The following is a 57671-nucleotide window of genomic DNA, read 5'->3' as shown; positions in this document are numbered from 1 at the left end:
AAATGGCGTCTCCATGGAAACTTCTTGCTGGGCTGGTGTCACGGCGACGCCAGCAGAAGCAAGAACGCGGCTCGACCGATGATGTGAAGCCGGACGTATCATCCATCGCCGAGCTGACTGAAGCGCCGGCCGACAATCGGTTGAGCGCCGTGGATCGTGCGGCCAACGAAAAGCCCTTCATTCACGAAGAACGCGAGGCGGTGTCAGTGGACCCGCATCATGCCGAGGAAGCGGTAAGCATTGTTGACGATACCGCAGATGTCGAAAGCGCCAGGCCCGTGGAAGCGGCTGACCCGGCTTTGTCCAATGAGGCCGATACAGCCGCGCATGCAGAACCAAAAGTCTTTCGAGTTGGCGAAGGTCAAACGCGAAAGCGCATGCGGGGCAAGAAACCGGAAACTATTGCAGTCGTTGTCCCACCCGCTCCCACCGCTTTCGGCGATGCAATCAATCTCGACGAAGAAATCAGGCTTCTCCGGTACCAGTTGGCACGCAAGCTTCAAATGCAAAATGCACAATTGAAGAGGATGCTGGAACGTTTCGAACGCTGAACCTGTCATAAACCCATGCTCCGGACCTTGGGCATGGGCGGCGTGTCAAACGCATTTCCTAGCTTGGCCACAAACGCACTTGGAGGGAAAGCCCAAAGGGGCTTTTATCGCGGTTCAGCGGCGCCTCGTCCTCGGTCAGACATTGGTTTTTTCTAAAGTATGGAACATTTGCGTAGCCGAACACGGAGAACGACGCATTGCGGCAGCAGCAGCTCCCGCGATCTTGGCAAGGGACTCAGAAGCCCGCGACCTTGGCGAGTGCCCGCTTCTCGCGGCGGCGCTGGACTGAAGAGGCGATGTTCATTGCCTCCCGGTATTTCGCAACCGTGCGGCGGGCGAGATCGACGCCGCCCTTCTTCAGCATGTCGACGATATCGTCATCGGAAAGCACCGCCTCAGGGCTCTCCTGCAGGATCAGCGCACGGATCTTGTGACGCACGGCCTCGGCCGAATGACTGTCGCCGCCCGCGACCGCGCTGATCGAGACAGTGAAGAAATATTTGAGTTCGAAGAGGCCGCGCGGCGTCAGCATATATTTGTTCGACGTGACGCGGCTGACGGTGGATTCATGCATCTTGATCGCCTCGGCGACCGTTTTCAGGTTCAGCGGGCGCAGATAGTCGACGCCATGCAGCAGGAAGGCGTCCTGCTGGCGGACGATTTCACTTGCCACCTTCATGATGGTTTTTGCCCGCTGGTCGAGGCTGCGCGTCAGCCAGTTGGCGCTCTGCAGGCAATCGGAGAGGAAGGCATGATCCTCTCCATTGCGGGTCACGCGGGAAAAATAGGATTGGTTGACCAGCACGCGCGGCAGCGTATCCGGATTGAGCTCGACCAGCCAGCCGCCATCAGAGGAGGCTCTGACGACCACATCCGGCATGATCGCTTCGGAAACACCCGCCTCGAAACCGCTGCCGGGCTTGGGATTGAGCTGGCGGATCTCGCCGAGCATGTCGAGAAGATCTTCCTCGTCGACGCCGCAGAGCCGCTTCAACGTGGCGAAATCACGCCGCGCCAGGAGTTCGAGGTTTTCGACCAGAGCCTGCATGGCGGGGTCATACCGGTCCTTCTGCCTGAGCTGGATCGCCAGGCATTCGGCGAGGCTGCGGGCGAAAACACCCGGCGGATCGAGGCTCTGGAGGGTGGCGAGCACCCGTTCGGCCTGTGCGAGGCTCGTGCCCAGCCTCTCGCCCGCCTCGACGATATCGGCCTGCAGATAACCGCAGTCGTCGAGCTGGTCGACGAAATTCTGCGCGATCAGCCGGTCGGCCATGTCAGGCAGGACGAAGGGGATCTGCTGGGCGAGATGATCACGCAGCGACACCTGGCCGGCGACGAAATCATCGAGATCGTAATCGGCGCCCTCGCCGCTGCCCGGCATCGATTTCCACTGGCTGACGAGCTCCGGCGCATCGAGGCGCTGCGGGGCACCGTCATCAGGAAAGACATTGGTGTAATTGGCGTCGAGTTCATCGTTCAGCCGGCTCGTGCTGGCGCTGCCGCCATTGTCATACCAGTCGCTGGAAAGCGCCTCGGTCCGGTTGTCGTAACCGTCATCCGACCCGGCATCCTCAGGCTGATGAGCATACTCGCCATCTTCGGCCTCGCCGCGTTCGCCGCCCCCCTCGCCGTCATTCGACGGAAATTCGAGCAGCGGGTTCTTCTCGACTTCCTGGGCGATGAACTGGGTGAGTTCAAAATGCGTCATCTGCAGCAACTGGATGGATTGCATCAGTTGCGGTGTCATCCCCAGGGACTGGGTCTGGCGCAGGAAAAGATTGGCGGATTGTTTCACGATAAAGTTCCACTTAATTCGCGGGGCCATGCCTGATCTTCTCAAGTCGCGACAGTTGCTTTCGGCGACGCTGAGAAATCACCTCACTTTCGGAGAAGTAGGTCGCGGCTTGATGCACACTTCAGTGCCTCCTATCTCTGGTCGTCGGTTTTCGACGTGGTGTTTCCAGTAACCACTGCCTCCGAAGCAGATTGGATGCCCAGAAAGAGCTTCGCGTCGCATTTCCGGATTTACTTTCACGCAAAGCTGCCATGCTGCCTTCTCCGCGCGTTCGACCGATGCGATTGTCTCGCACTTTGTATGTCGCCGGCGCCTTTTACCGCTCGGAACGGAATTCAAGATTCGTGCACTGGACGATGATCGACGGCGATATGAGTCTGGCAGTTCTTGGGGCAGACGCGGGCGCACGCTCCGCAGCCGATACATCGGCCGGGATAATCAATGACCATGATCACGCGACTGAGCTCACCATTAAAGTCGTCTTCGCCATCGCAAACACCGAGCATGTCACCTGCCTCATCGATGCCGTGGGGATGCATGACCTCGCGTAAGCAAACCTTGAAGCAGCGACCGCAGCCGATGCACATCGCAGGGTTGATCGAATTCAGATATTCCGGCATCCATCGGGACCCGTCGCGAGTCACGGATGAGCTTGTCATAGATTCCTCCGATTTATCGTGTTCTGCCACTGACAAAGTGGCTGAGGAAGGCCCGCCAATTGTCAGACAAACGCGAGTTGGCAGCTGTCTAACGCCGCAATCTTTACCCAGTGCGGTCCTCCACCTTCGCTTCTGTCTTCCGATCTTGTACTTTCGAACCCAGCGGCTTCCACGAAGGTCCTCGAGTCGCATGTCGCGTCAAATCGTCTGACCGATTCAAACTGCGCTGTCAGTCCCTTCATATCTTGTGTGGCGATGGCAATTCGCGAAGTGCCCACCTGCCGTTTCGTCCGCGTTGATGAAGTCCGCCATTGAAGAGCGAGACGCGACGAATTGATCTCATTATTGCGATTCCCGCCTATCGGTTGAGTCAACTGGGCCGGGGTTCGGAGGGTGGTTAGCCTGAATGATGTTCGCGAAGTCGAAGATCACGTCGCGGGTTCCCCGGTATAATACTGTAAGCTTGTGCTGGCTGCCGAAGCGGTCGAACATGGGGAAACCCACCCGCATCAGCGGAACGCCGAGACGTCTGGCAGCTTCTCGGCCGTGCGAGTGCGTGACGATAAGATCGGCCATTGCGGCGAGACTTTCCAGATCACTGAGATCGCCGACTTTAACGGTTTTCGCCGGTACCATCTCGAGCGCCTTCGAAGTGCCGGTCGTGGTGACCGCGGCCGCAATTTCCGCACCCATGGCAGCAAAAAAGTTGGAGAGCTGGAAAAGTTGATCGGGCTCCGAAGCGATTGCGATCTTCTTGCCTGCCATATGGGAATGTCCGTCGAGCATGGCATCCTGCAACTGCATTCGGTTGCGGCGGACATTGAGCGGTGTCTGTTTGCGTGACATAGCGGCAAGCACGCGAATAAAGCGATCGACGTTTTCTAGGCCCGTCAGCGATCTAAACAGCACGTACGGCACGCCGGTCAGTCTCTGCAGCGCTTCAGCCGGTCGCCGCATATGCTCACCGATTGCGATACACTGCATCGTCGCACCGAGATCGCGGATCTCCTGCAATTTCGTGCCGCCATTCGTTATCGGCATCCATTCTTCGGGGATGGAGCCGTCGAGCGCTCCGGATACGTCGGGCAGAATAACCGGGTCGAGGCCGAAACTTACGGCCGTTTCGCGCAGATGTTCTATGTCAGCAACCGTTAAGTTCCAGCCAGGCAGTATCGCGATCTTCCTCGGATTGCGATACTGCTTGTCAGGTCGCGCTGTTGCCTCGATCACGGCGGTAACAGCTTTAGACCAACCCTCCTCTATGGCGCCGTCAAAGTCAGGCGTGTTGGCGACTACCACTTCGGTGCCCACAAGTTCTATCGCCCGCCTGCGTTTGATGTTTTCGACGTCAACGACGACATCCTCGTCGCGGGCCTCTACCGATGCGGTCGTGCATATCCCGATCAGTCGTGGCCTTGTGCGGGCTTTGAGGCTGAGAATTGCCTCTTCAAGACGATCCGCGCCGCCGACGATTGTCGCGGCTTCGTTCATCGCCGTGGTTTGCAGCGGGATCGCTTCATTGAAGTGCCTCACGAGCAGTGCGAGCGCGAAGCTCGTACATCCCTGGCTTCCATGGAGCAGAGGTATTGCGCCGTCGACGCCCAGAAAGGCGAAGGCAGCACCAAGCGGCTGAGACGACTTCAGGGGGTTGACCGCCGCCGACTTGGTTTGAGATACGACGCGTGCCATAGTACGACCTCAACATTTTTTGCGAGTGATCTCGCGGTTTTGGTTCGACGCGCTTACGCTTCCCTTTTCGCTCGCTTTTCAACGACCAATGCCGGCTCCCATGGCGCCGGCTCGCGCACCTGCGGCCACACCGGATTGTGGATTGCCAGGTCAATTTGTCGAGCAAGTTGCACGATACCCTCATAGCCAGCGTAAGCGTGATGACGCTCCTGGTTGATGTCAAGCCAGGGCAGTTTTGCCTTTAGCGCTATATACTGGGTGCGTCCGCCCGACAGCATGATGTCAGCCTTTCTCTCGAGTAGAAGCGAGAAAAGCTCGCGCGGCGACATCGACTCGAACAGGAGGTTCTCCTCCTTCAGGGTCTGTTTCACTCGCTCCCTATCTTCGAGCGTCGATTTCTTGACTGATGTGCCGACGATCTCCATGCCGATCTCCATCAAGGCATGGACGACCGACCAGGATTTCACGCCGCCTGTATTTAGAAGCACGCGCTTGCCCTCAAGGCGAGGTCGGTACGCTTCCAGCCTCTTCCACACCTTTTCCTCTTCTTCCGCTACAAGGATTTCCGTGCGATGCAAAAGCGAGGGGTCAGCACCCTTCTTTACAAGCAGATCGGCGATCCGCCGGAGCGCCTCCGAGGTGCCGGAGATGCCATAGAAGGAGCCCTCGAAAAACGGAATATCCCAGCGTTCCTGCATCTTACGTGCCAACGTAACGAACGCTGTCGAACACACCGTCATCGCCGCGCGTGAGCGGTGGGCGGAGGCGACTTGCAGATATCGCGCGTCTCCGGGAATACAGGCGCGGACGCGGATGCCGAGCCTATGCAAGAGTGGCTTCACCTGCCAGAACTCACCCGAGAGGTTAAATTCGCCGAGTATGTTGATGTCGCAAAGGCCCGGTTCATCGGGCTCAACCGTACCTATGACATGCTTGAGCAGCGCCTCGCCCGCTAGCTTGTTGCCGAGGTTTTTAGATCCGACAAAACCTGGTGCATTGACCGGCACCACCGGTAAAGCAAATTCGTCCGTCGCTCGCTTGCAAACAACGTCGATGTCGTCACCGATCATCGCTGTAACGCAGGTTGAATAGACAAAAATTGCCGCGGGCGCATACCCATCCTTGATTTCCCGGATCGCTTTAAAGAGCCTCCGTTCGCTGTGTCCCATTACAATGTCGATTTCCGTAAGATCAGTCGTGAAGCTCGTCCGCCAAAGTGTTGGACCTGACGAGGCAGCGCCACGGTTGTCCCAGGAATTTCCCTCGCAGGCGAGCGGCCCGTGAATCAGATGTGCGACATCGGTGATCGGCTGCAGTGCGACCTTGGCGCCGTCGAAAGCGCAACCGCCGACGGCCGTTCCCGGGGCCATTGGCCTCGCGCAATTTCTTCGGCGCGCCTTGGGAAGCTTGCTGCCGCTCCTTTCACTCGCTAGCGCGTGGAAGGCATCTTTGTTTTTGGCGTTGAGCGAGGACATTCGTCTGCCTTCATATCTGGTTGAGAGATAGGCCGCCCGGCCGACCGTCGCTCTTAGCGAGTGAGGTCATACGAATAATCTGTCACACCCGCGTGCATTGTTTCGCGATCGAGGTTGTCGAAGATCTTGTCGAGGATCGCCGTTAGAAGACGCAGTCCGCCTTGGTACCCCATGAGGGGGAATCGATGATGATGGTGCCGGTCGAAAATTGGAAACATCAGCCGAACCAGTGGGGTACCGGTGTCCCGTTCGAGATACTTCCCATAAGAATTTCCGATCAGGAGATCCACCGGCTCTGTGAACAGTAGCGAGCGCAGTGCCCAGAGATCTTTGCCTGGCCAAACCTGTGCATTCTTCCCGAAGGGCGAGGATGCGAGGAGTTCCTTCATCTCGTCCTCCCAAGCTGAGGTGCCATTTGTGGCCAGGCAGTGGGTTGGCTCGCCGCCGGTCTCCATGATGAAGCGCGCCATCGCATAGACGAAATCTGGATCGCCGTAGATCGCGTATTTCTTTCCGTATAGCCAAGCTTGACTGTCCGCCATCGCATCGATGAGTCGGCCGCGCTCCAGACGGATCGCCTCGGGAATTTCTCTGCTGGAAATTTCCGATATCACCATCAGAAGTTCGTCGGTAGCTTCGACGCCGAGAGGGTAGTGGAAGGAAGTCGCCGCTTGTCCAACGTCTCTGCAGTAATCTAACGTCTTGCGAGTGTTGAAATACTGCAGGGACAATGTCCACTCCGCATTCAACGCCGCCTTCACGTCATTGATGCTGGTCCCGCCGTCATACATCCGAAATTTGCCATCGGAAGGCGTATCGAACTGATCTGATGCGTCCTGGATGAACATGTAAGTCACTTGCATCAGGTCAAGCAGGCGTTTTAGTTCGCGATTGTTCCCAACGCAGAAGCCATCAAATCCAGGAATGATGTTGATAGTAGCGGTGGCTTCATTTCGCGCGGTGCCCTTCCAGAAATTCTCCAGCACACCTTTTACCATGCTGTCATAGCCATCGACATGGCTGCCGACAAAGGCAGGTGTGTGGGCGAAGGGGACATCGAAATCGCGCGGGACAGAACCTTCACTTTTGGCGTTTTCGATAAAACCATGCAGGTCATCTCCGATGACCTCGGCCATACATGTGGTCGATACCGCGATCATCTTCGGATTATAAAGCTTGTACGTGTTGGCGAGGCCGTCGACCATATTCTTCAGGCCACCAAATACAGCGGCGTCTTCTGTCATCGATGACGAGACCACCGATGACGGCTCCTTGAAATGGCGCGATAGGTGCGACCTGTAGTAGGCAACGCAACCTTGGCTGCCATGGACGAACGACATCGTTCGTTCGAATCCCGCCGCTGCGAAAACCGCGCCGAGTGGCTGGCAGGCTTTGGCTGGATTAACGACAAGGGCTTGGCGGGCCAAGTTTTTCTCGCGGTATTCCCAGGTCTTCGTGAATTCGCGTTGGTCTGACACGACCTGATCCGGGTGTGGGCATTCGAAGTTCAGCTTTTTCTCGGCCAACATTTGCCTATATTCCGGCTCGCAGAACAAAGGCGCATGGTCGAGAGCTTTCTCAGCTGATTGCGGCATAGGGTCACCTCTTTCGGTCTGGCTGCGACGACATGGTGGCGATCAGAGCCCTTCGGCGCGTAAGGCCTCCCGCGTTTTTATTCGAGGAATATTAGGTCCTCATGCTACTACCACCCGCCGAGGCGCGGTCATTCTTCCACGGCGCGTCGTAAAGACCCCAAACGGGATTGTTGATGGCCATATCCATGTCTCGGGCGAAAATCGAGAAGCCGTCATAACCGTGATACGGGCCAGAATAATCCCAGGAGTGCATCTGACGGAACGGAATGCCCATTTTCTGTACCGGGTATTTTTCTTTAACGCCGGACCCGACGAGATCGGGGCGGATTCCCTCAACGAATTTCTCTAGTTCATAGCCAGTCACATCGTCGTAGATCAGCGTGCCTTCCTTTACGTAATGGCCGGTGCGCTGATAGTCATCGCCATGACCGAATTCGTAGCCTGTTCCTACGATTTCCATACCAAGGTCTTCATAAGCGGTGACGACGTGACGAGGACGCAATCCCCCGACGTAGAGCATCACCCGTTTACCGGAAAGGCGCTGCCAGTATTTGTCGATTACGGCCCAAACGAGGGGTTGGTATCTGGCTATGACCTTTTCAGCTTTTTCTTGGATCTCCGGCCCGAAGTGCTTGGCTATGTTGCGCAGCGAGGCATCGATTTGGGAGTGCCCAAAGAAATTGTACTCCATCCAAGGAATGCCATACTTTTCCTCCATGTGCCTGGAGATATAATTCATCGACCGATAGCAGTGAATGAGGTTGAGTGCCGCTCTCGGCGCGCGCTCCACTTCGGCGAGAGTTGCATCTCCTGACCAGTTGCCGACCACGCGCAATCCGATCTCCTCGAGCAGGATGCGCGAGGCCCATGCATCGCCACCAATGTTATAGTCGCCTATGACATTAACGTCGTAGGGACCTGCCTCGAATTTTATGTCTTTCTTGTCGAAGACCCAATCTCGAATTGCGTCGTTGGCGATGTGGTGGCCAAGCGATTGCGACACGCCACGGAAGCCTTCGCAGCGTACCGGGACAACGGTCGTCGCGTGTTCTTTGGCCTTTTTTCGAGCTACGGCCTCGATATCGTCGCCAATCAGGCCGATCGGACATTCTGATTGCAGGGTGACGCCATTGCTTAGCGGGAAAAGTTCAGCGGTCTCATCGATGACATTTTCCAGTTTCTTGTCACCGCCGAAAACGATGTCCTTCTCCTGGAAATCGGAGGTAAATTGCATCGTCACGAAAGTGTCGATGCCTGTCAGACCGACGTAATAGTTGCGACGTTGCGACCAGGAGTATTGACCACAGCCGACCGGCCCGTGTGAAATGTGAACCATATCCTTGATTGGTCCCCAGACGACACCTTTTGAACCGGCGTAAGCGCAGCCGCGGATCGTCATCACGCCTGGAACAGACTTGATATTCGACTTTACCTCGCATTCGCTAATCGCGTTTGGGTCTTCGCCGGCGTCCTTTTCGCTCGTTGCCAGGCTAAGGTGTTTACTTCGGCGTTTCGCTGCTTTGTCCGGATATTGCGACAGCACATCCGCTATAAGCTTCGCATGTAAATCACTGTCATTGGCGTATTTGAAGGTCATTAACCCAACCCCTTGGAAAATCCGGCTGAAGCCACATCGGCGAAACCTCCCTCACGGGATGGCGGGTGCTTTGCGTGTCGCTGCGCGCTCGTGTCAGTGTGATCACTGGGCAGCTTTCAACTTGGCATCCCTGGCTTGAAGTTCGGCAAGCATCTGCTCGTCGGTCTTCATGATCCCGAAATCGAGAAGCATGTCCTCAAGCTCTTCCATGGTGATGGGGGTCGGGATGGTGCCTTTGCCAGAATTGTCATGTATTCTTTGGGCAAGTGTTCGGTACTCGGCCGCTTGCTGAGAGTCCGGCGCATATTGGATCACCGTCATCTTTCTAAGCTCGGCGTGTTGGACAATGTTGTCGCGTGGCACGAAATGGATGAGCTTAGAATTGAGTTTGGCAGCCAGCGCTTCGGCGAGGTCGAGTTCGCGATCGGTTTGACGCTCGTTACAAATGAGGCCGCCCAGGCGTACGCTGCCGCCTGCAGCATATTTCAGGATGCCCCTGGCGATATTGTTGGCCGCATACAGCGCCATCATCTCGCCGGACATGACGATATAAATTTCCTGAGCTTTGTTTTCACGGATCGGCATCGCGAAGCCGCCGCACACAACGTCACCGAGCACGTCATAAGACACGTAGTCGACATCGTTGTAGGCGCCGTTCTCCTCGAGAAAGTTGATCGACGTGATAACGCCACGTCCCGCGCAGCCGACGCCTGGCTCCGGGCCGCCAGACTCCACGCATTTGATACCTTTATAGCCTACCTTGAGCACGTCTTCGAGTTCAAGATCTTCAACCGAACCTCTCGTTGCAGCGAGATCAAGAACCGTATCCTGGGCCTTCGAGTTCAAGATCAGGCGCGTAGAATCGGCCTTAGGGTCACAGCCGACGATGAGGATCTTCTGCCCATGGTCCACAAGGGCGGCTAGCGTGTTTTGGGATGTAGTGGACTTGCCAATGCCGCCCTTTCCATAGAATGCGATCTGACGCAGAGCTGCCATGTTTGGCGTTCCTTCATGTGTTCGAGGCAATGCGGTTATCCCGCAACGTGGATGCGGAGGCCGTTCCGCTGCCTCGCAATAGCTCACAAGATTCGTGCCAAGCAGGCCGATAGAGATGACGAACAATAATTTACTGCGATTCCAGTTATGTGGGCGCAAAGATGCGGGATTGAGAACAGGAACGCTTGTCACGTAACCGACAAAGGTGATGACAATGTCGAATATCTGACCAGCCGACAGGATGTCTCATTTATCCATGTGTAGCTTCTAGGACCATTGTTCGAACAGCCTGTATCCCATCACCAGACCAGCAGTAACGAATTCTGATCACTTGCGGCAAAGGGCTGTTTCCGGCGATGATCAAGCGCCATGTCACTCGACTACGCCACGGCTAGCGATCCACTTCACGAGGAAGACGTCATTGACGCGGCGTCTGGGCGCGAGCGATGGCAAATGTTCATATAAGTCTCGCTCCAGAAACACGACATTTCAAAGTGGCAGCGAACCCATCGGCCTCGTTCCGCGGCGATGCACGGGTTACCAATTGCAGGCGTGTTGAGGTCCCCGCTGCGTTAGCGGGTGATCTCCTTCAAGTTCCGTCAATTCGCCGAAGCATGTGTTCAACGTTAATTGCGTGGAAGATAAAGCCGAGCTCGCCAAGCGGAGAATCGTATCGGATGTCGTCTATTGTGGCGATCAGGCGGTCAGCATCGATCAGTCCCAGTTCATGCAGCAGGCAACGACGGGATAATTGACTAGTGATCTCGCTAGCACCGATAGTCAGCGAGCCGGTCAGATAGTGTTCGAAATTTTCTCTTATAGAAACTCCGAAGAACCGTTTTGGATATCCAAGCCGTTCCAACATCCGGCGATGCAGCGCCTTTTCGTGCCTCCAGGCCAAAGGCAAACTCCGATAAAATCGTACGGCTTCTGGCTGGGCGAATGGGCTAATTGGCCATATGCCATGGCTCGCAAACAAAGGAGCCCGCGCGGCGTGTGCCTCCAGTACCGAGATCGGCAGAATAGGAAAGGGTGCCCGATCGCAGCTTGCTGCATAGTCGGGCAATTGGTTTTTGAGCACCAGCGTCATGGCGGAGGGAAAGATCGCAGGAAGGAATGCATCGCTAACATTACGAGCGAACTGCTCGTGATTTTGCTCGAAAGCATGGGCCATTAGCAACTCATCACCGCCTGTACCGGTTGCGACCGCCCGCGGGGCTGAGGCAGTTGCGAGCGACTTCAATAGTTGATGGAGAGGCCGCTGCAGATCGGCATTGTAGGGAGCGGGGACGTAGTCGCTACTCACTTCGAACCCACACGGAACCATTGGTATCGTGTCAACACGCAGCGTTTGGTCGCGAAAGCCGAAGTGCTCGATTGCTATTTCGCGCCGCGAAGTCTGTTGACTACGAGCTGGTCCCTCGACCTCCAAGGCATAGGTTTGCAGGGCGTCAGGATGCTGCCCCGCCAAAATGGCGGCAACGACCGCCGAATCCAATCCTCCGCTGAATTCGCTAGCCGTGAGAGCGGGCGTGAGCGGCCAGCGACGCAGCAGGGTGTCGATCAAATGGCATGCTGCGGCGGCAACATCGGCCCCATCCACAAGTGGGGTCGGAATGAAATACGGTGCCGGAGGGGGATATTTCGTCTCCACGGCTCCCATCCTGTCGATGCAAAGTGACGCGCGCTCCGTCAGCATGAAAACACCGCGAAACATCGTGGTTGTTGCATAGGGGAGCGTCCCCACAAGACGCAGGCCAGCTCGGTCCGTGTCGACGTCGGCGAGAGTCATGCCCGAATAAAAGTCCGCTATCGACCAGGAGAGATCAATGCGCTCGCCGCTGACCTTAATATAAAGTGGCGCAACACCCCCATGTCCGGCGCTGAAGGTCACCGTGCCGGAATGGCGATTGATCGAAATTGTCTGATAGTCCAATGGCCATCGCCCAAAAGCACAGAAATCATGCGCTCGTTCTATCGGCCAATCCCTGAGTGCCACAACCTGCCCATTCGCTTCGGCGGAACGCTCGCGGCAGATCAGGACGATTTGATCAGTGGTGTCCCACCGGAAGCTCTCGAGCAAAGGATGGTCTAGGATCTTGATAGAGATGTTGGGGTAGGGCAGCGAGTACATCGGGGGCTCAGCCACGCACTCGAGATGACCTCGGTCAATCGTTCCCTTGAACATGAGTGATCGCTTATTTGATGAAAATCTAAAGGGGCAGTGACCGCCGCCTTGGCGACGGTCACACGGACGAAACTTAAACGTCCAGTTTGTCCATGTCGCCTGGCTTGCCCCCCTTGATCATGGCAGCAATTTCTGTAGTCGAAGGGGTCGATCCGACGCGCGGCGTCTTGGCAAAGACGCTCAACTCGCTGCCGATTGGATCAATTGGCTTGCGGGTAGTTATCGTTTCCATGTTATGACTCTCCTTTGGTTTTCCTCGCCGTCCCCCTAAGGGGCCAATGACGCGATTGACTGAGGTACACTGTCGCATGCCGTTCTAGGGCGGCATGGACTGCGAAATTATTTGGCTGCAATCGATCCGGGCGGCTACGCGGTTGGCTCTCTGACCTAAGCATTGAGCGTACGACAATCGCCCGGTAAAGAAGCGGGTCTGATTGCGATGTGGCGCCGCTTGTACAACAGAAATCGAGGCGGGGACTCGTGCTCGCTTATGAGCCGGACTGGCGGCGAATTGGTGACCAAAACTTCCTGAGCCGTAAGGTTCAAACATCGAGCGGAATTCCCTATGCTAGCTAATTGCCTAAAACGTCTGCGGAGAGGACGATGGGATGACTTCGAGCGGCACGACTAATTCTTTTTCGAAAATGCTAGGCTCTGAGAGGATGTGTGTTCGCCACCCATTGGTGCGCAACGAGTTTATCAGCTTTGGGTGCGTTTCGCCGATGAGCGAGGTGATGCCGGCAGCACGGCAAAACTCCATCAACCCGATCATCAGAACACGCGATATTGGAATCCCGTCAATCTTTTCGTCACCGCTTGCAATCGCCCACCGCGTCCATTCGAAAACGTCGTGCGACCTTGGCCACTTTTGACCTCGCATGATTTGCGGGTAGACGGTTGATAGAAGATGTGGCTGCACAGTAGGAAGGAGCCGAGAATACCCGATCACCGCATCGTTCTTGAGAACGCTAAAATGAATAGCGCAATCGTGATCAAACTGATCTATTTCCCGTCTGTCACTCTTGCGTAACGCCTCCCACCCACGTCGTTCCACAAATTGCTGGTGTCGAAATCGCCAGATTTTCTCCATGATTACGGCGTTAGCCCGAGAGTGCCCAATGCAAATCTTGATCATCGCTCGCTGACCCCCGGATCACTATGCACGATCTTACTGTCCCTCAAAATGAGTAGAAATACTCATCTCTGCGCCAGGTCGCGGATGATCAGGTCGTTCGTCGCGCTACCATAGTTTGAAATCAGACAATCCCGCGCGGCATGGGAAATGGCGGTAACGGAAAGATCGCCAAAACGGGCTTAAGAATGCCATCATCTCGTACCGCTAGAGTAAATTTGCAGAGCATACGGTGTGCGTCAAAGACGCCAGGGGCTCGATCAAGCCGCCTCTCAGGCCACTTTTCGTTGATGGGATCACGTTAGAAAGCCATCTCGGCCGGTGCTTATCTGCTACCGACCAAATAGACTTCGGCCGCTCTTACCGTCCCGGGTTTCGGGGGCATGCCTATGGGTTAATCGTGGTCTGTCAGGGAGTAAATCTACTCATTTACGTCACCCGGAAATGATTATAGCTGAATTGGTGTCTCCAATAACACTCGCCTCAGTTGGAGCTGGGCCAAGAAGCGGTCCAAGCGATTGGATCAGTCCTGGCGTGAAGACAGAAAATCAATGGAAAGGGAGAGTTAAATGTCCTTGCATGTCAGCTACGTAGACAAGGAAATGACGGATCATGCCCGTGCATCACAGCCGGGAAGCGCAGCGCTTGCCCAAGGAACGCAATATTCGTTATTGCTGAAGAATCAATCGGCGCAACCTTGGACCTTCTATGTCTATCAAAAGATGCCTCAACCTGTTGCCAATGTCTTCTCCTTGGCGTGGTTCTGCTCTCCGTATCAAATTCGGGTTGGCAATCAAATCAAGTTCACTTGGGAGCTCGCCTATAATTTCGTCTGGAGCGACACGGGACAACTGATTCCTGGCGTGGACTTTTTTGCCTCCGGGGTGGAGGACTGCAGCCCCAGCGGGAGAAACACCACTACTTTTTCATTAAGCGATGGACCTGGCCTGACCGCGCCGATCAAGGGGGATCCTGCAGGATCACTGGTCATCAACGATGCTGGCAATGTGCCAAACAACCGGTTCTCCGTGGGCATCGGCATGTCCGGAACAGGGACTTATGTTGCACAAGCGGGCACCAATCTGCTCCACACGTTCACGCCAACTCCGAGCTATTGGATTGCGGCGGGAACGAATGTCACTATCGGGTCGGTGCTCAGCATCGACACGATCACCCAGACCAGGGAAGCCAAGTTTCCCTCTGCCGTCTTCAATCTCGTAGGCGTGCTCCAAGAGGACAACACCTGGGACGTCAACCCGGCTTGATGGCAGGGTGAATTGGCTTCAGCTCCGCCCGTCAGGGCGGAACTAATACATGGGAGTGCCTGTTGTTGCTGATAATTGGCACTCCTTTCCTCACACATCAATATTGCCCGAGGAACCAACGATGTTTGCAGGGCCTCCAATCGGTGCGATTTGTCCCTTTGCGGGGCAAGTTGCCCCTATCTCGAGCTCGGTCAATACGATCTGGAGCAACACACCCTGCGCAAGCTCTGGCGTGGCTGCGGGTACAAATGCGGAAGCTCCTATCAGCTACGTCGAAGCCCAAGGATGGATACTTTGCGATGGGCGCTATCTCAAGGCAGCCGCCTATCCAGAACTCTACGCCGTTCTCGGTGGACTCTATGGAGAGCGGAATTCTACGGCCGATCTGGAATTTCGGATTCCAGACTACCGTGGACTGTTCCTGCGCGGTTTCGATGCCGGTGCCGGTATGGACCCCGACGCGAAACGACGGCTGGATCCAACTGGCAACAATGTTGCAAATGTTGTTGGATCACTCCAATGCGATGCTCTGCAAATTCATTCGCATCCCTATGAGATAACGACGCCGTCGGGAATTTCGCAACAGGGCAGTGCCGCGGGAACTTCCATTTCAAGCAAATCGACAGGCTCGCCGGAAAGTCCGGCACGCACCGCTCTTGAGAGGCGTCCCAAGAACGTGGCCGTGAACTACCTGATCAAGTTTCGGTAACTTGAAAGGGGCGCAGGTCCTTTCATTCGATTCAGAGACATCGGTCCGGAAGCGACATCTTGCCGGCCGGCAAAAGAGGAGAAGTTTTAATGAATGCTACTTTGAGAGCTTTCGGATGCCTAGCTGCTTTCGCTCTGACGGTCACCTTCGCGCAGGCGGCCGCGGCTGAGGAGCATCAAAAAGGCAAGGTCGCAGCGAAGCCCGTAGAAACTGGCGTCGTGATCCGCGGCGTCACGCTTGCCGGTCCGGTTGGAAATCCGGGAACGTCAACCGGGAAAACATGCGACTTCAGCGGTGAGCCCGTGGATCCATCGGGGCGTTTGGAGGGGGCAAGCGTCAACTGCAGGCCAAATGGCAACCAGGCGAATACAACGCCAGGGCTACCCGCACGCTTTAACGCGTATTGCATGATAAATGCGCCGGTTAAAAGTGCGCGGCTGATCCAAGCTGCCCGACCAGAAAATGCCAACCACTGCGATCTGTCGGGGATCACCCCAAAAGACGCGACTGGTCAATTCGGGGGGGCCGTCTGGCGGTAGGCGGTCATTGGACGACTTCTGGGGAAACAAATTCAAAGCACGTCCTCGCAGCCCCCCAATCGATGCTGCCTGCTCGACCTACCGAAAACTGTGTTGCGCCTGTCTATCAATTCAGACGCAGATTTAGCTCTGCATTTCAACGGGGCTACTATCTGATCATGATGGCTGTCGTGATCCAACAGGCCCGATCTTTGAAGTGGCCGAAAACTCCATATGCTTCAGCGAATGATTCTGAGACGAAAGCTTTCGGCAATCATCTGAGGTGTATTAACCACATTGAGCTTTCGCTGGATGTTCAAAATGACATTTTGAATGGTTCGATGGGATCGTCCGAGAATCGTTGCGATCTCTATTGCTGTTTTGCCTGCGGCACACCAATGGATGATTTCGCGCTCTCGCGTTGTGATCATGGGTAAGGCCTGAATTTTTCGACTGGCATCATTCGCAATTTGGGCGCGGAGCAAGCTGTGCGCGTAAGCCGCCATCAGATAGAGCGCGCTTCGGTCGCAGGTTGAGAGCTCTACCTTTTCCGCTCCAAAACTGACAATCGATTGAAACCCAGCGGCAGTGTGTAAAGGAACGCTGAAGCCGTCAATCAACTTGAATTCGCGTGCCTCATCCATGACACGACGGCTCTGCCGATCGAGTTTTTGATCTCGCAGAGCTTCCGACCAAACAAATGCGTGATCGCATGTCTTGCTAAGATGCACTATGGGGTCGGCGTGGACATAATTGTTTTCACGATAACGATCAAACCACCCGACTGACCAATTGCCCAAAACGAAATAGGAATCAATTCGCTCAATAGGCGAGGGGATGCCGGATATCGCGAAATAACTAAACCCGAAATACTGCGAAATTTTTCCAAATAAGAGTAACACATCGTCTTTGCTCTTTGCGCTGGCTGACTCTGACAGGAAATCGAACACCAGATTCGAGACCGCTGAGGATTCTTCCTTCACGACAACCTCCCGGTTCGGTGCAAGATTAACTTCCTCACATCTAAGCAGTGAGTGTCCAGTTCCGTGGGCAGCTAAACTCTGAAAACCATATTATATACCCTTGATGCATACAACCAAAAAGCGCATCTTCAGGCGGGATCGTCCTCGGCAAACCGTTTGGCGCCGCTCGTCTGAAAAACAATTCGAGCCGTCAATTTTAACCGAGTGCGTCAGCCCGATCGCCATAGCTTCGCATTCACTCGGAACCGTACGGCAGACGACTGAGAACTTCAAAGCAGGGCCTGTCGCAAATTTTGGCGCTCAACGGTATGTTGACATGGGAAGATGATTGCCGTTCCGAAAGTTGTGGAGCGAGCCGATGATTCTGAATGCTATTGCCGAAAAGCTGAAGCGGCAATCGATGGATGGTTTCAAGCGCCGGAATTGTTCGAGGCATGGCTGATCGTGCGGGCGGTTGCCTTGTATTTGGGTTTTGCTCAAGGCTTCAGGCGAATTCGTCAGAAGCGAAAGTTTAGGCCCGCCTCAATTACATTATCGTTGAGGTCGGACCTTGAGCTGATGCCTCCACTCGTGGTCGGGACGGCGTTGTTAATGACGTAGTTGTACTCGATCTTTGCCGACACGCCGCCCGAAAACGCGTGCTCGACGCCGCCACCAAAGAGGTAGCCCTGTTTCCAGCTATCCGGCCCGGATTTCCATTTGTCCGATCCGGATACGAGGCGGTGGCCCTCGAACTCGGTCGTTGTGACGCCCGCGGTGCCGTAGACGAAAGTGCGATCAAAGCCCAAGCCAGCCTTCGCTTTCGCGGCACCTCGGAAGCGGCTTTCCACGTTGCCGCCGGGCACACGTACTTCGTTGTTCAAGTAAGAGCCTTCCAGTTCTGCGCCGAAAACGCCCGATCCAGCCTGGAAATTGTAACCTACCTGAGCGCCCACCGCTGGGGCGCGACCATTGTTGAACGGGTTGAATTTGGAGGCCGCGACACCTCCATGAAGACCGGCGTAAGCCCCGGCCCACGAGAAGGTTCCCGGTGCGTCATAAGAGGGGGCGCTCGGAACGCTGTGGTCAGCTAGATCGGCCGCCGACGCGCCGCATGCCATTAGCATCGAGACGCCCACGGAGAAGATTTTTCTTTTAATTAGCGACATATGTAACTCGATAACGAACGAAACTAACATCCGGTGCTGGGCTGGACGCGCAAGGGTCTGCAAACCACGCCTTACTCGCGGAGAGGGCATCATGAGCTTCCATGAGAAAAGCCAAATCGCTCGACTGGATCAAGTTTCGCCTCGCGTCCGTTGGGTCTTGAGTCGACCCGACGCTCTTCGGGACATAGGAGGCGTTGTCCCTGCTGTGCTGGAGCCTTCCTCCTGGACCATAGCCCCCGACGTTCCTCCCTGCGACAGCCCTTGTTGAATATTTCAGCATTGTCATACCTGCTTTCATAAGCAGACTCTCTACAATTACCTGATTTAAGACAAGAGATGCAGAGGATATATTTAGTCGTATATTCGTTTATGTTATATCAAAAATCGGTAATGGATTGATACTTCGCCATTTAAAGCAAACTTATACGTCATATATTTTCAAATATATTAATTTATTTTCCAGCTGGTGGCACAAGCATTTGCCGCGCCAACAAATTTAGGCTCGCACAACGAAAGCGCGACTGTAGCTGAGCTTATGCCACGACAGAATTCACGACGCTCGTCCGGGCGGCCAGATCCGCAGAGCGTCCCTGCCACTCCTGGTCCAGGAGCCTGTAATCCGCAGTGATATGATCGTCGGTCAGCCAATGGGTGGGGCCGAGCGGCTGCCGACTCTGCGGTGCGATGCCCGATCCCGAGGCCGGTTCAGCCGTCTGGGCAACTCGCGAGTAATGGGTAAGCCGCCCGTCCGACTCCCACCCCGCCGTGTTGGGCTCACCGTTGGTGGAGAAGCGTGTCATAGGGAAGCGTCGGGTCGGCTTGAGGATATTCAGAACATTGACGGCGTCGTCGAGACCAGTATCTCGGCGCTGTTCCTGCTGGTGATCAGCATCGCAATTTGTTCTTCCTGAGCCGTTGCGGAAGCCCAGATCGTTACCGCCGAAGCGAAGATACTCAACGCGCTCGACCCTTGCAGAGCACGGGCTTGATCGCCACTGGCGCAACGCCCGCACCCATACTCTGCACGACCCGTCCGCCGGAAGTACGCCATTTTGGGTAAGTATTTCCTGAACGGCGAGAAGCCACCGCTCCACGCCTGGAGCTGAGGTTTTCGATCTGCAAAGCACCCTGAGATCAGGTGCTCTGCAGATTTGTCTTCAGCGTATACGAGGGAAGAAGTTGTGGCCTTCGTCAACGGCCGCCGATCGTCATAGCCCCCAGTCGTTTTCATATCTGCCGGCCAACTACGAAGGGCGTGCCGTGCGGCCGAGATAAACATTTTCGCATCCGTCATTCAAATAGGTCATATCAAAACAATGGATTTCACTAATTCGCTCTTGGAAAAGATAAGGGGCACAGGCGGCGCCCGTTGCCTAATAAGGAGTATATGCGATGAATATCAAAGGCAGTGATAACGGCAGTTTTATCAAAGGATCCCCTGAAAACGACATAATCGATGGCGGCAAGAAGAACGACTGGATTGATGCCGGCAACGGCGATGATCGGATCAAAGCTGGTGACGGCCAAGACAGCATCACGGCCGGTCCGGGCCATGACATTGTCTGGGCCGGGAAAGGCTCAGACGTAATCCATGCCGACGGTGGTGACGATCTCTTGTACAGCGACGCCTCCTACCCCTTATACGTCACCGACCCTCACCGCGTAATACCGCATAGCGGCGAGGGCGATGACGTGCTCTACGCCGGCCCTGGCAGCGATATACTTGTGGCTGGTGACGGCGCAGATGTTCTGACTGGCGGCGACGACGGCGACGCCTTCGTGTTTCGGTTCCACGACCCTATGGTTGGAACAACGCACTGCTATACGAGTGTGATGGATTTCGACACGAAGCAGGACCGCTTTGTCCTGGACGCCGCAGATTTCGGTGGTGACCGGAATCTGTTTGATGCAAATTTCATCAATCATTCCAAGGGCTTTCCGGGCGAATTTGTGGACACCTTCTACAACGGCGCGGCCGAAGGCGCGCACGGCGAGCACGTCGTGGTAATCACTGATCGAGGCTTTGCGTCTGCCGCTGCCGCCGCGACTGCTATTGATCACGAAGCCCGCGGTGACATCATTGTCTTCCATGATCAAAAAACTCTCGGTCAAGATGGCGAAACTCACGGTGCGACACTAGCCTATGTCGATTCTGCGAACCACGCGCATGCCTTCGCTCATGTCGACAATCTGCACGACATGTCGGATCTTACCTCGCTTACGGCGGAAAATTTCGGCTTCATTTAATTCGATGATCCGAGGAGCGTTCCACCCTTGGGGCGCTTCTCTTTTCCAACATGGCGCAGGGAACTGAAAATAGAAACGACGTGATTTTATTGATCGACTGCACCAGTAAAGGTACGCCATTGAAACAAGTTCTCGTCGCCGATGACGACGCCGCCATGCGCCACCTGCATCCTGGGGCGGTTGCGCAAGCTGACTTTCTTCTCGCTGGCTGAGGCCAATGCCGCTATTGGCACTTGATCGCATCAACGATCACCTCATGCGTCGATTGGGTGTTTACCCGGCGGCAAGTATTTGAACGTGTCGAACGTGCTGCGCTCGCTAGCCTCCCGGGTGAAACTACGAATTCGCCGAATGGCGTCTGCTCCGTGTCTCGACCGATTATCACGTCGAGTTCAAAAGCTTCTTCTATTCCGTCCCTCATGCCCTCATTCGCCAGCAGGTCGATCTTAGAGCAACGGCGCGCACCATCGAGATCTTTTACCGCGGCAAGCGCATCGCCGTCCATCAGCGCCGCTATGGCGGCTGTCGTCATGGAACCGACCCAGATCACATGCCCAGTTCCCACCGGCGATACGCTGAGTGGACACCAGATCGCTTTCGGCGCTGGGCCGCATCCATCGGTCAAAGCATGCCGCGAGGATTTCTCCGTTGCATACCACCGCGTTCCCCGGCTGTTCGCCACGCTCGCGCTTGCAAGGGGTGACGGGCGATACGGCAGAATCCCCAAATCTATCGCCAAGACCGACCTGCTGATCCTCGATGACTAGGGACCGGAAAAACTCAACGATGAACAGCGCCGCGATCTTCTCGAGATCATCGAAGACCGCTACGAGCGTCGCTCGACGATCGTCACAAGCCAGGTGCCCCTGGATCGCTGGTGGGAAATTATTTCAAACCCAACGCCGCCGATGCGATACTGGATCGCCTCGTTCACAACGCCGAGGCATCGATCTCATTGGCGAAAGTATGCGCAAACAGCGTTCACCGATGGCGCTTGAAACACAGCAAAGCTTGACCTGACACAAAACCCGATCCAAACATCAAACAGACCCAGGATCAGCCCGAAAAATAGCCGGCTTCAAATCGGAATCGGTGGCCGGTTTCATCGGAATACGCACCCAATGCAACATCTGAAGATCGACCTGATCGGCTTGCTTAATGCCAACGAAGCGCATCGTCGGTCGCCTTGCAGCTTCTGCGATCGCCGCAGCATCGATGATGTCATTCTTGTTCGATTTTGCGTAGACTTCACTGCGCCGGGATGATGCGGACGGAATGCCCCATCGTCTGCAACTTGGCGCAAGCCATTGGGAACCCGGACGGGATTCCATTCCGACAAGCGTTCTGTTCGCTCGTTCGAAGAACTGCAGTAGCGTCTCGCGCCGGAACTATCCAGGCCGACCACGTGGAAGAGGTTCTTTCCGATATCGATGCCGAAGACGGCGCATTGGCGCAGTTGGTTGCGATCCATAATTTCAGCCCTCCTTTGCCCACCTCCGTTATGCTCTCGGGAGACAGGGCGGACCATCCCATTAGCTCTAAGCCCTGCTCGTAAGCGGGAGGTGGTGAAGGGCATGTGCCGCGATTGGACGACCTCCCGGCCGGCGCCAATACAACTCAGGCGCTGGCGCGCTAATGACTTGATCAGGTTAAACCATCCCGCATCCAGCGCTCGGCTATTGCGAATGTGCGGATTGGATGTTTGCATTTGCGGCTGCAACCGTCGAGGCCTCCCTGGGTGACGCGACTTTGGGAGCCGCAAAACCACCGCGGATTGCTACATTCAACCGCACGTGATCCTTGGCCAGTTGCTGGATCGCCGCAGCGAGGCTCGCCTGAGCGCTGGACACCTGCCTTTGCGCTTCGAGAACATCGAGGAGAGAAGAGGCGCCATCCGTGTACGAGGCCGTCGAAAGCTTCAGTGCTTCTTCGATCGTTTCTACTTGCCTGCGACGTGAGTTCTCTGTGTGAACGTCGCGTCGGACGGCTGTCAAAGCGTCCTCGACTTCCTGCACAGCTGTCAGGACGGTTAATTTCCAGCTTATGTAGGCTGCTGCGGCGTCCGATTTAGAAGTCTCCACGTTTGCCCGCAAACGGCCGCCGTCCAGAATTGGGAGGTCAAGGCTCGGCCCGAAGGACCATTTCAAGATACCCCCGTGACGGCCGCGCTGCTTGATATAGGAAGGGGTGATCGAGCCGGAGAGCGTTATCGCGGGGTAAAGCTGTGCTTCCGCCACGCCGATCTGTGCAGTCGCGGCGGCGAGATCCCGTTCAGCCTGGCGAATATCGAATCGATTGCGAATAAGATCGGCGGGAATGCCGGCATTGATCTTTCCGCGATAGACCGGCTGCCCTTCACTTTTCTGCAGTTGCTTGATCACTGTTTCCGACGGCAAAGCGAGGAGGGCCGCAATGTGATGCGCCGACACGCGAAAATTCAGTTCTAGCCTTGGTATTTCGGCAATCGTCGATCGGACAAGTCCTTCGGCTTGCAAGACATCCAGCCGGGAAGCCGCTCCCGCTTCGACTTGAAAATTCGTGAAATCGTAGGTCTCCTGGCGGGACTTCAGGTTCGCTCGGGAAATCGAGACGCGCTGCTGGTAGTACCGGGCGTCGATGTAGGAGGAAACAAGATCTTTGATTAGAGCTAGCTTTGCGGCGTCGACAGCCGCATGCGCAGAATCAAGAGAAGCCAGTGCGCTTTCAGTGCTGCGCCGGTACTGACCGAATACGTCCAGCAGCCAGGTCAACGATAGTTGCACGCTGGAGATATTCTGTGTGCTCGTGACATCTCCCCCTTTGCCGATCTCGCCGCTTGTCGTGTGTGATGCCTTGGGAAGGCCCCCGGCGCCAGCGATGGTGACGTCCGCGGCGGCGGCATTAACCCTTTCGAGCGCCTGCTGAACACTGAGGTTCTCATCCAGGCCGGAGGCAACGTACTGGTTGAGCGTACGATCTGAAAACGAATCCCACCACGCCGACACCGCAACATCGCCGGCGCTCTGTTTTGCACCCTCGGAAAACTTCTCCGGCAAAGGCGTTTCCGGCGGTGCATGGTCGGGCCCGAGCATGCAAGATGACAAAAGTAGCGGCAACACCGCAGCGGCCAGACGGAACGAATGCAATCAATCAGCCTCCATTACAGCGAAATTCAACTCAAACCCGTTTCGCCTGCCCGAAGGATGATGCCAGCGCGCAATTGCCGACGCAGCAGATCGAGAATTCCGGCGTGACACTACGAAATCGCGTGCAGCCAAAACAACAAGTCGACACCCGCTGGCGCGAGCTGGCGTCAAATCCCTTTAGGCCTGTCGTTCGGATCAAACTGAATGATAGTGATCCAATTAGCAGTGAGTGCCGGTCGGTTCTCGTTCTCGATCTCCACCGTAACCTCGTAGGTAGTCACCAGCATGCTTGCGCCGCGAAATTGACATTCAGAGAGAACGAAGCGACCGCGCACACGGCTGCCGGTCTTAACTGGTGACATGAAACGCACCCGGTCTAAGCCGTAGTTAAGGCCCATGGTCTGCTCGCGGATCTTTGGCATGCCGCTGAAGTTCATCGCCGACAGAAGCGAGAGTGTCAGGAAGCCGTGAGCGATAGTGCCACCAAACGGGCTTTCGACTGCCGCGCGTTCCGGGTGCACGTGGATGAATTGATGATCGTGTGTCGCATCGGCAAAGAGATCGATTGTAGTTTGATCGACGGTGATCCATTCGGATTTACCGAGCTCCTGGCCAATTCGCGACGGCACGTCGGCGAGCGAAAGTTCGTGCATACGACCTCACTTTTTTGATGTCTGATCAAGTCCTGGATTTTCCGGGAGGCGATTTGCGATCTAACCAATCGTCACAATCATTCGACTGTGACCGATTTAGCTAGATTCCGCGGCTGGTCCACATCTGCCCCCATAACGACCGCGGTATGATACGCAAGAAGCTGCAGCGGCAGAGAGAAGATCATCGGCGCGATAATCTCCGCAACATCGGGTAATACGATAGTGTGCATGGTGGGAAGCTTTGACATCGAAGCTCCCGTTTCGTCGGTGATCAGAATGATGCGGCCGCCGCGGGCGGCCACTTCCTGCATATTGGAGACAGTTTTATCGAAGAACCGATCATGTGGCGCGATGACAATGACTGGCATATTTTCATCGATCAGGGCGATCGGACCGTGTTTTAATTCTCCTGCCGCATAACCTTCAGCATGGATATAGGAAACCTCCTTGAGCTTCAGCGCACCTTCCATGGCCAATGGGAAACTCGTGCCGCGGCCGAGATAGAGCACGTCGCGGTAATGCGACAATTCCCGAGACAAGAGTTCGATCTCCGGCGTGATGTCGTTCAGCACCTGTCGCATAACGCCCGGCAAGGTCGCCAAACTTTGGACGAGCACCTGTTCCTCGTCGTCTGTGATCGTGCCCCGCGCCTTGCCTGCGCCGATGGCTAGCGCAGCGAGAACAGCAAGCTGGCAAGTGAATGCCTTGGTAGAAGCAACGCCGATCTCTGGCCCGGCGAGGATCGGAAAGATGGCATCTGCCTCGCGGGCCATAGTTGATTCTCGCGTATTGACGACAGCGCCTATTCTCAGACCATGTGCTTTGCAATAGCGCAGCGATGCAAGCGTGTCAGCCGTCTCACCAGATTGAGAGATGAAGAGCGCTGCCGACCGCGGCGACAACGGGATTTCTCGATAACGGAATTCAGAGGCGACATCAATTTCAACGATTAAGCGTGCGTAGCGCTCGAACCAATATTTGCCAATTAGTCCCGCAAGATATGCCGTGCCGCAGGCGGAGATCGCGAGGCTCTCAACCCCGGCGAAATCGATGTCGGTTGAAGTCGTTGTGACATGACTATCGTTGACATTGATGTAGTGACCAAGAGCACGGGCGATGACCTCCGGTTGCTCGTAGATTTCCTTCTCCATAAAATGCGGGTGATTGCCCTTGCCGACCAGGTCTGCGGTAGCAAGCGATATGTGCCGTGGGCGCGTAACGACATTGCCTTCGATATCGAAAACCTGGACACTCGTTTTGCCTACAACAGCCCAATCGCCATCGTTCAGATATGTGATGTCATTGGTGAACGGAGCAAGAGCGATCGCGTCGGAGCCTAGAAACATCTCACCATCGCCGTGGCCTATCACTAACGGTGGTCCATTGCGCGCCACCATTATGGTCGCGGGATCATCCTCAAACAGGATGGCAAGAGCGAAGGCGCCCTCGACGCACTTCAACATGGCATGCATTGCCTCAAGGCATCCCATGCCATCCCGGCGGAATTTTGTCAGGAGATGCGCAATCACCTCGGTGTCCGTGTCAGTCTGGAACTTGGCCCCTACCTCCGCCAATGCGTCCTTTAGCTTGGAGAAATTTTCGATGATGCCGTTATGAACAACGGCTACACCATCGGTAAAGTGCGGGTGAGCGTTGCATTCTGTCGGTGCGCCATGGGTCGCCCATCGTGTGTGGGCAATGCCGACAGTGCCGCTCAGGGGCGCTTCCTTCAATCTCGTTTTAAGGTTCCCGAGCTTGCCTTCCGCACGGCGCCGGTGCAATTCTCCTTCGAAGATCGTAGCAACGCCGGATGAATCATAGCCGCGATATTCCAGCCGCCCCAAGGCTTCGATCAGCCGCTCCGACACGGGCTTATGTCCCACTATGCCAACAATCCCACACATGCTCGTCACCCATGTCCCAAGAGCCCCCGACAGGTAATCAGGAGGCGGACGCCGCTCGGCGCGTGTCCTCCAGCGCGTGCTAATAAATCCAAACAGATTAGTAAAATTGATTGTTGGGATAGCTATCATCCACGATATGGATGTCTCCCACTCGGGTTGCGTCGATTAGACGCTGTAGGCAGCGCATGATGCCTTCTGCAAAGTGTCGACTGATAAGCTACGACCGGGGCGTGGGGCCTGCCTCTGAAAATGTTCGCGCCAACAGGAATTGTTATTTGCCGACGACATGCCGCCAATTGTTTTTCATCGGCGCACGGGCTGAAAGGCAATTCGTTTTTCTGCAGGTGAAGCGGTATGTGTCTGCGGGCTGACCCTAAGGCGTAGTTGCCCCTTTGCATGCAAACATGATCACGAATCGGTCAGCAGGACTGCGCAGCCGCATTTGCAAAGAGGTTGGCGTCAGAGTGAAAGTGCCGACAGTTGGAACCGAAAGGGCCATGGCGGCCAGAAGTCCGTTCGCAGAAGCAAAGAAACCAGCCCTTTACCGCCGGATTTACCCCAAGGCCTGCTTTTATGATTTCGGCAAGCGTCCACCAGCCTTGACCCGAGCTGGATTTCCCATGGCCGTGCTTCCTGCAGGAACATCTCGCGTGACCACACTACCAGCGCCAATGACAGCGTGATCGCCAATTGTCACGCCCGGGAGAATGATTGCTCCACCGCCAATCCAGGCGTGCCTGCCAATGCTGACAGGTCGTCCCAACTGCAGTCCAGCCTGGCGCTGCTCTGGATCATGTGGATGGTCCGCGGTGTAAATCTGCACAGCAGGGCCTATTGCGGTTCCGTCACCGATAGTTACCGCTGCCACGTCAAGAATGACGCAGTTGTAATTGATGTAAACCCAAGCTCCGATCCGGATGTTGAACCCGTAATCGCAGTGGAACGGAGGACGAATAACCGCTCCAAGCCCGACTGCTCCCAATCGTTCTAAAAGGAGCCCATTCCACCGCTCGGCGGAGTCGCCCAGCGTGTCATTATACCGCTTCAACCAAGCCCCGGTGAGGAGCAACTCGGCTTGGATCTCGGGGTCCGCTGCGTTGTACATTTCGCCTGCTAGCATCTTCTCTTTTTGGCTGCGTGTCATCGTATCTTCTCAGATCTTGTTCGTGGGGGTGGTCGGTGATTGCCGCTGGAATTCAACTAATAACGGCAGAGCTCACAGAGGAGTAAACAGCAATCTTTCCCCTTTGGCGGCCGGTTGAAGTCGTCTGCTCAAGCGAGGCAAATCCTGCACAAGGGGCTGACGGCACCAGCGACCTTGCGTTTCACCAGCTCGGGGAGGGCACAATCAGATGTGCGGATTCAACTTGGCAGGTTCCGTACACAGCGGCAAGCGCCCCAAAAACACCGGACCAGCGACTAATTCGCGATCAAGCTGGCACCTGGCGGGATATCGGGTGAAGGCAGAGGTGGAATCGAAAGCAACACTCCTTATTCGCGGGCAGAAAAGGTGAGGCCTAAACTTTGGTCGCCGGCGAGCCGCGTGAGAGCTCCCGGCGTCGAAAAATAGCGGGCTCCAGCTCCCCGCGGCACGTGGTGAATTCGGTGTAGCGTGAGCTTTCAGATGCCTGAGTATCTGCGGAATTGCAGCGAAGCCTTGCTGAAGGGAATCGGCGGCGCCTGGTTCAGGCATTTGCTGCTGGCCCTACAAGGGGTTCAATCGTGACGGTCTTAACTTCATGGCACCTGCTTGAACGCAAGGACAGCATTCATGCCGCCCATGGCGAAGGCGTTGCTCATGGCCACGCGCACCTTTCGCTCCCGGGGCACATTAGGGGTCACATCCAGGTCACAATCGGGGTCTGGCTCGCGATAGTTGGCGGTGGGCGGCACGACACCTTCTTGGATCGCCATCACGCAGGCTATCATTTCGAGCGCACTTGCTGCCCCGAGGCAGTGCGCGTGAGTGGATTTGGTAGAAGAGATGGACATCGATCGAGCATGGTCACCAAAGACGCGCTTAATCGCCGTCGTTTCGATCTGATCGTTGGCCTTGGTGCCGGTGCCATGGGCGTTGAGGTAGTCTACATCCTCGGCATTTAAACTCGCATCAACAAGGCAGGCGCGCATCGCCGCCTCCGGCCCATGCACAGCTGGTGCAGCGATGTGGTAGGCATCGGCGGAAAGGCCGATGCCGGCGACCTCGGCAAGCATCGTTGCACCGCGGGCGGCGGCATGCTCATAGCTTTCCAGCACGGCCATGCCCGCACCCTCGCCCAAAACTAGTCCTTTCCTGTCGGCCGAGAATGGCCGGCAAGTATCTGGAGCGAGTACGCGCATTGCTTCCCATGCCTTAAGCACGATCCACACGAGTGGCGCGTCGCTTCCTCCAGCTAGCATAACGTCCGCCCTACCGAGCTTGATCTGATCTACCGCTGAAGCGATCGCATGGTTGGCCGAGGCGCAGGCAGAGGTGGCACCGAAGACTGGCCCCCGCAGCCCGAGGTTCATGCTTACCTGACAGGCAGCCGCGCTAGGCATTGCCTTTACCCCAGTGAATAGCTCAGTGCGAGTCGCGCCGCCCAATAGGAGGGTGCGGTAGGCCTTCTCGGTAGCGTCCCAGCCGCCAAAGCCAACGCCCACTGTCGCGCCGAAACGGTGGGCATTTCCTTCATTGCACGAAAGGCCGGCCTGTAGCATGGCTTGTTTAGCTGCAAGCACGGCTAGCAGGCTGAAGCGGTCCATGGAGATGAGCTGTTTGCGATCAATGTCGTGTTGAGGCAGCACCTTGATCTCGGTCCCGATCATCCCCTTCAGCTCATGAATCTCTGAGTTTGAGATCGGGCCGATGGCGGAGCGGCCTTCGCGCATCTCCGTCCAGATAGAGGAAGCATCGGTGCCCAGTCCGCACAGTCCGCCCAATCCGGTGATAACGACGCGCCTGTCCATTCAGACCTCCTTGGTGAGCAAGCCACGGACGGCTTCCACCACGTCGCCGATATTGTTGAGGTTCGACCAGGCATCGGCCGTATTCATCTCGATCTTAATGCCGTAGAGCTGCTCCAGATCCCAAAGGACATCGGCCAAACCCAGCGAATCGATGCCAAGTGAAGTCAACTCAGTGTCAGTCGTTATTTCGCCGAGGGCTACGCTCGTTCTTTCGCCGTTTTCAGCTTTGACGAGCTTATTGATCGCACTGATAATTTCCAGTGTGAGTTGATCAGCCATTTGTATTCCTCTCCATCATGCCTAATTTCGACAAGCCGACGGCCTTGCGAGAAGGCTCGATCTAATTGCTGCGAACATCGGAAGATGTTCCGGCTCGTCTGCGAAGTGACGACAGAAACCAATAAAACTTACCGGAATCTCGCCGCGCGGCTGCCCTGCTATGGATCATATGGCATCATTGGTAAAATTGATTGTGTGGATCAAAAGCATCCACACTATGGATTGTGGCTCGACATATTGCCGCGGCTAACTTCTCGCGCCGGCGCCGTTGCAAATCCTTAAGAACAAGTATTGCGGGATCGAAAGTAGAGCTTCGGCTACTATCCCGGGTCGGCGCGTTGCTCAATTTCGCGCAGAAGGCATGTGCGGAAGGTCGGGGAAGTCGCCGCAGCTGGATGCTGGTTTCCGCGATGGGCCGAACATAAGTTACAGGAATAAAGTTTTGAATCACTTTTGCATGAGGCCAGGGAAAGCATTACGAATCGCACCTTCTCAGATAGAAACGATCGCTCTCGGCAATAGCTTCGATTGCTAGCTGAGCTGAGGCGGCGGGGGGCCGCCTGTAACGTAATACCTCCTTTGGGAACACAGCCAATGCGTATGGATCTAATTACTGGGGCTGTGAAATGAGCCGACGGTGCCGCTTACGACGTACAACTTTCCATCTCAGATTCCATGCGCAAAGCCTCTTGGATCATAATCTCGCGCATCCAGATGTTTCCAGGATCAGTGTTGTGAAGAGCCGGCCATTGGACAGCCTCAGTGAACGAAACAAGCGGCAAAGGATGCTCAATGATTCTTAGTGGGATAGTTCGTTCGTAATGTTTGACCAGCCGCAGGGGGATGGTTGCTATTCGATTAGTGCCAGACAGCAATGGCGGGATCAAGTTAAACCCCGGGACGACGAGCTCAATACGCCTCTTGAGGCCGTGCTGCATCAATAGCCATTGCTCTACGGAAGGCTTGAGACCACGTCCGAACTTAGCCGCAACATGTCCCATGGACATATATTGCTCCAAGGAGAGCTGCCCTTGTAACTGCTCGTTCGTAGGGCAGCCGACGCACACCAGTCTCTCTTCGAAAAGCCTTGCCTTCGGATGGGCGCCGGACATGAATAAGTCCGGGAGGATCAGAAAATCGACATCACCACGGCGGAGAAGCTCCTCCGGATCGTCGTCAAGTGGCAGCAACTCGAAGCTGACTCCTGGCGCCTCCCGAGCTAAGCGCAGTATTATCTTGTCGAAGAAGACCAGTGCCATGAAGTCTGAGAGGATAATTCTGAATCGGCGGTCGGACTCCGCTGGGTTTATTGGATCCCAAGCGATAACGGAGAGCTGAATATGCAAGAGGGCTTCGCGAACAGCGGGGGCAAGTGCCTCTGCACGCGGGGTCGGAACTAGCTCCCGTCTCTGCATGATAAAAAGGTCGTCGCGGAAATAGTCGCGCAACCTAGAGATGGCAGCGCTCATGGCGGGTTGGCTGAGGTTGATGCTGCGCGCCGCTGCTGTGAGCTTGCGCTCGGTCATTAGAGCGTCGAGTGCTACAAGAAGGTTTAGATCTAGGCCTTTAAAACGCATGGGTTGAATATCCATTCCATAGATGATTGCCATCCAAACAATCAATTTTACCAATCTTTCGGATCACTTATAGAAAACCCGGAACTTGATCAATATCAGGACCAGGAACTAAAAAACGAAGCGCCGGGCAGGGGCCCGATTTGAGACTCTTACATCTCTTAACCGCTCGATTGCCTAACCGGCAATCCAACAAGTATGCGCAACAATATCGCGCAGCTCTGATCGTGGTTGGGCGAAGAAACAACTTGGAGCTTTTGCATGTCTTCTGAAGTGCGATGGAAAATATGCTGGGAAAATGAGCTGGAAGCTTCCGACCACGCGGAACTCGCCGATTTTTTTTGCAAGACCTATGGGCCGACGGGAGCGTTCAATGCCAAGCCGTTCGAGACTGGCCGAAGCTGGGGTGGTGCGAGGCCCGAACGCCGCGCAATCGCATATGACTCGCACGGCGTCGCTAGCCACATGGGCTTGTTACGCCGCTTCATAAAAGTCGGTACGACTGAATTGCTTGTGGCCGAGCTAGGCCTGTACGGAGTGCGACCGGATCTAGAAGGATTAGGCATCGCTCACTCGGTCCGCGCTATGTTTCCGATTCTGCGCGAGTTGAGCGTTCCATTTGCTTTCGGAACAGTTCGCCACGCCATGCGGAATCATATGGAAAGATACTGCCGAGACGGTACCGCAAATATCATGACCGGGCTGCGTGTGCGCTCGACGCTTCCAGACGCGCATTCCGACCTGCCAGCCACGCGCACTGAAGATGTCCTCGTATTGGTGGTTCCCGTCGACCGTCCAATGACTGAGTGGCCCGCGGGCTCGTTGATTGAACGAAACGGGTCGGAACTATGAAGCGGCCCGCATATATGAGCGAAGTACCGGTCAATCACACAAGCGGCCAGGAAGCTCGCTGCGTTTACTTGACGTTCGACGACGGTCCTAATCCATTCTGCACGCCGCAAATCCTGGATGTTCTAGCTGAGCACCGCGTTCCGGCGACATTTTTTGCTATCGGCTCATACGTGAAGGATCACCCCGAACTCATTCGGCGTCTTGTGGCGGAAGGTCATGATGTCGCCAATCATACCATGACGCATCCCGACCTCGCCACCTGCGATCCCAAGGATGTGAAACGTGAAATAGACGAGGCGCATCAAGCTATTGTCTCGGCCTGTCCCCAAGCCTTGGTCCGGCACTTACGAGCGCCTTACGGGGTTTGGACTGAAGACGTCCTTTCAGCATCGGTGAGGGCTGGACTTGGAGCCGTTCACTGGTCGGCCGACCCTAGAGACTGGTCTTGCCCGGGCGTCGACGTGATCGTTGATGAGGTGCTTGCTGCTGCTCGGCCTGGGGCAATCGTGCTTTTGCACGACGGGTGTCCTCCCGATGAGGTGGAGCAATGCTCGCTTGCCGGACTCCGTGACCAGACGCTCATAGCACTCTCTCGAATTATTCCGGCACTGCATAGCCGCGGATTCGAGATTCGTTCACTTCCCTGAAACACTGGACAAACGAGAAACCATGACCCTGCTCGCAACAACCAGCATCGCCGCCATCTCGCTTTATGCAATGCTCTCCACCGTTTACAAGAGCGCGCAGGTCTTTCATGCTAGGCGGACAACGATCTCAACAACACCTGCGAAAGACATTGAAACCAACCCCGTGCCAAGCGTTGATGTCATCGTGCCGTGCTTCAACGAGGACCCAATCGTTCTTTCGGAATGCCTCGCGTCGCTTGCGGAGCAAGATTATGCCGGAAAATTGCGCATCTATGTAGTCGACGACGGTTCCAAAAATCGCGACGCGGTTGTGGCTCAGCGCGCTGCCTATGCAGACGATGAGAGATTCAACTTCACAATTCTCCCTAAAAATGTTGGAAAGCGCAAAGCGCAAATCGCCGCTATAACCCAGTCCTCTGGGGATCTCATTTTGAATGTGGACTCAGACACCACGATCGCCCCCGACGTCGTATCTAAGCTTGCCCACAAAATGCGGGATCCAGCAGTCGGTGCGGCGATGGGCCAAATGAAAGCCAGTAACCAGGCGGACACCTGGCTAACTCGCTTGATTGACATGGAGTACTGGCTTGCCTGCAACGAGGAGCGCGCGGCACAAGCTCGCTTCGGTGCAGTTATGTGTTGCTGCGGCCCATGTGCGATGTACCGTCGGTCTGCTATGCTTTCGCTGCTCGATCAGTACGAGACGCAGCTTTATCGCGGCAAGCCGAGTGACTTCGGCGAAGATCGCCATTTGACGATTCTCATGCTGAGCGCAGGCTTTCGAACTGAGTATGTTCCGAGCGCCATCGCGGCGACAGTCGTTCCAGACACGATGGGTGTTTATCTACGCCAACAACTACGGTGGGCACGCAGCACCTTTCGGGATACTTTGCTTGCGCTTCCTGTACTGCCTGGTCTCGATCGGTATCTCACGCTGGACGCAATCGGGCAAAATGTCGGCCTGCTACTTCTTGCGCTGTCGGTATTGACAGGAATTGGCCAGTTTGCGCTGACCGCCACACTGCCCTGGTGGACGATCCTGGTCATTGGATCCATGACTCTTGTACGCTGTAGCGTGGCTGCCTATCGCGCCCGCGAACTTAGGTTTTTGGGTTTTGCTCTCCACACGCTCGTGAACATCTTTCTCTTAATTCCCTTGAAGGCCTATGCCCTTTGTACCCTATCCAATAGCGACTGGCTGTCGCGCGGATCAGTCGCGATTGCGCCCACTGTTGGGCAGCAGGGCGCTACCAAAATGCCAGGGCGGGCGACATCTGAAATTGCCTATAGTGGCGAGTGATGAACGCGTCACTGCAGCTCAAAATCTGGGACAAGAAATGAACGGGCAATTAACGAATTTGAAGACGACGATCGCTGATCGGCACCAGGATCATCTCATCCTATCGGAGCGGCAGCACCAATGGAAATTTAAGGCAATGGATTCGCCTTCTGGCTCATTGTCCCCAGTCGCAATCGACCTGGCCGGCGTTTCGAAATCATATGGTGGTAAAATCGTCGTCAATGACTTGTCGTTTACTATCGCCGCAGGAGAATGTTTTGGTCTTTTAGGACCGAACGGCGCAGGTAAAAGCACGATCACCCGTATGATCCTAGGAATGACGTCGCCGAGTGTAGGCAAGATCACTGTACTCGGAGCGCAGGAGCCGGGCCAGGTTCGCTTGGCGCGCGCGAAAATCGGGATCGTGTCTCAGTTCGATAATCTCGACCTGGAATTCACGGTCCGTGAGAACCTTTTGGTATACGGCCGCTACTTCCGCATGAGCACCCGAGAAATCGAAACGGTCATCCCATCGCTGCTTGAATTTGCGCGACTTGAAAGCAAGGCGAATACGCGTGTGGCAGACCTATCGGGAGGAATGAAGCGGCGCCTCACTTTGGCGCGTGCGCTCATTAATGACCCGCAGCTACTCATTTTGGACGAGCCGACCACCGGTCTCGACCCACACGCGCGCCACTTGATCTGGGAACGACTTCGATCGCTGTTGGCACGCGGCAAGACAATTCTTCTGACGACCCATATCATGGAAGAGGCGGAGCGCTTGTGCGACCGGCTGTGCGTGCTTGAAGCTGGCCGAAAGATCGCCGAAGGCCGACCGCATGCCCTGATCGAGGAGCAGATTGGCTGTCCCGTGATCGAAATTTATGGTGGCGATCCGCAGGAGCTAAGTCTTTTGATCAGGCCGAATGCTAGGCGACTGGAAATCAGCGGAGAGACCCTGTTCTGCTACACGCCTGATCCAGAGCAGGTGCGCGCGCAACTGCGTGCATATTCGAACCTGCGCTTGCTGGAGCGTCCACCAAATCTAGAGGATGTCTTCTTGCGGTTAACCGGACGCGAGATGGAGAAGTAGACGATGGGCGTAGCAACATTACCCGCCGGCGGTTTGAACTGGCTCGCAGTTTGGCGCAGAAACTATCTGGCTTGGAAAAAAGCGGCGCTGGCATCCATTCTCGGAAATCTAGCCGATCCCATAATATACCTATTCGGGCTCGGCGCTGGATTGGGAGTGATGGTCGGGCGCGTTGACGGCGTATCGTACACTGCATTTTTGGCGGCTGGAATGATCGCGACAAGCGCGATGACTGCTGCAACCTTCGAGACTATCTATGCGGCCTTTGGCCGAATGCAGGGCCAGCGCACCTGGGAAGCAATGTTGTACACACAGCTCACGCTAGGGGATATCGTCGTTGGGGAAATGGCGTGGGCAGCAACCAAGGCGTCGCTCGCAGGCACCGGTATTGGTATCGTCGCCGCCATGTTGGGATACACTCACTGGCTGGCTCTTCTCTATGCTCTTCCGGTCATCGCCATCACGGGCTTAGCCTTTGCGAGCCTTGGAATGGTCGTCACGGCCCTCGCGCCCAGCTACGATTATTTCATATTTTATCAAACGCTGGTCATCACACCGATGTTGTTCTTATCAGGCGCGGTCTTTCCCATAGACCAATTGCCTGTAGCGTTCCAGCAGCTAGCGGCCTTCTTGCCCTTGGCACATTCGATAGATGTTATCCGCCCGACGATGCTGGGCCAACCAATAACCAATGCCTGCCTGCATATCGGTGTTCTCTGCATCTACATAGTTGTGCCATTCTTCATGTCGACCGCATTGCTTCGGCGGCGACTAATGCGGTGACGGATGCTGCTTCACATCATCATCAGCACTCACGCCGGTTTTGGGGGCGAGGCCCGGCATCCCGCAAGATCGCATGGACGCTGGGCGACACGGCGCGTCTTCTGATCAACGCATGGCCTTGCGATGACGGGTTGCTATCAAAGCTAGCGCATTGAGCGGTAAGCGCCGTTTTCCTCCCACCTCTCGGGTCGCCGGCTGATCGTTGATGTTGTGCCCGAACAGGGCTTCGACATATGACGATTACAGGGTTTACGCGTAGCACCAAGGCCGATGAGATGGTGCAGCGGTTTGAGGTTTTCACTGGATCAGGTCGCCGCCGCGAATGGAGCGACGAGGAGAAGCTTCAGATTGTTGCCGAAAGTCATAGCGGCGAGATGTCGGTCAGCGCTGTTGCGCGGCGGCACGGTTTGTCGCCCGGTCAGTTGTTCACCTGGCGGCGGCAGTCGCGGAGCCCATCGGAGCAGACGTCAACGCCGATGTTCGTGCCAGCGGTGATGGATCAGCCTGCAGAGATGCCTTTGAGACGGCGAAAGACGATGGCTAGGAGCACGCCGCTAGCAGTCGCCATCGAGCTGGAGATTGACGGTGCGATACTCAGGATCGCATCTGGCACGGACAGCGCGACCATCGCAGCGGTCATCCAAGCCATGAAGGCATCGTCGTGATTGGCCCGTCTGGTGCGGTGAAAGTCATGATCGCCACCAAGCCCGTCGACTTCCGCAAAGGCGCAGAGGGATTGGCCGCATTGGTGAAGGCCGAGATGGGTGCCGATCCGTTCTCCGGCACAATCTATGTGTTCCGGGCCAAGCGAACCGACCGCATCAAACTGATATTCTGGGATGGCAGTGGCGTATGCCTGGTCGCCAAGCGGCTTGAGGATGGCGAGTTCCATTGGCCCCGAATGCAGGACGGCGCGATGCATCTGACGGCCGCGCAATTCTCGGCTTTGTTCGAGGGACTCGATTGGAAACGCGTGCATGCGCCAATCGAAACGCGCACCCCCGTTGAGGCCGGATAGCGGCCGCGACCAATTGAATCAGCCGCATCCAATAGCTCGTTTTGCGAGGCAAGATATGCTGTTCTTGTCCCATGACGACAAGGGCGGACGAGCTTCCGGATGACCTGAACGAGCTGAAAGCGATGGTGCTTTCGCGCGAGGCGGAGAATGCCCGCTTGCGGCAGATCATCAAGGAATTGCAGCGCCACCGGTTCGGTCGCCGAGCCGAAACGCTTCCCGAAGATCAGCTACTTTTGGGCTTGGAAGAGGCCGAGCAGGTCGAAGCGGATGGTCTCGAAGCGAAGGAAGAGGCGTCGGTCGCTGAACGCCGGGCACGTGTTGCCAAACGGCGGACGAACCGGGGTTCATTGCCAGCTCACCTGCCACGCATTGAGATGGTCGTCGATATCGATGATCACGCCTGCCCAGGGTGTCGCCATGATCTGCATCGGATTGGCGAAGACGTATCGTTCCGGCCCAGTTCCGTGTGCTGGTCGTGCGCCGCCCGAAGTATGCCTGCCGGGCCTGTGAGGATGTCGTGGTTCAGGCTCCGGCTCCCTCCCGGCTGATCGAAGGCGGTATTCCGACCGAAGCAACCGTCGCCCAGGTCCTGGTCTCCAAGTATGCCGATCACCTGCCGCTCTATCGTCAAGCGCAAATCTACAAGCGGCAAGGGATCGATCTCGACCGATCGACACTCGCGGATTGGGTCGGCCGCGCCGCCTGGCATCTGCGACCTGTTCATCAAAGGTTGCTCGACCTTTTGAAGACATCATCCAAGCTCTTCGCCGACGAAACGACAGCACCCGTGCTCGATCCGGGACGGGGCAGGACCAAGACCGGCCAGCTCTGGGCGTATGCCCGCGATGACAGGCCTTGGCAGGGAACCGATCCGCCCGGCGTCGTCTATGTCTACGCGCCGGATCGCAAAGCCGAGCGTCCGATGGCCCATCTCGACGGTTTCGTCGGCATTCTTCAGGTAGACGGCTATAGCGGCTATCGCCCGTTGGCTGCCAAGAACACCGTATCTCTGGCATTTTGCTGGTCGCATGTCCGTCGTCGCTTCTCTCCCGCTTGCGCACCAAGCGCGAGCCCTGTCTCTTGTGCGATGGAGGTCGGAACGCAGATCATCGTCGAGGCTGAGTAGTAAAGCCCCTCAACCGGATTGATGTTTTCTCCGTCGGCAACCGTGGCACCGGTTTTCCGCTTGTCGATCACACCATCGAGCCCCGGCAGCCACTCCAGGACGAGGGCATCGACGTAACCAGGGCGGAACAGCCGCGCGACGGCGCAGAACATGCAGCGAGTTTGGTCGCCCCAGGCAACCCCCGGTCGTTTTGAAGGCGGCTTGCAGTTGGTTCTCGACCATCGCGGCAGCCGTATCGTAACGCGCCAATCAGGTTGACCGGGCTGCCCGGCTCGGCGAACACGTGGGCCCGCTCGGGTGCCAGCGAGAACAATCCTCGCTCCTGGTGCACACAGCCTGAGGCGGCCCGTGCCGCCAGCCACTCCCGCACATAACGAGTGCGCATCCGAGGCATCGGCAAGTTCGTCGGCCTTCACCGGCCCGACTGCCTTCAGCTGTATAGCCCGTGAGCATCTCCGATCCGCACCAGCGGCACGCTGACAGCTCCGCCAATATCGCTAAGGATGGGGACCACGGGGTCCTTGAGCGTTGTTTCGTTGAATTGCATCATATCGGATTCCTGCTGATTTACTGGCGGCCTCTTGCCGATGGCCGCCTTCAAGGGATCGGGAACTCCATGCCCTCTATTTGGGTTGTATGCCCGCTTGCCCTTCGCATCGACGCTCATCTATCAACCTGCGCACATGCTAACTGGATAGCCTCCTCGCGTCGACAGTAACGGGCAGGCGCCTGTTCTGCGATAGGTCGGGGAGGGCTATCCGCCATCCATTTTTCAGCAAAATTAAGCCGCCCCATAGGTTTTTGTGCTCAACCGAAATGATCGGTTCCTCAAGGTCTTTCTTGTGAATATAGACCGATAAGCCGACGTCAGTTCTGCTGATTGTCACTCTCATGCATGTCCCTTCTCGCTGCGGCGGCTTTGGAGCTCCGGAAGTCGAGCGCTATCAAAGCCTGCTATTTTAGTACTACATATGCGCAGGCCGATATCTCCGGCGTGGCTCTGTCTTTGCGCTTTAGTCCGGTGGCGATCAGGCAGGGACGCAGGTCTTCGGCATCGGACACACCGAAGCGCATTGTTGCGTGTCAAACTCACCCCTGCACTCGGTACATTTTTTTGGATCCACAACATATCCCTCACCTTTGAAACTGATCGCATCTGAGGGACATTCAAATTCGCAAGCGCCGCACTGGGTGCATTGGGATACAATGATCTTGAAGGCCATGTTTTAGCTCCTGATTCAATTAGAGGGGCCTTAAGCCGTCGGCATTGCCGGTTTGCCGCCAAACTCGGCGGCGTATAGCGCGCCAATCGCAGTCTCGATGTAATCATAGGAAAATGCGTCACTGGCTCGCACGCCAGTTTCTGCCAACCGCTTTTTTGGGCAATCGCCGATTTTGGAAGAAAGCAGAATGTCGATGCCGTCGAGTGCAACGATGGTGTGATCGAGAGTGGCCTTCTCGCCTATACCACCGAGGCAATACTGCTCGACCTTGCGGTGTCCCACCAAGTTGATCCCCTTTAGTGAGACTGCATACACTTGGAGTTCCCTTGCCTGACCGAAATGTTCGTTGATCCGGCCGCCACCTTTAGTCGCCACGGCAACTGCAAGGGTTCCCGAAGAACCCAGTGACTTGACTGCTTTGTTCGCGTCCAATTTTGCTGCCAGTTGATCCCCTCGCTCATGCTGGACCAGCTTGCGATAGGCCTCGCGCTTGCTGGTGTCGAATTCAACTTTGGTGGAGATCTGGTCGAGGGCAAACTCTCGCTCACGATCATCGCCCAGCAAACCGATGGAGTCGGCCCGGCATTGTTGGCAGTGGCGCATAAGCTTAATGTTGCCATCGAGACAGTCTTGAAGTGCCTTCAGTTCGAACGGCTCCGGGCAACGTTGACCCGTAAGACCGTAATAAGTACCATGCGAAGGCTTGGAAATCAGGGGCACCACATTGTGCATGAATGCGCCGCGGTCTCTGATCCATCGGTTAACTTCGACGAGGTGCGTGTCATTGACGCCTGGAATCATAACCGAATTGATTTTGGTGAGGATGCCGCGCTTGGTCAGCAATTCCAAACCCAACATTTGGCGCTCGTGAAGGATCCCGGCAGCTGCTATGCCAGTGTATCGACGATGTCCGTGAATTATCCATGGATAGATCTTCGCCCCTATCTCCGGATCCACCATGTTGATAGTGATCGTCACGTGATCGATATTCATGTCAGCTAGCTCATCGACATGATCCGGAAGCGCCAATCCATTGGTGGAGATGCATAGTTTCATGTCAGGTATTTCTCTCGCAACTCCTTCAAACGTCGCGACTGTTTTCCTCCAGTCGTAACAAGCGTCGCCCGGTCCGGCAACGCCGATTACGGAAAGCTCCGGCACTTTGCTGGCGACGGCAAGCACCTTGCGTAGTGCCTGGTCGGGAGTTAGCTTTACTGATGCGACCCCGGGACGGCTTTCGTTGGTGCAATCATATTTGCGATTGCAGTAGTTGCACTGGATGTTACAGGCTGGCGCGACCGCGACATGCATGCGAGCGAAATAGTGGTGGGCTTGCTCTGAAAAGCAGGGATGGTCTTTGATTCTCTCCCAGATCCGCGCATCTATGTCATCCGTCACCGAAAGGCCATGGGACGAAGATGCGCGGCCGCCGGGCATAGAGGGAGCCATCGGCGCCCGGTCGAAGAGGGCACTGCTGGTCTTCCCGACCTTTATCTCCGGTTCCGACATTGCACTGTTCCACTGGTGAGGAAAGGTTAGATCTCCAAAAGCAAGAGAGATTTCGAGCGATGAGATATTATTGTTTCAGCTCTTATGTCGCCTTACCGCCCGTTTCCCCGCTTGCTGCCGGAGATGTCTTGTAGAAATGAAAATAGCTCGCCCCCGAAGTCGTTGTGCCACGCTTACGGAGCTCTTGGCGATCGCGGTCACTCCTTCTTCACATCGATACGAAACCGGCGTAGCGCATAGCCGACCTGCCGCGGCGTTTTACCCAGGATACGAGCTGCTTTGGCCTGCACCCAACCAGCCTTCACCATTGCATTGATCAGTCGATCACGCTCAGTGAGACCCGGTGCCTCCATTGTGGCTGTGGCACCGCTGGGGGTACCTGCGTAGAGCCCCAGTCCGCTCGACATTGTATCTCGCGGGTTGAGACTATGCACCGCGTCGTTGTCAATGCCGTCGCGGCCGTCTTTCCAGAGGAGCGCCGAAGAACACTGGCCTTGCTGACAGGCAAAATCTGATGAAGCGATCGTATTTGAACTGGCGAGAGTAGCGGTCCTTTGTACGCAGTTGTCCAGCTCGCGAACATTGCCGGGGAAGGCGCATTTCGACATAATGCCTATTGCCGACGGCGCGAAGTCGAAATTTCGATCATTTGCCTTGTTGAATTGCTCGAGGAACACTTGCGCTAGAAGCGAAATGTCACCGTCGCGCTGCCGAAGTGGCGGCAAAATGATGGGCACCACATTGATCCGGTAATAGAGGTCGGCTCTGAACTCACCTCGAAGGACGGCCACTTCAAGGTTTTTGTTGGTGGCGCATATGACTCGAACGTCTACTTTCAATGTCTTCGTTCCGCCGAGACGTTCGAATTCGCCTTCCTGTAACACGCGCAATAACTTTGCCTGGAATTGTGGCGATACATCGCCAATTTCATCAAGCAACAGCGTTCCGCCATTGGCCAGTTCGAAACGTCCAGCTCGTTGAAGGAGAGCGCCGGTGAAAGCGCCCTTCTCATGGCCAAACAATTCGGATTCCAGAACGGTCTCCGACAGCGCGGCGCAATTCAACTTAATAAACGCCTTGCTTTTCCGTATCGATAACGCGTGTATTGCTCTTGCAAAGCATTCCTTGCCAGTGCCGCTCTCTCCTCTCAAGAGCACCGCGGAGTTCGTCGCGGCCACGATCTTGGTGGTAGCTAATACCCTCTTGAGCGCGAGGCTCTCCCCAACGATCCAGTCGATTTTATCGACTTGGATGGGATGAGACTTCGGCTTGATTTTGGGAATCTGTCCTGCTTGTTGTTCCTCGGCGACTGAGCAGCCATCGCTGCACAATTCGCGATAGCGCTGGCAGGCTAAGCCGATCAGGACGGCAATCATTGCCAGAAGGCTTTCGTCCTGAGCTCCGCTTTGCTGAGCGAAATCTATCCATAATGCGCCGATTGCTTTCCGGTTCACTTTAACGGGGAGAACGACAGAATTTTTCCCAAAGTGCTTTTCCCCGCTAGCGATGACACGATTTATTGTGTCCGCCTGTTCAATCGTAAGAGAACGTGAGCGAACGTCGTGCCCAATGGGAGCCCGTACGTTTATCCAGGGCTCTCCTCCGGAGCCGTGAATCACGATTCCGCCATCGCGCAATCGCAGATGCTCGGCGAGGGCGTTCATCGCAGCCTTCAGGACGTTGTCTAGAGGAAAAGAAGAGATAAGCTCTTTGGATATGTCGTAGAGTATATGGAGCCGCGCCTCTGGTTTAATCATGCCTACAAACAGGGGAGGGTGCACTGCTTTTTACCCTGGTGCACGAAATATGCTAACGCATATTCCTAAGTTAAAAATAGGTGTTATCGACGGCGCAAAAATTAGCCTTTCGAAAGGTTGAGTGGATGCACATTCAATCGCCGCCGCTAATGCAGCTGGATCGGTCGCTGCTATCCCGCCGGAGGTAGGGACTCCTCATCCGAATTTGAAGAGGACCCCGAACCCGCCCCGGGGATAATTCCACTTTATGTCGCCACTAGCTTCGCACAACACTCTGCATGTGCCGCATTCCAAGCAGCCATCGGGAACAATCGCCACCTGACCAATTTCGTTCAGCTCGTAGCATTTGGCCGGACAGATTTGCGTCAAGGCGAGCAGGTTCGGGCTTGGCGACCGGTGCGGTCGCACTGTTATATGCGGACGTCCAGTGTCGACGAGATATCGGTTTTGGTACAGCTTGTCCTCAATGCGCTCAATGATGGTCGCCTTCATCGAATTTTCCTTTAACGCCAAGATACGGCGGAGCGGACCGCGTCGCTAATCAACCCCCAACGGGATCGTGCCTTGATAAAGGAGGCGGCTGTGGCCTTCTCCCTGTTGATTTTAGGTTCACCGTCGACGCGCACAAAATTTTGCGCTGCCTGAGATATAAGCGTTGGATACGTCATGAAAAAGTTGTGACTGTCAGTGTGGAGGAGGCTTGGAAGATCTTTGTGTTTTATCAGATCTTTCATGACGAACGACTTATCCAGCATGCCCTTATAGAGAGAGAGATTGCGCTTCGTCATCAAGCCGCCACGGCTCTTTATCTGACAGATCGCTTCGCCGGCCATGAGGCCTGATGTCATCGCGAGGTTTGATCCCTCCCTATGCACGGCATTGTTTAGTTGCGCCGCATCGCCCACGACCACCCACCCGTCGCCAAAGAGTTGCGGGATTGCCTTGAAGCCCCCTTCGGGAATAAGATGCGCGGCGTATTCTTTTATCTCTGATCCGGCCAGTAATGGTCGGATCGAGGGATGTCGCTTGAAGGCGTCAAGAAGGCGGTACGGATTTTCCATGCCTCCCGCTAAACCGGAGACGAGGCAGCCGATCCCCACCGAGATCGACTCCTTGTTGGTATAAAGGAAGCCCAGTCCGGCCATTCCGCGTGAGATCGTGCCGCCGGCTTCGATCACACAGCCTTCGCTACCGTTGAGGCCGAAGCGCTCTGCGATGACCTCTTCCGGCATGAAATGCATTTCCTTGACAGCGAGGGCCACATTTTCTGGCCTCGGTATATCGCGTAAGCCGGCTCGAGTTCCAAGCAGTCCGTTTACGCCCTCAGCGAGGACGACCACGTCCGCGAGGATCACACCGCCCTCCCGGTCCGTGTGGACGCCTACTACTTTACCTCTCAGGTTCCGAGCGAGCCTAGTCGCTGTCGTTTCACAAAGGATTGTGCCGCCGGCATCGCGCACCTTGGACGAGAACCACTTGTCAAACTGGGCGCGGATGATCGTATACCGGTTTGGCTTCAGTTCGTTAAAGTCATCAGAGCGATAGTGCACGCCCGTGTGCGACGAGTCATCCATTAGCCAGAATCGTTGCTCTACCAGATGCCGTTCAAGAGGAGCGTCATCGCGGAAGTTTGGGATAATCGCCTCCAACATGTTGGCGTACAATATAGCCCCTTGAACATTTTTAGAGCCTGAATGTTCTCCGCGCTCCAGCTGCAGCACTTTTAGACCGCGACTAGCCATCGAATACGCTGCGGCGTTGCCGGACATACCGGCGCCAATGACTATCGCGTCGAACTTACCCTTGGTCATCTAGCCTTCCTCGGTCCATAACCTTGATAGAGTTGTGCGGTGGCATTCGCTTGGCGAAAGCTTCTGTCAACGCCGGCAAGAACTCCAGCGCGCATGCGACAACGCCGATGTGGGCGAAGTCAAAGATCGGAGCGTTCTCGTCAAGGTTGATAGCCACAATCAGATCGGCTCCTTCGACGCCAACGCGATGTTGGACCGCGCCAGATATTCCCGCCGCGATGTAGAGCTTGGGTCTAATGGTATGGCCGGACTGACCAATTTGTCGATCAGCAGGCATCCAGCCTTTTTGGACCAGTGGGCGCGAGCACCCGACTCCCCCGCCGATCGTCGTTGCCAGGTTTCTCAAGTATTGCAGGTTTCCTGCAGCGCCGAGGCCGAGTCCGCCCCCAACCACGATGTCGGAGTTGGCCAGATCGGATTGCTCAGACCCGCTGTTACAAAGGAACGCGAGCACTTTGGTGACGATCTCCTCCTCAACCATCAGGAGTTGATGTTGGATAACGCGTCCAATTGGCTTATCCGAGCGTTGCGGCGTCGCCATGACCCTGGACCGCACCGTTGCCATTTGCGGCCGGCTGTTCAGCGTGTAGATCGTGCACAACAAGGACCCGCCGAAAGTTGGCCGCGTCGCTGCGAGTGAACCATCTCCATCAACATCCAGCTCGGTGCAATCAGCCGTAAGCCCTGTTTGTAAGGTCGTTGCAACAGCACCGGCGAGGTCGCGGCCGAGCGTAGTCGCGCCGAGAAGGAGAATTTCTGGTTTGTGAGTAGTGACCAGATCCGTCAAAGCCTTGGTGAAGGGTTCGTTTCGATAGTTGGCGAGGAGGGGCGACTCTACCAGATAGGCGACATCAGCTCCGTAAGCGAAGGCCTCTTCGATCGCCGGCTTGGTGCCCACGCCTTCAGACGAACCGAGGATTACCCCGGCCAGTTGGACACCCAGTTTGTCAGCTAGTCTGCGGCCTTCGCCGAGGAGTTCAATCGATACGGGATGAACATTGCCGCCCTCAAGTTCCATGAAGACCCAGACGTGCCGGTGATCTTCGAAACACTTAAGCAGCTTTTTCCCTGAGCTGGCGCGGCCGACCGCGTTTGACGGCGTTTCATTTTTTCTAGCGACCAAAATCTACTCCTCGCTGCTCACCGATTGCCATGGGACGTGAGCTTGCGTTCCAAAACGGGCTGGCGGGCAAAAATTGCAACGACCGTGTCCGCGGCGACCTCGGCCAACGTTTTGTCGTTAATGTCCACTTGCATAGCTTTTTCGGCGCGCGGACCAGGAGCGAATACTCGCTTCACGACCGTCGGCGATCCTCGTAGGCCGCATTTGGTCAACTCCCCAATGCCGGCGTCAGCGGCCCCCCATTTAAGACCCTGGCTTCGCGCTGCACGGAAAGCATCATCGAGAGAGCCCCGGCGGATAGCATTGACACCTTCCAGCACGGTGATGAGACATGGCAACGTGCTCTTCAGCATCTGCGTGCCGCTCTCCGCGTGCCGTTCAACCATGAGCTCGCGCGAAGTGGGATCAATGGAGACAATCTTCGTTACGTAAGTCAGTTGCTGGAGGTTCAGCCTCTTTGCAATTCCGGGTCCGACCTGGGCCGTGTCGCCGTCAATTGTCTGCTTTCCCGTAAAGACGATATCAGGCCCCCCATAGCTCTCGCCAATCTTCGCTACTGCTTGAGAAAGAGCATACGAGGTCGCCAGCGTGTCAGATCCGGCAAAGTGGCGGTCGGTCAGAAGCACTGCGCGATCTGCGCCGTGGGTAAGGGCTTTGCGTAGCGCTTGCTCAGCCATGGGCGGTCCCATCGTTAGAACGGTCACCTCGCCCCCATAGCGGTCACGAACCTGAAGTGCCTCTTCGAGAGCAAACAGGTCGTATGGGTTAATGATGGTCGGTACGCCTTGGCGCATGATCGTATTTGTCACCGGGTGGACGCGTATCTGCGCTGAGTCCGGCACTTGTTTGATACAGACCACGATGTGCATCGTCGTTTAAGCTCCCAATCGGATTCGGGCTTTAGGGACCCGGCTAACTCTGAGCACTGCTCGTGCCAATCAGGTTGCGCCGGTAAGCCTTCGAGATTGCACATGTTTCGTTGTCGCTATGCGAAGGGGTTTTGTAGGGTTGCCGACATGTCGTGTCGCAATCCGCCCCGATCACCACCGCGAGTGGAGGGGCGGTTCGATAGCCTTCAGGTCGGACAAGTCCATGATAGCTGCGCCACGAGTTGGAAGATTTCAACGCCGAATAATCCCCCGGGAGATAGCACGGGGACTGAAGCTCTGGTGCGGTGGGCGTGTATCGCGCTTCGGTTTGCCGTTGATAATCTGACTAGCGACACCGTATGCGCGATCAGAAGCACAGCGATCGAGAAAATAACGCTGCGGGCGCCTAGTGAGGCTTGGACAAGCGGTTTAGCTGATGTTGCGGGCGTGAACAGGATGATTGCCAGAAGCGTCGAGTAACCCTTGCTGGAAATATCAATCGAAAGCCGTCCATAAAAGCTGCTGCAGCGCGTCGAGGTCTTGGCTTTTCTCCGCCTCAATCGTTACATCAACGCCGTTCTGATCGGTTGGGCGAGCTACCGCATAACCAAAGCCGAAGCCACTTGATCTGACGCGCCTTACTGCTGAGCCAGCGCCAGCTTGTGGTCCTTCAGACGCATACAACAATTTGCGACATTGTCATCACCTTTGTCGTTTACGTGACAAGCGTTCCTGTTCTCAATCGCGCATTTTGCGCCCACATAACTGGAATCGCAGTAAATATTGTTCGTCATCTCTATCGGCCTGCTTGGCACGAATCTTGTGAGCTATTGCGAGGCAGCGGAACGGCTTTCGCATCCGCGTTGCGGGATAACCGCATCGGTTCGAACACGTGGAGGAAAATAAATGAGAAGGAGGATCGGGTGCGGCATTTAACACCCCACAGCACCTCAAACGTGTCGCAGATCAAACAACAGGAACGAAACATGCCACGCCGACCAGCCGTGAGTATCTCACAAATCGACTGTTGCACGTAAGTGCAAAATCCCTCAGGCAGAAGGGTTGCCGACATGTCTACAATGCTGACCATCAACGTGAAAAATTGCGAACCCCAGACGCAAACCTTCTACTTCTTCCAGCAGCCGGCCATTTATACCGGCGGGGGGAGAGTCTATTCGAATAGCCTTTTCTCGCAATCGCTCGGCAACTATGACAACACGGGCGCGATCCTGACCTTCCAGGTTAACCTGCAATATTATGCCGGCATCCAGCCGGCGAACACACAGCCGCAAATCGGCGCCTCTTCCGGCTACTCGTCAGCCAGCCGCGCCATCGATCTTGCTACGAGTTCCGGTAGCAGCGGCAAACCGAACGATTGGACGACCGCGACGGTTAATCCGCTCGGACTATCCTCGCCGATCTACGGGGAGGGTGTGCAGCCTGGCGCCTTCCGCATCACCACGCCGGTCTTCAACGCGCCGCCCTATTTCAATGTCGGCTCGGCGGTTGCCGTCAATGGCGGCATCGTGCTCTCCAACTTCGTGCAGGCAAACCCCGCCAGCAATACCGATTGCCAGCCGATCCTTAAATATTATGTCCAGACCGGCGCCTACACGCCAGGTGTCGTGATGAACTTCACGCAATCGAGCGTGAACGCGGCGCTTTCCGATTTCACTGGCGGCTATTCCGTCTGCAACGTCAGCCTGAAATCTGACGGCACCTGGACCACGCAGCTCCAGTAAGCCTTGGCACCCATGCAGGTGAAGAACCGTCCCCTCTTCACCTGCGCACCATCCTCGCGGTTGCCGCCGCCGCCCGGGCGCGGACAGGCTGGATCTCTAAGGGGATTGTCACACGCAATGACCAGTTCGTCCTACCAGATCATCGTTCGGAACTTTTCGCAGACGACGCAATATTTCTATGTGTTCCAGAAGCAGGCCGCATTTCCGTTGCTGCCGAGCCCTGGTCTCGTCTTCAGCGGCAGTCTCGGCTGCCAAAGCATCGGCAATTACGCAAGTTCGGGAGCGCAAGTCAATTTCGGTTTGGACAGTCAGGTCTATGCAGGTGCATTCAGCACCAAACAGGCGGCGTCGCCCTCGCAGCTGATCGCGCTTCTCTCGCTCAATGCCGCCACACTATCCGTGGTCGGTAGCACATCCGCGTTCCGACCGGTTACGCTCACCACGGTTGACGGTTCGCCGGACAACTGCACGACCTTGACGCTCGATCCGCTCGGACTTTCCGCGCCCGCCAATCAAGCCGGAATTGCGATCGGAGGGTTTGGCATGAACGTGCCTTCCTATACCCCGTTGCCGCATCCCGAACTCTATTGCGGCGTCGTCGCCCTGAACAACAATCAGGCGGTTATACTCTCGAGCTTTGTCGCTCCTGTCCCCAACGCCGTCATGAACTGCATACCGAAGCAGATCTTTTTCGTGAAGATGGGCTACCAGCCGGTCGGAAGCACCGTCGCTTATGACGAGAGCAACTCGGCATGCTGCGATTTCACCATGGGCTACGCGGCCTACACCGTGACTTACAAAGCTGACGGAACCTTTTCGGCGACAGGAGGACCATAGACCCAGAGATCCGGATCATCACTGACGCTTGAGCAAGCCAATAAACCCTTGAACAAAAGGAATATAGCAACGTTACGTATTACATTGAAATCCGCTGGCCAAACAGCACGTCGCGGTAAAATCGCTGCCGGGCTTGCCATTGCCACCGTCTCTATCCTCGCAACAGCGCTGCCCGACGCGGCACAACTCGTATTTTCGTCCGATTCCCGGAACTAGCAGGCCATTGCGGTCGCACCGCCGAACGATGCGATCCTGTTCACCAAGCAGCCGGTGCCCCATCCGAATGGAACGGCCTCCGTCTTTGCGATCGTCGGAGCGGACACCTATGTCATTCCGGCTGGGGCCAACTCCTGCATCGTCGCCGCACCTCCCGCCGATGAATTACTGCTTCATTGTCCGTAACGACAACACGATCGACGGCGTCGGTTTTGCCGCCATTCGAAATCCGGGCGGCCTGACCGCCTGCCAGTAAGGGGTTTCCTACACCCACAATTCTCTTCTGGTCTTGCGCGAAGGTTGAGGCGGAAAGTCGAATATCCACCTCCGCCCGCTCTCGCGCGCTCGTCACCCTGAGGCCCCAATTCTGCACGCTACGAAGCAATCGGCGGATGAAAGAAACTGCAGCTAATGAGCAGTTCATAGGCGGTGGCCGGCGTGCATGTAATCTTGCCTGCTCCGAGGGTCTTGTTTACGGCGACCGCGACAGCGGCCTCCGTCGGTCAACCAGCCCTTCGTCATGCGCGCCGCCCAGACGCTGACGATTAGCATTCCCGCCAGCATTGGGCGGCCATAAAGCTTAGAATAGAATAAAGCTGGCAGTGATTTGAGTAAAAGTTCTCATAAGAACATTGTAAGGATCTCTAAGAGCCTGACCGAAAAAGAGTTGAGTGAAACCAGGCCGTTGTGATTCTGTTTGTTTGCTTAGGACGAACGGAGACCACAATGGGCTGGACTGATTTCACCCGTCGGCAATATGCCCGACGGGCAATGCGGTATGCAAGCGATCTGACGGACCGGGAATGGGGATTGATCTCGCCTTGCCTGCCCGAACCGAGGCGGCTGGGCAGGCCGCGTAGCACCGATCTTCGCGAGGTCGTGAATGCGTTGCTTTACATCGCCACGACTGGGTGCCAATGGCGGATGATGCCCAAGGATTTTCCGCCTTTTACAACTGTGCAGTCCTATTTCTATGAATGGCGAGCGACAGGGTTATGGGGTCGGATCAACCATCATCTTGTGATGGAGGCGCGTGAATTGGAAGGCCGGGAAGCCTCGCCGTCTGCGGGCGTGATCGACAGTCAAAGCGTAAAAACCACGGAAAGCGGCGGCATTTGACGCGGGCAAGAAGATCAAGGGACGCAAGCGTCATATCGTCGTCGACACGCTTGGACTGATGGTCGGCCTGGTGGTTCACAGCGCCGATATTCTAGGTGAAACATAAAGACGACCATTGTCAAATTCGGAGAGTCGAGTTTTCGAGATCTTTGTCATTACGCTCGAGTTGTTCGGCATTTAGCTGAGTTGCGGTGCAGGAAGAAATAAGATTATCGCCGTGGTCAGCGCAATGTCTGGAAGGACCGACAAGCTGAAAGCAACATGCTTCCGGCAATCCAGAGAACTGATCCACCAGCAAAACGCGAGATCGAACCAAGAACACCCTGGTTGACGGTATGACAGTCGGAATGTGCCAACGACTTAAGACGCGTAGCGCTGTCCCATTTTCCGGCCCTCTCGTTGACGCAGATCAAGGCGCAATTTGCCGCTTCATGACAGTCCTGGCGAGAAAGACGGCCGCGACGCGGTCGTCGGCGCACTGGGGACGACATCATGAATTACACAACGGAAACGATGGTGATCGCGGTCGCGGCGTTTCTAGCGCTGCTACTAGCCGCATTCGCGCATGATCATCTCTTTGCGGTCCATATGGGGATACTTTGCTTCTGCCTTGCCGCGGGCGCTGCTGTGCTGATCAGGAGAGTTGATTTTTCGCCGGCAGGCCAACGGCGGAAAGTCGATATATCAGGCTATTTCGACGAGGTGATACGGTATGGCCTGATCGCCACGGTATTCTGGGGCGTAGTCGGCTTCCTGGTTGGCGTGGTCATCGCGCTGCAACTGGCCTTTCCCGACCTCAACATCGCCCCTTATCTCAATTTCGGAAGGCTGCGGCCCGTTCACACATCGGCGGTCATTTTCGCCTTCGGCGGCAATGCGCTGATCATGACGTCGTTCTACGTGGTGCAACGCACCTGTCGCGCGCGTCTTTTCGGCGGCAGCCTGGCCTGGTTCGTATTCTGGGGTTACCAGCTTTTCATCGTGATGGCTGCGACCGGATACGTTCTCGGAATCACCCAGGCCCGTGAATATGCCGAGCCTGAGTGGTACGTCGACCTCTGGCTGACCATCGTCTGGGTCGCCTATCTCGCCGTCTATCTTGGAACGATCCTGAAGCGCAAAGAGCCGCACATCTACGTGGCAAACTGGTTCTATCTCAGCTTCATCGTCACCATCGCGATGCTGCACGTGGTCAACAACCTGGCGGTTCCCACCTCGTTCCTTGGCTCCAAGAGCTATTCTGTCTTCTCGGGCGTCCAGGACGCGCTGACCCAATGGTGGTACGGCCACAACGCCGTCGGCTTTTTCCTCACCGCCGGCTTCCTGGGCATGATGTACTACTTCGTGCCGAAGCAGGCCAACCGACCCGTCTATTCATACCGGCTCTCGATCATCCACTTCTGGGCGCTGATCTTCATGTACATCTGGGCCGGCCCGCATCATCTGCACTACACGGCATTGCCCGACTGGGCCCAGACGCTCGGCATGGTTTTCTCGATAATGCTCTGGATGCCCTCCTGGGGCGGCATGATCAACGGTCTCATGACCCTTTCGGGCGCCTGGGACAAGATCCGCACCGATCCGATCATCCGTATGATGATCGTCGCCATCGCCTTTTACGGGATGTCGACCTTCGAAGGCCCGATGATGTCTGTGAAAACCGTCAATTCGCTCAGCCACTATACCGAATGGACGATCGGCCACGTGCATTCCGGCGCTCTCGGCTGGGTCGGGATGATCACCTTCGGGGCGATCTACTACCTGACGCCGAAGCTATGGGGACGCGAGCGTCTCTACAGCCTGCGGATGGTCAACTGGCACTTCTGGCTCGCGACCCTCGGGATCGTCGTCTACGCCGCCGTGCTTTGGGTTGCCGGCATCCAGCAGGGGCTGATGTGGCGCGAGTACAATTCCCAGGGCTTCCTCGTCTATTCCTTCGCGGAGACGGTCGCGGCGATGTTCCCCTACTACGTGCTGCGCGCGGTCGGCGGAACGCTTTACCTGGCGGGCGGTCTCGTCATGGCCTGGAACGTGTTCATGACGATCCGCGGCCACTTGCGCGACGAAGCTGCAATCCCAACCACTTTCGTGCCCCAACCACAGCCTGCCGAATGAGGTGAGACATGGCATCGATACTAGATAAACATCAGATCCTCGAGAAGAACGCGACGCTTCTTCTCGTCGGCTCGCTGCTCGTCGTGAGCATCGGCGGCATCGTCGAAATCGCACCGCTTTTCTACCTGCAGAATACGATTGAAAAGGTGGAAGGCATGCGGCCGTATACGCCGCTCGAATTGGCCGGCCGGAACATCTACATCCGCGAAGGCTGCTACCTCTGCCACAGCCAGATGATCAGGCCGTTCCGCGACGAGGTCGAACGCTACGGCCATTATTCGCTCGCGGCCGAGTCCATGTACGATCATCCTTTCCAATGGGGATCCAAGCGAACCGGGCCGGATCTGGCCCGTGTCGGGGCACGTTACTCCAACGAATGGCATGTCCAGCATCTCGCGGATCCACGGGCGGTCGTGCCGGAGTCGATCATGCCGAGTTACGCCTTCCTCAAAGAGCAGAGGGTGACGGTCAAGGACGTGGGAATGGACCTGAAGGCCAACGAGGACGTGGGCGTGCCTTATAACGACGACATGCTGGCGAATGCGGAGGCCGACATGAAGGCCCAAGCCGATCCGAACGCAGATACGACGGCCCTGCTTGCCCGCTATCCGAAAGCGAAGACCGGCGATTTCGACGGCGATCCTGCTGCGCTGACCGAAATGGATGCCCTGGTGTCCTACCTGCAGATGCTCGGAACGTTGGTCGATTTCTCGACCTACGACGACGCGACCGGCTACCGATGAGGTGATCCATGGAAACCTATACTGCAATGAGACACTTCGCCGACAGCTGGGGCCTTTTGGCAATGGCGGCATTCTTCGTCGGCGCGGTTGTGTTCACCCTTCGCCCAGGCAGCAAGCAAACGGCGAAAGAAGCCGCCGATATTCCCTTGAAGGACGATTGAGATGTCGGAAAAACATATCGATGAATTTAGCGGCATCGAAACGACCGGACATGAATGGGACGGCATCCGCGAACTCAACAATCCGATGCCCCGCTGGTGGGTGTGGACCTTCTACGCCACTATCGTCTGGGCCTTGGGCTATGCGATCGCATATCCCGCGATCCCGATGGTTACCGACGCCACGAAGGGCATGCTGGGTTTCTCCAGCCGCGCCGAGTTGCAGCAGAACCTGGATCAGGCCAAAGCATCGCAGACGACGCTGCGTGATCTGATCGCCGCCAAGACGGTGCACGAGATCAATTCCGATTCAGCCCTTCGCGAATTCGCGGTCGCCGGCGGCGCATCTGCATTCAAGGTGAACTGCGCGCCGTGCCATGGCTCGGGAGCAAGCGGCGGCCCGGGATTTCCGAACCTCAACGACGACGATTGGCTGTGGGGTGGAGACCTGGATGCCATCCAGGCGACGATCGCGCATGGAATTCGCTTCAACGAGGATACGGACACTCATGCTTCCGAGATGCCGCCCTTTGCCGATGTTCTGGATCCCCTCCAGACAAGGCAGGTCGCGGCTTACGTCTGGGGACTGACCAATACACCGTCGGACCCCGGTCTCGCAGAGGCCGGAAAACAGGTCTTCGTCGATAACTGTGCCGCATGTCACGGCGACGACGCCAAAGGAAAAGCCGAAATGGGCGCGCCGGATCTCGCCGATGCGATCTGGCTGAAGGCACGCGGCGAGGATGCGATCATCCGTCAGGTGGCCGGTCCCAAGCATGGCGTCATGCCTGCCTGGGCAGGGCGTCTCGGCGATACGACGGTCAAGGAACTTACGATTTTCGTCCATTCGCTCGGCGGCGGGACGTGAGGAGAAAAGCCATGGCAGTTCACGGCCACAACCCGATCCTCGATCTCTATGGCACGTCGCGCGCCAGCATACGATCGCGTGTGTCGGCGCGCGCCAAGGCCACGCCGCCCCCTTCCGATCAGGACGACCCGGCAAAGATCGGCAGTTCGATCGTCAGTTTGACCTGCCTCAAAGACCACGAGCAGACAAGCCGCTAGAGCCTTGCCGAGGAGGTCGCAGCGGTGGTTGTCCCCCCGTAGCTCCTCCAGGCCGCGCCCTCTCTCCAGGGCGTGGCCTTTTCCTTTCGCGGGTAGGCCTTGTCTCTTGATCTGCATCAAGGAACGGATGCGCGGCAGATGGGACAAAGGGCGGGTGAAATCGGATAGGTCCCATGAACCTCTACACTGCACCAGATCCCGATAACATCGAGCGGCTCAATGTCGAGCCGGTCAATGCCCGTCGCAACCGGCAACCTCTCTACGCACCTCGGAGGAAGGTTTTTCCCAAGCGTGCAGAGGGACGATTCCGTCGGTTCAAGTGGATCGTCATGCTGGTTACGCTCGGCATCTACTATCTCGCGCCATGGATTCGCTGGGATCGCGGTCCTTACGCGCCTGACCAGGCAATCCTCATCGACCTTTCCTCGCGGCGCTTCTTCTTTTTCTTCATCGAAATCTGGCCTCAGGAATTTTATTATGTAGCGGGTCTCCTGGTCATGGCCGGGTTCGGGCTGTTTCTCGTAACTTCCGCGGTTGGCCGTGCATGGTGCGGCTACGCTTGTCCGCAGACGGTCTGGGTTGATCTTTTTCTCGTCGTCGAACGTGCGATAGAAGGCGATCGAAACGCGCGAATGAAGCTTGACGCTAGCCCCCTGAGCTTTGCCAAGCTGAGGAAGCGTGTCGTCAAACACTTGATCTGGCTGCTGATCGGCATCGTCACAGGCGGAGCGTGGATCTTTTATTTTGCCGACGCGCCGAGCCTGCTTGTTTCGCTGTTCACCGGCCACGCTCCTGCAGCCGCCTACACCACCGTCGCCATCCTTACTGCGACGACCTATGTGCTCGGCGGTCTCATGCGAGAGCAGGTGTGCACCTATATGTGCCCGTGGCCACGCATCCAGGGTGCGATGCTCGACGAAAATTCTCTCGTCGTCACCTACAATGACTGGCGGGGCGAGCAGCGGTCGCGTCACGCCAAGAAGGCTTTGGTCAATGGCCTATCGGTCGGGGATTGCGTGGATTGCAATGCCTGCGTGGCGGTGTGTCCGATGGGAATCGACATTCGCGACGGACAGCAGATGGAGTGCATCACATGCGCGCTCTGCATCGACGCCTGCGACGGTGTCATGGACAAGCTCGGAAAGCCTCGCGGCCTGATCGCCTACGCCACGCTGAGCGAATACTCGAGCAACATGGCGCTTGCCACCGACGAAGGACGAACGGCCGTCCAACCGTCCAGAGTTCGAAACGAGGATGGGACCTTCGTTCCGGCGATCCGGCACTTCAACTGGCGGATCATCTTTCGTCCGAGAACCGTGTTTTACGCAGTCGCCTGGGCGTCGGTCGGCGTGGCCATGCTCGTCCACCTCACCTTTCGGGAGCGCCTTGAACTCAACGTCGTTCACGACCGAAACCCCCAATATGTTCTGGAAAGCGACGGCTCGCTGCGGAATGGCTACACGCTTCGTGTCCTGAACATGGTGCCGAAGCCGAGGGATGTGAACATAAACCTGGTCGGGTTGGAGGGGGCGACGATGCGCATTCCCGAGTTCGGCAAGGAAGACGCTCGCAGCTTTACGGTCCATGCCGAACCCGACGCGGCCACGACGCTGAAGGTCTTCGTTACGCGCAAGCCTACCGGAGCCGCGATCAATGAATTTCTGTTCGTTGTCGAAGATACCGAACATGCCGATCGGGCAACCTACCGCGCGGCGTTCAATGCACCGGGAGACATCAAATGAAGACCTCCGCTCAAGGTTTTACAGGCCTGCACATGCTGCTTTCGACCTCGGCATTCTTTGGCGTGGTGATCGCGGTGAACGTCACCATGGCCTTCTATGCTTCTTCGAGCTGGAGCGGTCTGGTCGTGGAAAACACCTATGTCGCCAGTCAGGAGTTCAACCGCAAAGCGGCGGCGATGAAGGCAATGGCCGCTTCCGGCATCGAGGGCAACCTCTCCATAAAGGGGCACGAGATCCGCTACGATATTCACGACAAGAGCGGATCGCCTGCGATCGTCGACGACGTCATTCTGAATTTCAAACGTCCGGTCGGAGACCACGAGGACTTCCTCCTTACGCTCAGGAAGACAGCCGCGGGGCGGTTCGAAGCGGAGCATGATCTAGCCGACGGTGACTGGATCGTCGAGGCCATCTCGCGAAACGGCGGCGTGGTCGTCATGCATGAGGCAAAACGCATCGATACCGCGGAGTTAGGCCAGTGAGCTGCTGTACCATGGACGCGGAAAGCGTGCTTGCCCTCAGCACGACATCATTCAGTGCCGAAGAGGTTCGCCTTGCCAGCCAGCCGCTCGGCGAAGGATTGCGCCAGCTGGACCTGAGCGTCCCCGACGCCCACTGCGGTGGCTGCATTTCGACCATCGAAAGGGCGTTGTTGGCGCTTTCCTTCGTCAAGACAGCGCGAGTCAATCTCACGGCTCGAAGGGTGAGCTGCGTCTACCAGGAGGAGATGGAGACACGCGCAACCGATCCGTCCAAGATCCTCGCAGCGATCAACTCGTCCGGATATCGCGCGCATCTCTTCACGCCCTCAGCTCCCGAGAACGACAAGACCAGAAATCAACTTCTCCTCGCGATCGGCGTGTCCGGTTTTGCGGCCGCCAACATCATGTTGCTCTCGGTATCGGTCTGGTCGGGCGCAGATGCTGCGACGCGCGACATGTTTCATTGGATCTCGGCGATGATAGCAGCGCCCGCGCTGGTTTATGCGGGGCGCTTCTTCTTCAGATCGGCCTGGAATGCGCTGCGGCACTGGCGCACCAACATGGACGTTCCGATTTCGCTCGCCGTGACGCTCTCCTATGCCGTTTCATTGTGGGAGACCGTCCATCACGGCGAGCATGCCTGGTTCGACGCTTCGGTCTCGCTGCTCTTCTTCCTGCTGATCGGCAGAACCCTCGATCATGTCATGCGGGAAAAGGCTCGGGCGGCGATCAACGGACTCGCAAGACTGGCGCCGCGCGGAGCATTGCTGATCAATCTGGACGGGTCGCGACGCTACATTGCGGTAGAAGAGATCGCGGCGGGGGATGAAATCTCGATAGCCGCAGGCGAACGGGTTCCCGTCGATGGCATCGTCGTCAGCGGAGAAAGTGACTTGGACCTCTCCATCGTCACCGGCGAGAGCAGCCCGGTCGCCGTCGCCAACAACAGCGAAGTGAGTTCCGGGGCGATGAATCTGACTGGCTCCCTCGTGTTGCGGGCGACGAGAATTGCCAAGAATTCGCTTCTCTCGGAGATCATCGGCCTCATGGAAGCCGCCGAGGGCGGAAGAGCTCGCTATCGCAGGATCGCCGATCGCGCTGCGACGCTCTATTCCCCGGTCGTGCATCTGCTGGCGCTGGTCTCCTTCCTTGCCTGGGGCCTCCTGGGCGGAGACTGGAAACAGGCCATGCTGGTCGCCGTAGCGGTGCTGATCATTACCTGCCCATGCGCATTGGGTCTTGCCGTACCTGTGGTCCAGGTCGTCGCCGCGGGCGAACTTTTCCGGAAGGGCATCATGGTGAAGGACGGCTCAGCACTCGAAAGACTGGCC

General features: G+C 56.4%; 51 protein-coding genes and 8 pseudogenes (1 of these 59 only partly in view). 30 read left to right on the top strand and 29 right to left on the bottom strand.

What is annotated here, in order from left to right; all coding sequences use genetic code 11:
* Nucleotides 1-2: 2 nt before the first annotated feature.
* On the top strand, nt 3-551 hold the full coding sequence (locus N2A41_RS19605) for a hypothetical protein (protein ID WP_131711117.1): 549 nt from the start codon (nt 3-5) through the stop codon (nt 549-551).
* Between the two features lie 235 nt (nt 552-786).
* On the opposite strand, the gene rpoN is transcribed toward N2A41_RS19605, so the two are convergent.
* From rpoN to N2A41_RS19555, 10 genes are all read right to left on the bottom strand, one after another.
* Nucleotides 787-2346, bottom strand: a complete 1560-nt coding sequence (gene rpoN / locus N2A41_RS19600; protein ID WP_260111075.1) for an RNA polymerase factor sigma-54 — start codon at nt 2344-2346, stop codon at nt 787-789.
* 335 nt (nt 2347-2681) lie between these two features.
* Nucleotides 2682-3005, bottom strand: a complete 324-nt coding sequence (fdxB, locus tag N2A41_RS19595; RefSeq protein ID WP_131586688.1) for a ferredoxin III, nif-specific — start codon at nt 3003-3005, stop codon at nt 2682-2684.
* A gap of 342 nt (nt 3006-3347) precedes the next feature.
* On the bottom strand, nt 3348-4694 hold the full coding sequence (nifN, locus tag N2A41_RS19590; protein WP_131604700.1) for a nitrogenase iron-molybdenum cofactor biosynthesis protein NifN: 1347 nt from the start codon (nt 4692-4694) through the stop codon (nt 3348-3350).
* Between the two features lie 53 nt (nt 4695-4747).
* Nucleotides 4748-6169, bottom strand: coding sequence for a nitrogenase iron-molybdenum cofactor biosynthesis protein NifE (nifE, locus tag N2A41_RS19585; protein WP_131711120.1), 1422 nt, complete (start codon nt 6167-6169; stop codon nt 4748-4750).
* Between the two features lie 53 nt (nt 6170-6222).
* The gene (gene nifK / locus N2A41_RS19580) at nt 6223-7764 is read right to left on the bottom strand and encodes a nitrogenase molybdenum-iron protein subunit beta (protein WP_131711121.1); all 1542 of its coding nucleotides are present in this window, start codon (nt 7762-7764) and stop codon (nt 6223-6225) included.
* Between the two features lie 91 nt (nt 7765-7855).
* A complete protein-coding gene (gene nifD / locus N2A41_RS19575) occupies nt 7856-9361 on the bottom strand; it encodes a nitrogenase molybdenum-iron protein alpha chain (RefSeq protein WP_131604698.1) in 1506 nt (501 codons plus the stop codon).
* A gap of 102 nt (nt 9362-9463) precedes the next feature.
* Nucleotides 9464-10357: a nitrogenase iron protein gene (gene nifH / locus N2A41_RS19570; protein WP_011654205.1), complete on the bottom strand. Its 894-nt coding sequence runs from the start codon at nt 10355-10357 to the stop codon at nt 9464-9466.
* A 589-nt stretch (nt 10358-10946) separates the two neighbouring features.
* Nucleotides 10947-12545, bottom strand: coding sequence for an asparagine synthase-related protein (locus N2A41_RS19565; RefSeq protein ID WP_131711122.1), 1599 nt, complete (start codon nt 12543-12545; stop codon nt 10947-10949).
* A 73-nt stretch (nt 12546-12618) separates the two neighbouring features.
* Nucleotides 12619-12777 carry a hypothetical protein gene (locus N2A41_RS19560; RefSeq protein WP_003551761.1) on the bottom strand — a complete coding sequence of 53 codons (159 nt, stop codon included), beginning with the start codon at nt 12775-12777 and terminating at the stop codon, nt 12619-12621.
* Nucleotides 12778-13125: 348 nt separating this feature from the next.
* Nucleotides 13126-13680, bottom strand: a complete 555-nt coding sequence (locus N2A41_RS19555) for an acyl-homoserine-lactone synthase (RefSeq protein ID WP_003551763.1) — start codon at nt 13678-13680, stop codon at nt 13126-13128.
* Nucleotides 13681-14246: 566 nt separating this feature from the next.
* On the opposite strand from N2A41_RS19555, the gene N2A41_RS19550 reads away from it, so the two are divergent.
* The 3 genes from N2A41_RS19550 (at nt 14247) to N2A41_RS19540 (ending at nt 16190) form a co-directional block, all read left to right on the top strand.
* On the top strand, nt 14247-14942 hold the full coding sequence (locus N2A41_RS19550; RefSeq protein WP_003551764.1) for a protein RhiA: 696 nt from the start codon (nt 14247-14249) through the stop codon (nt 14940-14942).
* 49 nt (nt 14943-14991) lie between these two features.
* Nucleotides 14992-15651, top strand: coding sequence for a phage tail protein (locus N2A41_RS19545; protein ID WP_260109506.1), 660 nt, complete (start codon nt 14992-14994; stop codon nt 15649-15651).
* Between the two features lie 89 nt (nt 15652-15740).
* Complete coding sequence (locus N2A41_RS19540; protein WP_164011327.1) at nt 15741-16190, top strand: protein rhiC; 450 nt, start codon at nt 15741-15743, stop codon at nt 16188-16190.
* Between the two features lie 218 nt (nt 16191-16408).
* On the opposite strand, the gene N2A41_RS19535 is transcribed toward N2A41_RS19540, so the two are convergent.
* A complete protein-coding gene (locus N2A41_RS19535) occupies nt 16409-17152 on the bottom strand; it encodes a helix-turn-helix transcriptional regulator (RefSeq protein ID WP_131711124.1) in 744 nt (247 codons plus the stop codon).
* Between the two features lie 358 nt (nt 17153-17510).
* Here N2A41_RS19535 and N2A41_RS19530 point away from each other — a divergent pair.
* A pseudogene (locus N2A41_RS19530) lies at nt 17511-17653 on the top strand (IS6 family transposase); the annotation flags it as partial.
* On the opposite strand, the gene N2A41_RS19525 reads toward N2A41_RS19530, so the two are convergent.
* Nucleotides 17650-18300: an outer membrane protein gene (locus tag N2A41_RS19525; RefSeq protein WP_131664061.1), complete on the bottom strand. Its 651-nt coding sequence runs from the start codon at nt 18298-18300 to the stop codon at nt 17650-17652. The pseudogene N2A41_RS19530 and the gene N2A41_RS19525 overlap by 4 nt on opposite strands.
* A gap of 914 nt (nt 18301-19214) precedes the next feature.
* Here N2A41_RS19525 and N2A41_RS19520 point away from each other — a divergent pair.
* The 5 genes and pseudogenes from N2A41_RS19520 to N2A41_RS19500 form a co-directional block, all read left to right on the top strand.
* Nucleotides 19215-19406 (top strand): annotated as a pseudogene (locus N2A41_RS19520) (SfnB family sulfur acquisition oxidoreductase); the annotation flags it as partial.
* Nucleotides 19407-19692: 286 nt separating this feature from the next.
* Entirely contained in the window at nt 19693-20547 is an 855-nt protein-coding gene (locus N2A41_RS19515) for a calcium-binding protein (protein ID WP_011654216.1), read from the top strand.
* Between the two features lie 50 nt (nt 20548-20597).
* Nucleotides 20598-20759, top strand: a complete 162-nt coding sequence (locus tag N2A41_RS19510; RefSeq protein ID WP_020048089.1) for a hypothetical protein — start codon at nt 20598-20600, stop codon at nt 20757-20759.
* 146 nt (nt 20760-20905) lie between these two features.
* Nucleotides 20906-21250, top strand: coding sequence for a Mu transposase domain-containing protein (locus tag N2A41_RS33440; protein ID WP_371316936.1), 345 nt, complete (start codon nt 20906-20908; stop codon nt 21248-21250).
* A pseudogene (locus tag N2A41_RS19500) lies at nt 21171-21567 on the top strand (ATP-binding protein); the annotation flags it as partial. The gene N2A41_RS33440 and the pseudogene N2A41_RS19500, both read left to right, overlap by 80 nt.
* A 92-nt stretch (nt 21568-21659) precedes the next feature.
* Here N2A41_RS19500 and N2A41_RS33435 read toward each other — a convergent pair.
* From N2A41_RS33435 to N2A41_RS19460, 8 genes and pseudogenes are all read right to left on the bottom strand, one after another.
* Nucleotides 21660-22018, bottom strand: a pseudogene (locus tag N2A41_RS33435) (IS110 family transposase); the annotation flags it as partial.
* A gap of 205 nt (nt 22019-22223) precedes the next feature.
* Nucleotides 22224-23672 carry an efflux transporter outer membrane subunit gene (locus N2A41_RS19490; protein WP_131604692.1) on the bottom strand — a complete coding sequence of 483 codons (1449 nt, stop codon included), beginning with the start codon at nt 23670-23672 and terminating at the stop codon, nt 22224-22226.
* Between the two features lie 167 nt (nt 23673-23839).
* A complete protein-coding gene (locus N2A41_RS19485) occupies nt 23840-24325 on the bottom strand; it encodes a MaoC family dehydratase (protein WP_011654219.1) in 486 nt (161 codons plus the stop codon).
* A gap of 77 nt (nt 24326-24402) precedes the next feature.
* The gene (gene glmS / locus N2A41_RS19480; RefSeq protein WP_131604691.1) at nt 24403-26229 is read right to left on the bottom strand and encodes a glutamine--fructose-6-phosphate transaminase (isomerizing); all 1827 of its coding nucleotides are present in this window, start codon (nt 26227-26229) and stop codon (nt 24403-24405) included.
* Nucleotides 26230-26800: 571 nt separating this feature from the next.
* Nucleotides 26801-27373 carry a nodulation O-acetyltransferase NodL gene (gene nodL, locus N2A41_RS19475; protein ID WP_003551796.1) on the bottom strand — a complete coding sequence of 191 codons (573 nt, stop codon included), beginning with the start codon at nt 27371-27373 and terminating at the stop codon, nt 26801-26803.
* A gap of 593 nt (nt 27374-27966) precedes the next feature.
* Nucleotides 27967-29178 (bottom strand): beta-ketoacyl-[acyl-carrier-protein] synthase family protein, encoded by a 1212-nt coding sequence (locus N2A41_RS19470; protein ID WP_003551798.1) that lies wholly within the window; start codon nt 29176-29178, stop codon nt 27967-27969.
* Entirely contained in the window at nt 29179-29457 is a 279-nt protein-coding gene (locus N2A41_RS19465) for an acyl carrier protein (RefSeq protein ID WP_011654221.1), read from the bottom strand. It abuts the gene before it with no gap.
* Between the two features lie 644 nt (nt 29458-30101).
* Nucleotides 30102-31034, bottom strand: a complete 933-nt coding sequence (locus N2A41_RS19460) for a LysR family transcriptional regulator (RefSeq protein WP_003551803.1) — start codon at nt 31032-31034, stop codon at nt 30102-30104.
* A gap of 258 nt (nt 31035-31292) precedes the next feature.
* On the opposite strand from N2A41_RS19460, the gene N2A41_RS19455 reads away from it, so the two are divergent.
* The 9 genes and pseudogenes from N2A41_RS19455 to tnpC all read left to right on the top strand — a co-directional run.
* On the top strand, nt 31293-31883 hold the full coding sequence (locus N2A41_RS19455) for a NodA family N-acyltransferase (protein ID WP_131604689.1): 591 nt from the start codon (nt 31293-31295) through the stop codon (nt 31881-31883).
* Nucleotides 31880-32530, top strand: a complete 651-nt coding sequence (gene nodB / locus N2A41_RS19450) for a chitooligosaccharide deacetylase NodB (RefSeq protein WP_011654222.1) — start codon at nt 31880-31882, stop codon at nt 32528-32530. Before N2A41_RS19455 ends, nodB begins: the two co-directional genes overlap by 4 nt.
* 22 nt (nt 32531-32552) lie before the next feature.
* The gene (gene nodC / locus N2A41_RS19445; protein ID WP_003551808.1) at nt 32553-33830 is read left to right on the top strand and encodes a chitooligosaccharide synthase NodC; all 1278 of its coding nucleotides are present in this window, start codon (nt 32553-32555) and stop codon (nt 33828-33830) included.
* A 37-nt stretch (nt 33831-33867) separates the two neighbouring features.
* The gene (nodI, locus tag N2A41_RS19440) at nt 33868-34902 is read left to right on the top strand and encodes a nodulation factor ABC transporter ATP-binding protein NodI (RefSeq protein WP_011654224.1); all 1035 of its coding nucleotides are present in this window, start codon (nt 33868-33870) and stop codon (nt 34900-34902) included.
* 3 nt (nt 34903-34905) lie between these two features.
* On the top strand, nt 34906-35685 hold the full coding sequence (locus N2A41_RS19435; RefSeq protein WP_131604687.1) for an ABC transporter permease: 780 nt from the start codon (nt 34906-34908) through the stop codon (nt 35683-35685).
* A 7-nt stretch (nt 35686-35692) separates the two neighbouring features.
* Nucleotides 35693-35816: pseudogene (locus N2A41_RS19430) on the top strand (DUF982 domain-containing protein); the annotation flags it as partial.
* A gap of 102 nt (nt 35817-35918) precedes the next feature.
* On the top strand, nt 35919-36350 hold the full coding sequence (gene tnpA, locus N2A41_RS19425) for an IS66-like element accessory protein TnpA (RefSeq protein ID WP_204333213.1): 432 nt from the start codon (nt 35919-35921) through the stop codon (nt 36348-36350).
* Nucleotides 36347-36703: an IS66 family insertion sequence element accessory protein TnpB gene (tnpB, locus tag N2A41_RS19420; protein ID WP_131664062.1), complete on the top strand. Its 357-nt coding sequence runs from the start codon at nt 36347-36349 to the stop codon at nt 36701-36703. The genes tnpA and tnpB overlap by 4 nt, the downstream gene beginning before the upstream one ends.
* A gap of 71 nt (nt 36704-36774) precedes the next feature.
* Nucleotides 36775-37784 (top strand): annotated as a pseudogene (gene tnpC, locus N2A41_RS19415) (IS66 family transposase); the annotation flags it as partial.
* Here the strand turns inward: tnpC and N2A41_RS19410 are convergent.
* The 9 genes and pseudogenes from N2A41_RS19410 to N2A41_RS19370 form a co-directional block, all read right to left on the bottom strand.
* Nucleotides 37742-38379: pseudogene (locus N2A41_RS19410) on the bottom strand (hypothetical protein); the annotation flags it as partial. The pseudogenes tnpC and N2A41_RS19410 sit on opposite strands and share 43 nt — an antisense overlap.
* A gap of 136 nt (nt 38380-38515) precedes the next feature.
* Nucleotides 38516-38722: a putative nitrogen fixation protein NifT gene (gene nifT / locus N2A41_RS19405; protein ID WP_020048095.1), complete on the bottom strand. Its 207-nt coding sequence runs from the start codon at nt 38720-38722 to the stop codon at nt 38516-38518.
* Between the two features lie 135 nt (nt 38723-38857).
* On the bottom strand, nt 38858-39052 hold the full coding sequence (locus N2A41_RS19400; RefSeq protein ID WP_003551816.1) for a 4Fe-4S binding protein: 195 nt from the start codon (nt 39050-39052) through the stop codon (nt 38858-38860).
* A 30-nt stretch (nt 39053-39082) separates the two neighbouring features.
* Nucleotides 39083-40561 (bottom strand): nitrogenase cofactor biosynthesis protein NifB, encoded by a 1479-nt coding sequence (gene nifB / locus N2A41_RS19395; protein ID WP_260109505.1) that lies wholly within the window; start codon nt 40559-40561, stop codon nt 39083-39085.
* A 197-nt stretch (nt 40562-40758) separates the two neighbouring features.
* Nucleotides 40759-42318, bottom strand: a complete 1560-nt coding sequence (gene nifA, locus N2A41_RS19390; RefSeq protein ID WP_260111074.1) for a nif-specific transcriptional activator NifA — start codon at nt 42316-42318, stop codon at nt 40759-40761.
* A 195-nt stretch (nt 42319-42513) separates the two neighbouring features.
* Nucleotides 42514-42810 carry a ferredoxin family protein gene (locus tag N2A41_RS19385; protein ID WP_011654233.1) on the bottom strand — a complete coding sequence of 99 codons (297 nt, stop codon included), beginning with the start codon at nt 42808-42810 and terminating at the stop codon, nt 42514-42516.
* Between the two features lie 11 nt (nt 42811-42821).
* Nucleotides 42822-44129 carry an NAD(P)-binding protein gene (locus N2A41_RS19380; RefSeq protein WP_011654234.1) on the bottom strand — a complete coding sequence of 436 codons (1308 nt, stop codon included), beginning with the start codon at nt 44127-44129 and terminating at the stop codon, nt 42822-42824.
* A complete protein-coding gene (locus N2A41_RS19375; RefSeq protein WP_011654235.1) occupies nt 44116-45252 on the bottom strand; it encodes an electron transfer flavoprotein subunit alpha/FixB family protein in 1137 nt (378 codons plus the stop codon). Before N2A41_RS19375 ends, N2A41_RS19380 begins: the two co-directional genes overlap by 14 nt.
* Before the next feature lie 17 nt (nt 45253-45269).
* Complete coding sequence (locus tag N2A41_RS19370; RefSeq protein WP_011654236.1) at nt 45270-46121, bottom strand: electron transfer flavoprotein subunit beta/FixA family protein; 852 nt, start codon at nt 46119-46121, stop codon at nt 45270-45272.
* Between the two features lie 1070 nt (nt 46122-47191).
* Between N2A41_RS19370 and N2A41_RS19365 the strand changes: the two genes are divergently transcribed.
* The 11 genes and pseudogenes from N2A41_RS19365 to N2A41_RS19315 form a co-directional block, all read left to right on the top strand.
* Complete coding sequence (locus N2A41_RS19365; protein ID WP_011654237.1) at nt 47192-47863, top strand: hypothetical protein; 672 nt, start codon at nt 47192-47194, stop codon at nt 47861-47863.
* A gap of 3 nt (nt 47864-47866) precedes the next feature.
* Nucleotides 47867-48700, top strand: a complete 834-nt coding sequence (locus tag N2A41_RS19360) for a hypothetical protein (RefSeq protein ID WP_011654238.1) — start codon at nt 47867-47869, stop codon at nt 48698-48700.
* 942 nt (nt 48701-49642) lie between these two features.
* Nucleotides 49643-50126: pseudogene (locus N2A41_RS19355) on the top strand (IS5 family transposase); the annotation flags it as partial.
* Between the two features lie 401 nt (nt 50127-50527).
* Nucleotides 50528-52150, top strand: coding sequence for a cytochrome-c oxidase, cbb3-type subunit I (gene ccoN / locus N2A41_RS19350; RefSeq protein ID WP_260109504.1), 1623 nt, complete (start codon nt 50528-50530; stop codon nt 52148-52150).
* A gap of 8 nt (nt 52151-52158) precedes the next feature.
* A complete protein-coding gene (gene ccoO, locus N2A41_RS19345; protein ID WP_003549661.1) occupies nt 52159-52893 on the top strand; it encodes a cytochrome-c oxidase, cbb3-type subunit II in 735 nt (244 codons plus the stop codon).
* An 8-nt stretch (nt 52894-52901) separates the two neighbouring features.
* Nucleotides 52902-53054 (top strand): CcoQ/FixQ family Cbb3-type cytochrome c oxidase assembly chaperone, encoded by a 153-nt coding sequence (locus tag N2A41_RS19340; RefSeq protein ID WP_003568501.1) that lies wholly within the window; start codon nt 52902-52904, stop codon nt 53052-53054.
* Between the two features lies 1 nt (nt 53055).
* Nucleotides 53056-53919 carry a cytochrome-c oxidase, cbb3-type subunit III gene (ccoP, locus tag N2A41_RS19335; RefSeq protein WP_222336244.1) on the top strand — a complete coding sequence of 288 codons (864 nt, stop codon included), beginning with the start codon at nt 53056-53058 and terminating at the stop codon, nt 53917-53919.
* Between the two features lie 11 nt (nt 53920-53930).
* A complete protein-coding gene (locus tag N2A41_RS19330) occupies nt 53931-54116 on the top strand; it encodes a hypothetical protein (protein ID WP_222336245.1) in 186 nt (61 codons plus the stop codon).
* Nucleotides 54117-54289: 173 nt separating this feature from the next.
* A complete protein-coding gene (ccoG, locus tag N2A41_RS19325) occupies nt 54290-55858 on the top strand; it encodes a cytochrome c oxidase accessory protein CcoG (RefSeq protein WP_260109503.1) in 1569 nt (522 codons plus the stop codon).
* Nucleotides 55855-56340, top strand: a complete 486-nt coding sequence (locus N2A41_RS19320) for a FixH family protein (RefSeq protein ID WP_011654243.1) — start codon at nt 55855-55857, stop codon at nt 56338-56340. Before ccoG ends, N2A41_RS19320 begins: the two co-directional genes overlap by 4 nt.
* A protein-coding gene (locus N2A41_RS19315) for a cation-translocating P-type ATPase (RefSeq protein WP_260109502.1) crosses the window boundary here: on the top strand, nt 56337-57671 show its 5' portion. It continues 951 nt past the right edge of the window; the window shows 1335 of its 2286 coding nt (coding positions 1-1335); its start codon is at nt 56337-56339; the stop codon falls past the right edge of the window. Before N2A41_RS19320 ends, N2A41_RS19315 begins: the two co-directional genes overlap by 4 nt.

It is taken from the genome of Rhizobium sp. SRDI969 (assembly GCF_025152725.1).
In the GTDB taxonomy this organism is placed as follows: Bacteria; Pseudomonadota; Alphaproteobacteria; order Rhizobiales; family Rhizobiaceae; genus Rhizobium; species Rhizobium leguminosarum_I.
This window is presented reverse-complemented; position numbering and strand designations above follow the sequence as displayed.

What these genes read in the sequence shown, in the direction of transcription:
- nodC (WP_003551808.1), top strand. Translation starts at nt 32,553, where the DNA reads ATGACCCTGCTCGCAACAACCAGCATCGCCGCCATCTCGCTTTATGCA.
- N2A41_RS19320 (WP_011654243.1), top strand. Translation starts at nt 55,855, where the DNA reads ATGAAGACCTCCGCTCAAGGTTTTACAGGCCTGCACATGCTGCTTTCG.
- nifA (WP_260111074.1), bottom strand. Translation starts at nt 42,318, where the DNA reads ATGATTAAACCAGAGGCGCGGCTCCATATACTCTACGACATATCCAAA.
- nifD (WP_131604698.1), bottom strand. Translation starts at nt 9,361, where the DNA reads ATGACCTTCAAATACGCCAATGACAGTGATTTACATGCGAAGCTTATA.
- nodI (WP_011654224.1), top strand. Translation starts at nt 33,868, where the DNA reads ATGAACGGGCAATTAACGAATTTGAAGACGACGATCGCTGATCGGCAC.
- ccoO (WP_003549661.1), top strand. Translation starts at nt 52,159, where the DNA reads ATGGCATCGATACTAGATAAACATCAGATCCTCGAGAAGAACGCGACG.
- glmS (WP_131604691.1), bottom strand. Translation starts at nt 26,229, where the DNA reads ATGTGTGGGATTGTTGGCATAGTGGGACATAAGCCCGTGTCGGAGCGG.
- N2A41_RS19540 (WP_164011327.1), top strand. Translation starts at nt 15,741, where the DNA reads ATGAATGCTACTTTGAGAGCTTTCGGATGCCTAGCTGCTTTCGCTCTG.
- N2A41_RS19385 (WP_011654233.1), bottom strand. Translation starts at nt 42,810, where the DNA reads ATGAAGGCGACCATCATTGAGCGCATTGAGGACAAGCTGTACCAAAAC.
- nifN (WP_131604700.1), bottom strand. Translation starts at nt 4,694, where the DNA reads ATGGCACGCGTCGTATCTCAAACCAAGTCGGCGGCGGTCAACCCCCTG.
- nifK (WP_131711121.1), bottom strand. Translation starts at nt 7,764, where the DNA reads ATGCCGCAATCAGCTGAGAAAGCTCTCGACCATGCGCCTTTGTTCTGC.
- fdxB (WP_131586688.1), bottom strand. Translation starts at nt 3,005, where the DNA reads ATGACAAGCTCATCCGTGACTCGCGACGGGTCCCGATGGATGCCGGAA.
- N2A41_RS19380 (WP_011654234.1), bottom strand. Translation starts at nt 44,129, where the DNA reads ATGACCAAGGGTAAGTTCGACGCGATAGTCATTGGCGCCGGTATGTCC.
- N2A41_RS19470 (WP_003551798.1), bottom strand. Translation starts at nt 29,178, where the DNA reads ATGGACAGGCGCGTCGTTATCACCGGATTGGGCGGACTGTGCGGACTG.
- N2A41_RS19485 (WP_011654219.1), bottom strand. Translation starts at nt 24,325, where the DNA reads ATGCACGAACTTTCGCTCGCCGACGTGCCGTCGCGAATTGGCCAGGAG.
- N2A41_RS19525 (WP_131664061.1), bottom strand. Translation starts at nt 18,300, where the DNA reads ATGTCGCTAATTAAAAGAAAAATCTTCTCCGTGGGCGTCTCGATGCTA.
- N2A41_RS19605 (WP_131711117.1), top strand. Translation starts at nt 3, where the DNA reads ATGGCGTCTCCATGGAAACTTCTTGCTGGGCTGGTGTCACGGCGACGC.
- ccoN (WP_260109504.1), top strand. Translation starts at nt 50,528, where the DNA reads ATGAATTACACAACGGAAACGATGGTGATCGCGGTCGCGGCGTTTCTA.
- nodL (WP_003551796.1), bottom strand. Translation starts at nt 27,373, where the DNA reads ATGACACGCAGCCAAAAAGAGAAGATGCTAGCAGGCGAAATGTACAAC.
- ccoG (WP_260109503.1), top strand. Translation starts at nt 54,290, where the DNA reads ATGAACCTCTACACTGCACCAGATCCCGATAACATCGAGCGGCTCAAT.
- N2A41_RS19400 (WP_003551816.1), bottom strand. Translation starts at nt 39,052, where the DNA reads ATGGCCTTCAAGATCATTGTATCCCAATGCACCCAGTGCGGCGCTTGC.
- N2A41_RS19340 (WP_003568501.1), top strand. Translation starts at nt 52,902, where the DNA reads ATGGAAACCTATACTGCAATGAGACACTTCGCCGACAGCTGGGGCCTT.
- nifE (WP_131711120.1), bottom strand. Translation starts at nt 6,169, where the DNA reads ATGTCCTCGCTCAACGCCAAAAACAAAGATGCCTTCCACGCGCTAGCG.
- ccoP (WP_222336244.1), top strand. Translation starts at nt 53,056, where the DNA reads ATGTCGGAAAAACATATCGATGAATTTAGCGGCATCGAAACGACCGGA.
- N2A41_RS19555 (WP_003551763.1), bottom strand. Translation starts at nt 13,680, where the DNA reads ATGATCAAGATTTGCATTGGGCACTCTCGGGCTAACGCCGTAATCATG.
- tnpA (WP_204333213.1), top strand. Translation starts at nt 35,919, where the DNA reads ATGACGATTACAGGGTTTACGCGTAGCACCAAGGCCGATGAGATGGTG.
- nifT (WP_020048095.1), bottom strand. Translation starts at nt 38,722, where the DNA reads ATGAGAGTGACAATCAGCAGAACTGACGTCGGCTTATCGGTCTATATT.
- N2A41_RS19460 (WP_003551803.1), bottom strand. Translation starts at nt 31,034, where the DNA reads ATGCGTTTTAAAGGCCTAGATCTAAACCTTCTTGTAGCACTCGACGCT.
- N2A41_RS19365 (WP_011654237.1), top strand. Translation starts at nt 47,192, where the DNA reads ATGTCTACAATGCTGACCATCAACGTGAAAAATTGCGAACCCCAGACG.
- N2A41_RS19330 (WP_222336245.1), top strand. Translation starts at nt 53,931, where the DNA reads ATGGCAGTTCACGGCCACAACCCGATCCTCGATCTCTATGGCACGTCG.
- N2A41_RS19560 (WP_003551761.1), bottom strand. Translation starts at nt 12,777, where the DNA reads ATGGAAACGATAACTACCCGCAAGCCAATTGATCCAATCGGCAGCGAG.
- N2A41_RS19465 (WP_011654221.1), bottom strand. Translation starts at nt 29,457, where the DNA reads ATGGCTGATCAACTCACACTGGAAATTATCAGTGCGATCAATAAGCTC.
- N2A41_RS19550 (WP_003551764.1), top strand. Translation starts at nt 14,247, where the DNA reads ATGTCCTTGCATGTCAGCTACGTAGACAAGGAAATGACGGATCATGCC.
- N2A41_RS19510 (WP_020048089.1), top strand. Translation starts at nt 20,598, where the DNA reads ATGGCGCAGGGAACTGAAAATAGAAACGACGTGATTTTATTGATCGAC.
- N2A41_RS19435 (WP_131604687.1), top strand. Translation starts at nt 34,906, where the DNA reads ATGGGCGTAGCAACATTACCCGCCGGCGGTTTGAACTGGCTCGCAGTT.
- nodB (WP_011654222.1), top strand. Translation starts at nt 31,880, where the DNA reads ATGAAGCGGCCCGCATATATGAGCGAAGTACCGGTCAATCACACAAGC.
- N2A41_RS19370 (WP_011654236.1), bottom strand. Translation starts at nt 46,121, where the DNA reads ATGCACATCGTGGTCTGTATCAAACAAGTGCCGGACTCAGCGCAGATA.
- nifB (WP_260109505.1), bottom strand. Translation starts at nt 40,561, where the DNA reads ATGTCGGAACCGGAGATAAAGGTCGGGAAGACCAGCAGTGCCCTCTTC.
- N2A41_RS19545 (WP_260109506.1), top strand. Translation starts at nt 14,992, where the DNA reads ATGGGAGTGCCTGTTGTTGCTGATAATTGGCACTCCTTTCCTCACACA.
- nifH (WP_011654205.1), bottom strand. Translation starts at nt 10,357, where the DNA reads ATGGCAGCTCTGCGTCAGATCGCATTCTATGGAAAGGGCGGCATTGGC.
- N2A41_RS19515 (WP_011654216.1), top strand. Translation starts at nt 19,693, where the DNA reads ATGAATATCAAAGGCAGTGATAACGGCAGTTTTATCAAAGGATCCCCT.
- N2A41_RS19455 (WP_131604689.1), top strand. Translation starts at nt 31,293, where the DNA reads ATGTCTTCTGAAGTGCGATGGAAAATATGCTGGGAAAATGAGCTGGAA.
- N2A41_RS19565 (WP_131711122.1), bottom strand. Translation starts at nt 12,545, where the DNA reads ATGTTCAAGGGAACGATTGACCGAGGTCATCTCGAGTGCGTGGCTGAG.